This window comes from Roseateles paludis, assembly GCF_039872745.1.
In the GTDB taxonomy this organism is placed as follows: domain Bacteria; phylum Pseudomonadota; class Gammaproteobacteria; order Burkholderiales; family Burkholderiaceae_C; genus Pelomonas; species Pelomonas paludis.
In genome coordinates, this window is record NZ_JBDPZD010000007.1 from 55,493 (window position 1) to 110,561 (window position 55,069).

Here is a 55,069-nt window from a genome sequence, read left to right on the forward strand (position 1 = left end):
CCGGAGGCAGCAGCTGGATGTGGGCCTGCGCCGTCAGCACCCGGCGGATGAAGTTGGCCTGCATGCCGCTCAAGAGCGCCGACATGAACACGATCACGCCCACCCCGATGGCGATGCCGCCGATGATGAAGAGCGTCTGCAAACGCCCGTCGCGCAGGAAGCGCACCGCGACGATCACTTCAAAGGGCAGCCAGCTGTTGCGCATGGTGGCTGCTTCAGCGCGCTGGCGTGGCCCGGGCGCGCACGCGCTGGCCGTCATGCACGGCATCAGCCCCCGTCACCAGCGTATCGCCGGCCTGCAGGCCGTCCAGCACCTCGGCCACGCCGGCAGCCTTGAGGCCCAGGTGCACCGTCTGCTGCCTGGCGCGCCCGTCCTGCAGCTTGAGCACCCAGGGCGCCGGCCCGTCGGGCTCGTGCACGGCATCCAGGCCGATCACCAGCGCCTGCGGCCGCCGGGCGATCTCGATGTCCACCGAGACCGTCATGTCCTGCGCCAGGTTGGGCGGGGGCTGCGGCACGTCCAGCTTGACCTGGACCGAACCCGTCTGCGCGTTGACCCCCGGGTTGATGTAAGCCAGCGTGGCAGCAAAGCGCTGGCCGGGAAAAGCGTCGGCCGAGGCCAGGGCCGACTGGCCCAATGCCAGCCGGCGCAAATGCCGCTCGTCCAGGTCCACGACCAGCTGCGTCTGCCCTTCGGGCGAGAGCACCAGCAGGGTCTTGCCCGGCTGCACCACGTCGCCGACCTCGACGTTGCGGTCGATCAGGGTGCCCGCGCGCGGCGCCGTGATGCGGGTGTAGCGCAGCCGCGCGCGCGCCACATCCAGGCCCGCTTCGGCCTGGGCCAGGTTGGCCTCGGCCAAGGCGTAGTCGCTGCCGCTGGGCTGGCCGGACTCCCACTGCTTGCGGGCACTCTCGCGCGCCGCTGCGGCCAGCTCCAGCGCCTTGCGTGCTTCGTCCAGTGCGGCCGAGCCGATGAAGCCCTGGCGGAACAGGTCCTCACTGCGCGCTGCAGCGGCGCGGGCGGTATCCAGTGTGGCGCGGGCCTGGCGCAGCGCCTGCTCAGCCACGGGCGCCTGCACCTCGCGCAACTGGCGCAGCCGCACCTGGGCCTGGGTCACGGCCAAGGCGGCCTGCTTTTCCAGCGCCCGGGCCTCGGCCGATTGCAATTCGATCAGCAACTGCCCGGCCGTCACGGCCTGGCCCTGACGCACCGGCACGGCCACCACGGCCCCGGTGATCTGCGCGGCGATGTCGGCCCGGTGCGGCGCCTGCACACGGCCGCTGGCCACCACGGTCTGCACCAGGTCCCGGCGCTGCACCGCCTGCGTCGCCACCTCCACCCCCCGCCAGGCGCGCCAGCCCCAGGCAGCCCCGGCCAGCACGGCCAGCGCTGCCACAGCCAACAAAAGTTTGCGTCTGGAGCCGGTCGGCGAGGTCTCTGTGCTCATGTTCGCCAGTCTGGCGCCAGAGCGCGGCACCGCGCTTGACGCAACGCAAGCGCCCCTAAAGCGCCCCTCAAAGCGTGCCGGCTGTCACAACCACCCCGCCCCGGGAATCCGATCGCCCAAACAGACGTGGCAGACTGCTTGCTTATTCCGCCTCCCGCGAGCACTGCGAGCACCATGTCCGACAACGTCCCTGCAGCCCTGGGTCAAGCGATCCTGGGCTCCGTCGCGCTGGGTTACGCCCCGGTCATCGACCGCCAGCGCAACATCCTCGCGACCCGGCTCACCCTCGCTCCGCTGCGCGCCGAGGCGGGCCTTGACCATGCCGCCACGCTGCCCGCGCTGAGCGCCGTCTGGCCCAAGGGCGGCGAGCTGCTCAGCCCCAAGAGCGAGGCCCTGCTGGCCGAGTTGCTGACCCACCCGCCGGCCGAGCCGGTGCAGATCGAAGTGCCCGCCTTCGTGGCGGCCGACGAAGCCCGCGCCGAAGCCCTGCTCGCCCTCAAGGCCGCTGGCCACACCCTGGTGCTGGCCGGCCTGCCCAATGCCCCACTCGCGCCCGCCGTGGCCAGCGCGTTCAAACACGTCACGCTGGACCCGAGCCAGGCCGCCGCCGCGCCGGCCGGCGTGCAGGTCATGCACACCGGCGTGCAAGGCATGGACGCCATCGAAGCCAGCTTCAAGGCCGGCGCGGTGGCCGTCATCGGTTGGCCCATGGACGGCGCCTACAACGCCGCGCCCGCCAGCGGCAAGACCGAGATCGCCGCCGACCTGCAAGTCATCGTCGAGCTGATGTCGCGCGTGGACCAGGGCGACGACATCGAGCGCCTGGAGCAAACGCTCAAGCGCGACCCCAGCCTCGCCTTCAAGCTGCTGCGCTACCTCAACTCGGCCGCCTTTGGCCTGCCGGTGGAGGTGACCAGCTTCCGCCACGCCATCATGTTGCTCGGCTATGCGCGGCTCAAGCGCTGGCTGGCCCTGCTGCTGACGACCGCCAGCAAGGACCACAACATGCGCCCGATCATGTTCGGCGCGCTGCGGCGCGGCCTGCTGCTGGAAGAGCTGGCCCAGAGCTTCGAGGAGCGCGAGATGCGCGACGAGATGTTCATCTGCGGCCTGTTCTCGCTGCTGGACCACATGCTCAAGCAGCCCTTCGAGAAGCTGCTGCAGTCCATCCCCATGCCCGAGCGCGTGCGCCAGGCCCTGGTGGACGAGACCGGCCCCTATCAGCCCTATCTGGAGCTGGTGCATGCCATCGAGGCCGGCAGCCTGTTCGACATCCGGAGCAGCTGCGACAGCCTGATGCTGGCCGCCGGCGAGCTCAACGCTGCCATCCTGCGGGCGCTGTACAAAGCCAGCCAGATCGAGTGAGCCGGCGTGGCCGCGCGCACTCCCTCCCCCGCCCCCTGATCTGACGGCCATGCAGGCACACCTGCTTGAACTGATCTCGGACCCGGTGCTCACGCTCCGGTCCGATTTGTCGTTGCTGCGCGTCAACCCGGCCGCGCGCGACTGGCTGGGCCACGACCCTGGCGAAGGCTGGGTGCGCCTGCGCCAGGCCGCCGGCAGCGTCCTCGAAGACTGGCTGCGCGCCTGCACCCACGCGCTGGAAGTGGGCCGTGCCGCACCGCCCGCACCGGCCCTGGCCCTGGGCGGTGGCCGCCATGTGCTGCCCACCTTGCTGCGCGACCGCCCGCTGTGGCATCTGCACTTCCGGCCCGACATCGGCTCCGAGCGCCATGCCCGCGCTCAGGCCGCCGACGCCCAGGCCGAGCTGGCCGCCTGGTTCGACCTCTGCGCCGACCCCCTGCTGCTGGCCGACGACGGCGGCCTCATCCTGCGCAGCAATGCCGCCTTCCAGGCCCTGTGCCTGGGCCAGCCGGGCAGCATGCACGAGACCTCGCCCGCCATGCAGAAGCTGCTGGGCTGGACAGCGGCCGGCTTTGGCGGCGAGACCCTGACCGAAGGCCCCGTGGTGGACCCGCAAGGCCGCACCCGCTGGCTGCGCGTGCGCCTGCGCCGCCTCAGCGCCGGCGCGCGTGGCCGCTGGCTCGGCGTGCTGGAGGACCACACCGCCGAACACGAACGCGACCTGGCCCAGCAGCAGCTCGACGCGCTGATGGACACCGCCGAAGCGGGCCTGGCCACCTTCCACCCCGACGCCGGCTGGCTGCGCCCACCGCGCCGCAATGGCAATGGCCGCCCGGCGCGGGGCCTGCAGGGCTCGCTGCAAGGCATCAGCCGCGACATGGTGGACCCGGCCTCGCTGGCCGAGTTCGAGCGCCTGCAACGCGCCCTCAAGAAGGGCGAGCCCGTCGAGGCCCGCTACCAGGTCAGCCACCCCGAGCTGGGCCGCCGCTGGCTGCTCACGCGCGTGGCGCCCGGCCAGCTCTCGGGCGGCCGGCGCAGCACCTCGGTCGTCACGCTCGACGTCACCGCCCAGGCGCAAGCCGAGTCCGCGCTGCAGACGCGCGCCGCCAACGAGCGCGCCATCCTCGACTCGGTGCTGGTCGGCATCGTCAGCGTCGGGCCGCAGGGCATCGAGTGGATGAACGGCTCGGCCCGGCGCATGTTTGCCTGCGAGTTGGAAGACGTGGCCGGCCAGCCCATGGGCGTGCTGGCGCCGGACGACCGGCTGCACCCCTTCCACCGCAAGGACCTGGCCGACGAAGAAGGCCAGGCCGAGATGTTCGAGTGCCAGCTGCAGGGCCGCGATGGGCGCGGCTTCTGGGTCATTGGCAACGTGGTGCAGACCGAGGGCGAAGACGGTCTGCCGCGCCTGACCTATGCGCTGCTCGACATCGACCGCCGCCGCCAGGCCGAGGCCCAGAGCCGCCAGGCCCAGGCCACGCTCACCCGCATCATCGAAGCCGCACCGCTGGCCATCAGCCTCTACGACGCCGACACCCTGGCCATCGAGAAGCTCAACCAGGCCGCGCTCGACCTCGCCGGCCGCCCCGAGCACGAGCTGCTCGGCAGCCAGCCCGAAGACCTGTTCGGCACCGAGCAGGGCTCGCTGATCCGCTCCGACCTGCAGGCCGCCCTGGGCTCGCACGCCGTGACCCAGCGCGAATACCGCCTCGGCGACGGCGACCACCGCCGCGTCTGGGACGCCCGATTCCTGCACCTGGAAGGCAGCGACGGCACGCCCGAGCAGCTGCTGCTGGTGGCCAGCGACGTGACCGAGCACCGCGCCGCCGAAGAGGCACGCCTGCAAGCCGCCATCGCCCAGCGCGAGCTGCTGGTGCGCGAGGTGCACCACCGCATCAAGAACAACCTGCAGGGCGTGGCCGGCCTGCTGCAGCAGATCGCGGCGCGCCGCCCCGAGGTGGCCGACGTGCTGCGCGAGGCCGTGGGCCAGGTGCAGGCCATCGCCCAGGTCTATGGCCTGCAGGTGGGCGCCGCCGGGCCGCTGATGCTGCGCCGCGTCTGGGAGGCCATCATCGGCTCGGTGCAGCGCATGCGCGGCCGGCCCATCCAGCATTCGGTCGAAGGCAATGCCGACCTCTGGACCCTGCCCGAGGCCGAATCCATCCCGATCGCGCTGAGCCTGAACGAACTGCTCGGCAACGCGCTGCGCCACAGCCCCACCGGCGACGTCGTGGGCCGTCTGATCTGCCATGACGACCACGTCGAGGTCGAGATCATCAACCCCGCGCGCCTGCCCGAAGGCTTCAAGCTGCAAAGCGTGCCGAGCGGCGTTTCGGGCCTTGGCCTGGTGCGCGCGCTGCTGCCCCGGCGTAGCGCGATCCTGAGCATCGAACAGGCCGGCGACAACGTGCTCTGCCGCCTCGATCTGCACCCCCCATGTGTGGGGAAGGCCCTGGGCGACAATGCCTCCATACACGGAGGAGTGCGGTGAGCAAAGGCAAGATCCTGGTCGTGGACGATGACCGGCTGGTATTGGCCACGCTGAGCTATGGCCTGACCCAGGCGGGTTTCGAAGTCATCGACGCCGACAACGGCGACGACGCGATCCTGCTCGCCCGCGAGCAGCGGCCCCAGCTCGCCCTGCTCGACATCCGCATGGAAGGCCTGTCGGGCTTCGACGTCGCCGCTTACCTGCGCGACTACCTCAACACCCCCTTCATGTTCCTCTCGGCCTTTGCCGACGAGGAGACCCTGGCCAAGGTCAAGGAGCTGGGCGCGATCGCCTACCTCGTCAAGCCGCTCGACCTGCCGCAGATCGTGCCGGCCGTGGAGGCCGCGTTCTCACGTGTTGGCAGGGAGCCGCCGCCGCCGCCGCGCACCCCGGCCGCCGAGCTCGACGCCATCGCGCTGGCCGTGGGCGTGCTGATGCATCGCTACTCGCTGTCCCGACAGGCCGCCCACGAGCGCCTGATCAAGCTGGCGGCCCAGGAAGGCGTGACCCTGCACAGCCAGGCCGCGCGCCTGGTGGACGCTGTGGAGCTGCTCGCCAAGCCTGGCGAGGCCTGACGTGAACTTCAGGCCAGCGTGAAGTAAAAGCGCGCGCCCTCCCCGGGCATGCTCTCGGCCCAGATCTCGCCGCCATGCCGGCGCACGATGCGCCGCGTCAAGGCCAGGCCCACTCCGGTGCCCTGAAAGTCGCTCGCGCTGTGCAGGCGCTGGAAAACACCGAAGAGCCGCTCGGCAAAGCGCATGTCGAAGCCGGCGCCGTTGTCCGACACGACGAACACGCGCCGACCGCCCACCTCGCCACTGCGGAAGCCGATCTCGGCCTCCTCGACCTTGGCGCTGTACTTCCAGGCATTGCCCAGCAGGTTCTCCAGCGCCATGCGCAGCAGCGTCGGGTCGCCCTGCACGACCAGGCCGGGCTCGATGTCCACCTTGAGCACGCGCGAGGGCGCATTGCGGTGCAGCTCTTCAATGATGAACCCTGCCAGCTGCGACAGATTGACCGGCTGGTCCGACAGCGGCCGCGTCGAGAGCTGGCTGAGCGAGAGCAGCGCGTCGATCATGCCGTTCATGCGCGCCGCCGCGCCCTGGATGCGGTCCAGGTGGTCGTTGCCGATGCGGTCGAGCAAGCGGCCATAGTCCTCTTTGAGGATGCGCGCAAAGCCCTCGACCACGCGCACCGGCGCCCGCAGGTCGTGCGACACCGAGTAGCTGAAGGACTCGTACTCGGCGGCCAGGCTGCCGTCCACCTCGCCCCTGGGCGCCGCCTGCTCGGCATCCGCGCGCGCGGCGGTGCCGACATAGCCGGCCGGCCGGCCTTGCGCATCCAGAAGCGGCAGGCCGCGCAGGGTCCAGCGCTCGCCGCCGTCCAGCACGTCCAGCTCGCTGAAGGGCTGGCCCGACGCCATCCGCTCGCGCAGCAGCGCATCGCCCTCGGGGCAGCGGAAGCGCTCCCACAGCGCCTGCGTGGTGGGCCCGGCGCCCACCCAGCTGGACGCCACGGCGCCCTGCGGCGCCTGCCAGCGCACCAGGTGGTGCTGGGCGTCGGTGGCCCACTGCCAGGCGGGCTGCAGCTGCGACTGCATGTGCGCCAGCTGGCGCGCCTCGCGCAGCGGCTCACCCAATTTTTGGCGCGTGAAGCGCACGCCCACGTGCCAGCCCAGCGCCATCCCGGCCAGCACCATCAGTGAGCTGAGGAAAGAAGTCAGAACCAGGGCCGCGTGCGTGAAGCCGACGTCGTGGCCCCACCACTGCATAAGAGCCAGCACGAGCGCGACGCTGAGACCCAGGCAGAGCAGCAGCACCAGCACCAGCCCCAGCGCCACTGCCCAGACCCTCCACTTCTGCCGCCAGACGCGCGGCCGCGCGAGAACCTTGTCATCGCTGAGGCTGTTCATCGAGCCATTGTAGGAGGGGCTATTCCACGAATTTATGCCCACCTTGTCACGCTCTGCGCACAAGTCTGAGCGCTAAAGTCTGGGCTGCCCTTTGGCCGCCCAAGATGCACACCGCCTCCGCAGCTCCACCCCCACCGGCCGTCCTGGACGCCGAAGCGCTCGGCCGGTTGCGCGAGCTGGACCCGGCCGGCAAGAACCAGTTGCTCGCACGGGTCGTGACGGCCTTCTCAAAATCGCTCGAGCGCTTGTTGCCCGACCTCAGCCAGGCGCGCGGCCAGCAGCCGGCCGACCTGGACGGCATCCGCCGCGTCTGCCACACGCTGAAGTCCTCGTCCGCCAGCCTCGGGGCCCTGGCCCTGTCGCGGCGCTGCGCGGAGCTGGAAGCTGCCGCGCGAGACGGCAAGCTCACGGCCACCGACGCACGCCTGGACGACCTGCTGCAGGACATCGAGCAGGTGCGCGTTGCGCTGAACGCTCTCGTCTGACCGCGCGCGCACCATGAGCTACACCTCTCTCGACGATCTGCGCCGCACGCGACTGCTGCTGGTCGACGACGACGAGGTCAACCTGTTGCTGACGGCTGCCGCGCTGCGCGAGCACGGCTTTGACGTGACCGAGGCCACCAGTGGCGTGCACGCGCTGGAGCAACTGCAGTCCTGTGCCTGCGACATGGTGGTGCTGGACGCGCTGATGCCCGGGCTCGACGGCTTCGAGACCTGTGCACGCCTGCGCGCGATGGCGGGCTACGAGTCCCTGCCCGTGCTGATGCTCACCGGCCTCGACGACGAGGCCTCGATCACACGCGCCTACCAGGTGGGCGCGACCGACTTCTTCGTCAAGTCCATGCAATGGAGTCTGCTCGCCGGCCGCCTGCGCTACCTGATGCGCAGCGCGCGCACACGCCAGGAGCTGGAGCGCAGCAAGGCCAAGCTCGCCCGTGCCCAGGATCTGGCGCGCATGGGCAGCTTCGAATGGCACCGCAAGGTCCCTGGCGGCTTCACCATCTCCGCCGAAGGCCTGCGCGTGTTTGGCCGCGGCCCGCAGGAGCGGCTCGACTTCATCGGCGTGATGCGCATGGTGCCGGCCGAGGACCGCCACATCTTCCTGCGCCTGTTGCACGACGTGCTCAGCCACCACTCGGTGCTCGTGACCGACCTGCCGCTGACCCTGCTCGACGGCCGCCAGCGCGTGGTGCACATCGAGGCCGAGCCTGAGTTCACCGACCAGGGCGGCGTGGCTGGCTACACCGGCATCCTGCAGGACGTGACCGACCGCCGCCAGGCCGAAGACCGCATCCGCCAGCTGGCCCATTTCGACTCGCTCACCGGCCTGCCCAACCGCCGCCAGCTGATCTGGCGCGTCGAGCGCGCCATCGAACAGGCGCGCCGCGCCGGCCACCAGGTCGGCCTGCTGCTGATCGACCTGGACCGCTTCAAGATCATCAACGACACCCTCGGCCACACGGCCGGCGACGAGCTGCTGATCGAGGTCGGTCACCGCCTGCGCAGCTGCGTGCGCCACTCCGACCAGATCATGGAAGGCGTGCTCGAAGGCCTCGGTGGCCGCTCGCACCGCGCGCTGGAGGCCGTGGGCCGCCTGGGTGGCGACGAGTTCGTGGCCCTGCTGCCCGAGATCACCGGCGAGGCGGACGCTGAACGCGTGGCCCAGCGCGTGCTGGAGTCGCTGCGCGAGCCCATCTTCGTGGCTGGCCAGGAGTGCTTCGTCACCGCCAGCGTCGGCATCGCCATGTTCCCGCGCGACGGCCAGTCCATGGCCGACCTGCTGCGCAACTCCGACGTCGCCATGTACGCCGTCAAGAGCCAGGGCCGCAACGCCAGCGCCGTCTACTCGCCGCAGCTGGCGGGCCAGGGCAAGCAGAAGCTGGAGCTGGAAACCGCACTGCACAAGGCGCTGGAGCGCAACGAGATCGTGCTGCACTACCAGCCCAAGATCGACGTGCGTAGCGGCGCCATGATCGGGGCCGAGGCCCTGATGCGCTGGCACCGCGGCGCCAACCTGATCCCGCCGGCCGACTTCATCCCCCTGGCCGAGGAAACCGGCCTGATCGTGCCGCTCTCCGAGTGGGCGCTCAAGGAAGCCGCGCGCCAGGCCAAGATCTGGTCGCTGCAGTTCGGCTTTGCCGACGCGATCGCCGTCAACCTGCCCAGCCGCATGTTCGAGCGCAGCGACCTCGTCGAGCACATCCACCAGTGCGTCAGCGCCTATGGCGTGCCGCACCGCTCCATCCAGCTGGAGATCACGGAGAACAACCTGATGAAGGATCTCCAGAACGTGATCCCCTCCCTGCACCGCCTGAACGAAGTCGGCGTCGAGATCTCGATTGACGACTTCGGCACCGGCTACTCGTCGCTGGCCTACCTGACCACCCTGCCCATCGGCGAGGTCAAGATCGACCGCACCTTCGTGCGCGACCTCGGCATCACGCCGCAAAGCTCGGCCGTGGTCACCGCCATCATTGCCCTGGCGCGCGCGCTGGGCCTGCGCGTGGTGGCCGAGGGCGTCGAGACCATCCGCCAGATGGAAGTGCTGCACCGCCTCGGCTGCTCGCTGATGCAGGGCTATCTGTTCAGCCGCCCGCTGCCCGCCGAGGAGCTGGAGCGCTGGCTGACCGACGTGGTCATGGCACGCAGCGCCGCCTGGATGCAGCAGGGCCCTTCGGTCGAACAATTCTCCATTTGAAGAGGGGCTGAAGCCCGGTGAACAAACCTGCTGCCCTGCCCGCCCAACTGGCCAAGGCTGCGCTGCAGCGCATCGCCCAGGCCCGGCTCGAGCCCACCCCCGAAAACTACGCCCGCGCCTACGCCATCGAGGCCGGCACCGACCCCGCGCCCGTGGGTGGCAACACCGCGCCACCCGAGCGCCTGATCGCCCTGCTGGGCCGCCTGGTCAACCTGGGCGTGCCGCCCGGCAGCGCCCGGCAGGACCTGCAAAACCTCATCCGCGAGCAGCGCTGGGAAGACGCGGTGCGCCAGGTCGAGCGCCTGCACGAGTCTGCCGGCCCCGGTGCCCAGGCCGAAGCCCTGGCCCAGATGCTGGAGCGCCTGGTGCGCGGCCTGGAGCGCGGCGGCCGCCAGTGGACCCTGGGCCGCAAGAAGGACGGCGTCGCCCGCGTGCTGGAGCTGACCCGCAACGACAGCAGCAAGATCGTCAAGCGCATGGGCCAGCTGATTGCCAGCTGGGACAAAGACTCTGAAGGCAGCGAGGTCGAGTCGGCTGACACCACCGACAACCCCAGCCAGTTCCTCGCTGACATCGGCACCGACACCGGCGCCGGCACGGACTTCGCCACGCTCAGCCGCGTGGGCACGCGGGAGGCCCCGCGCGGCGACCCGATGCGCGACTTCCTCGGCACCAGCAGCGCAAGCAGCAGCAACAGCAGCAGCGCCGCCACCAACCCCGCCTGGCCCGATGTCAGCCAGGAGCTGGGCGACACCGTGCGCCACGCGCTGCGCAAACCCAGCGCCCAGGCCGGCGAGGCCAGTGATGCCGACGGCCTGATCCGCGCGCTGGATGCCGCGCAGGACGAGTTGCGCCGCGACGGCGCCAGCCCCGAGCGCGCCAGCCAGATGGCTGCGCTGTGCCAGCGTGCCCGCCACCTGCTGGATCACCGCCGCCATTTGTTCAACGAACTCGGCGGCCTGTGCCGCGAGCTCAGCCGCAGCCTGGTCGATCTGGCCGAAGACGACTCCTGGGCGCGCGGCCAGTCCGCCGCGATCGACAACACGCTCTCGCACGGCTTGTCAGGCCGAGGGGTGCGCGTCGTGACCGAACTGCTGGCCGCCACGCGCGAGCGCCAGCGCGGCCTGCGCGAGGAGCGGGCCCGGGCCCACGAGTCGCTCAAGGCCCTGATCCAGCGCATGCTGACCGAGCTGGGCGAGCTGGGCCAGCACACCGACCGCTTCTCCACCCACGTGGGCCGCTATGCCGACGCCATCGAGCGCGCCGACTCGCTGGAGAGCCTGGCGGGCACCGTGCGCGAGATGGTCGAAGAGAGCCGCAGCGTGCAAAGCTTGGTCTCGCAGACGCAAAGCCGCCTGACCCTGGAGCACGACAAGGCCATGGCCCTGAGCCAGCGCGTCGAACAGTTGGAGGGCGAGCTGCGCCGCCTGGCCGAGGAAGTCCACACCGACCAGCTGACCCAGATCGCCAACCGCCGTGGCCTGATCCAGGCTTTCGGCATCGAGCAGGCCAAGGCCGAGCGTGAGCAGCAACTGATCGCGCTCGCCCTGCTCGACATCGACAACTTCAAGAAGCTCAACGACACGCTCGGCCACCATGCCGGCGACATCGCGCTCAAGTCCCTGGCCGAGCGCGCGCAAGCCTCGCTGCGCCCCGGCGACATGGTGGCGCGCTACGGCGGCGAAGAGTTTGTGCTGATGCTGCCCAATACCCCGCTCGACGAAGCCGTGCAGGTGCTGACGCGCTTGCAGCGCTCGCTGTCCAAGAGCCTGTTCGAGCATGAAGGCAAGGAGGTCTTCGTGACCTTCTCGGCCGGCGCCACGCTCTACCGCGCCGGCGAGACGCTTGAGTCCGCGCTGGACCGCGCCGACGTGGCCCTCTACGAGGCCAAGCACACGGGCAAGAACCGCACCTGCATCGCCGACTGAGCGCACGGCGCGCGGCGCTTGATGGGGATGGATGCGCGGCCCAGGCTGCGCACAATAGGCGGCCTGACCGGGGCCCTCGCGCCGGCAGCGCACCCGGAGCCTTTGCCCATGTCCCACCGCCCTGCCCTGAATGGCGCCGCCCTGTCGGCCGCAGCTGCCCTGACCCTTTCGGCCTGCATCGTGGCGCCCGTGACGGCGCCGCCCCCGGTTACCGCACCTCCGGCCCCGGCACCCGCGCCGGCGCCGTCGCTCACCATCGTCGCCGCGGGCTCGGCCGCGCAGCCGCCCTCGCTCACAGCCGTGACCCAAGGCCAGGTCGTTACGCTCAACACCGTACAGCCGCTGCACCCGGCTGCCAGCCCGCGCTTCAACGGCCTGAACCTCACCGCAGCCGGCAACACCCCGGCCGACACGCTGCTGGGCTGGAACCGCGCCACCGGCCAGGTCGTGGCCACGCCTGCACCAGCCGCCCCCACACCGGCGGCCACGCTGACCACGCGCACGGTCCAGTCCGCCAACCAGTTGCAGGTGCTGGACACCGACCAACTGCTCGTCGTGCTGATCGATGGCAGCTTGAGTCTCCCCGCGCTCAACGCCGCTGGCGATGGCGCTCGGGAGGGCCGTGTATTGGTCATCAAGTCGCTGACCAGCCAGCTACGGATCTCTGGCGTCGAAGGCTCGGGCAACATCATCCTGGCTCGCGGCCAAAGCCTGACCTTCGCGGCGGCCACGCGCCTGAACCCGCCCCGTTGGCTGGTGATCGGCAAGACATGATGCACATGGGGGCTCTGGGCCATTCACAGCCTGCCCCGTGTCTTTTGGCCAGCCCAGCCGGACCGGCCTTTAATGATCGGTTTTCTACCTTCTCGTCGAGGTTGTTCCATGAACCTGCTCCGCACCCTCCCCGCCGCCCTTGCGCTGGCAGCCCTCGTCACTGCGCCGGCCGTGCTGGCCCAGGCCAAGGTCGACATGGGCGACACGCCCCTGATCGCCCGCAGCGCGCTGTTTGGCAACCCGGTCAAATCGGGCGCGCAGCTCAGCCCCGACGGCAAGTGGCTGAGCTGGCTGGCGCCCCTCAATGGCGTGATGAACGTCTGGGCCGCGCCGGTGGACCAGCCCACGCAGGCCAAGCCCCTGACCGACTCCAAGGACCGGCCCATCCCCGGTTACGGCTGGTCGGGCAATGGCGAGCAGGTGGTGTTCGTCCAGGACAAGGGTGGTGACGAGAACTTCCGGCTCTACGGCGTCAACGTCAACACCGGCGCGCGGCAGGACTACACGCCCTTCGACAAGGTGCGCGTGAGCACCATCGGTGGCTCGACCAAGCGGCTCGACGAGATGCTGGTCGGCATCAACAACCGCGACCCGCGCTGGCACGACGTCTACCTGCTCAACCTCAAGACGGGCGAGCTCAAGCTCGTCATGCAGGCCGACGGCTATGCGGGTTTTGTGAGCGACAACGACCTGCAAGTGCGCATGGCCGCACGGCCCAACGCGGCGGGCGGCATGGACTACTTCACCGTCACCGACGGCAAGGTGGCCGACAAGCCCGTCGTCTCCACCGGGCTGGAAGACGTCTCGACCTCGCCGCTGGGCTTCACGTCCGATGGCAAGACCCTGTACTGGACCGACTCGCGCGAGCGCGACACCACGGCCGTGTTTGCTGAAGACGTGGCCACCGGCAAGCGCAGCCTGATCGGGGCTGACCCGCGCGCCGACCTCGGCGGCACGCTGCGCCACCCGGTCACGGGCGTGGTGCAGGCCTATGCGGTCGATTACCTGGTCAACGAGTGGAAGTTCCTCGATGCCAGCCTCAAGGCCGACTTCGAGTGGCTGCAAAAGCAGCTGGGCAAGGGCGAGGTCATCGTCGGCAGCCGCACCCGCGCGGACGACAAATGGATCGTCTCCATCGACCGGGTCTCCCAGGTCGCGGCCACCTACCTCTTCGACCGCAAGGCCAAGACGCTGACCGAGCTTTACGTCGCGCGCCCCGCCCTGGTCGGCGCCCCGCTGGTGCCGATGATGCCGGTCGAGATCAAGTCGCGCGACGGCCTGACCCTGCCCAGCTACCTGACCCTGCCCAAGGGCGCCGACAAGGACGGCGACGGCAAGGCCGACAAGCCCGTGCCCATGGTGCTCTTCGTCCACGGCGGCCCCTGGGCGCGTGACGGCTATGGCTACAACAGCTACCACCAGTGGCTGGCCAACCGCGGCTACGCGGTGCTGGCCGTCAACTACCGGGCCTCCACCGGCTTTGGCAAGAAGTTCCTCAACGCTGGCAACAAGCAGTGGGGCCTGACCATGCACGACGACCTGCTCGACGCCGTGGCCTGGGCCGTCAAGCAAGGCGTCACCACGGCCGACAAGGTCGCCATCATGGGCGGCAGCTACGGTGGCTATGCGGCGCTGGCGGGCGTGGCCTTCACGCCCACCACCTTTGCCTGCGCGGTGGACATCGTCGGCCCGTCCAACCTGGAAACCCTGCTCGCCACCATCCCGCCCTACTGGGAGGCCGGCCGCAAGCAGATCTACAGCCGCATGGGCGACCCGACCACCGACGAAGGCAAGGCCATCCTGCGCGCCGCCTCGCCGCTCTACAAGGCCGACCAGATCGTGCGGCCGCTGCTGATCGGCCAGGGCGCCAACGACCCCCGCGTCAAGCAGGCCGAGAGCGACCAGATCGTCACCGCCATGCAGGCCAAGAAGATCCCGGTCACCTACGTGCTCTACCCCGACGAAGGCCATGGCTTTGCCAAGCCCAACAACCGCATTGGCTTCAACGCGGTTGCCGAATCCTTCCTCGGCCAATGCCTGGGTGGCCGCGTGGAGCCGCTGGCTGACACGGTCAAGCAGTCCAGCGCGCAGATCAAGCACGGCGCGGAGTTCGTGCCGGGCCTGGCGGACGCGGCCAAGCCGTGACCCTGAAGCGGGCGCTCATTGCCTTGGCGGCACTGGCCGCCGGGGCCACGGCGCCCGCACAGACCCTCGAGTCCGTCAGCCTGCTGCCCAGCCACGGCGGGGCACAGCTGCCTGTGCTCTTCGGGCACGACGCCAGCGTGCCACCGCGTGTGGCGGCGGTGCTCTTCAACGGCGGCCAGGGTGTGGTGGGATTGCAAAAGCGCATCCCCACGCCCGGCGCCAACTTCCTGGTGCGCACGCGCAGCGAGTTCAACCGGCTCGGCGTCGCCACCGCCGTCATCGATGTGCCGACCGACCAGGCCGGCATGAACGACCCTTACCGCATGAGCGAGCGCCACGCCGAAGACGTTCGCCGCGTCGTGGCCGCGCTGCGCGAGCAGCACCCGGCCTTGCCGGTCTACCTGATCGGCACCAGCCGCGGCACCGTGTCCGCCGCGTATGCCGGCGCCGCACTCGGGGCGGCGGTGGACGGCGTGGTGCTCACCTCCAGCGTCATCGCCGCCAACCGCGCCAACCCCGGGCTCGTCGGCTTTGACTGGCGGCGCATCACCGCGCGTCTGCTCTTTGTGCACCACCGGGACGACGCCTGCAACGTCACGCCTTACGCCGAGCTGCGCCGTGTGACGCCAGGGCAGCAGCTGATCAGTGTGCACGGTGGCGAGCCCGCGCGGTCAGAACCCTGCGAGGCCTTCAGTGCGCACGGCTATCTGGGTGTCGAGGGCCCGGTCGTGGCTGCCATCGTGCAATGGATGCTGGGCCAGCCCATCCCGGCCGAGCTGCCTTGACGGCGCGCCAATAATCGCGCCACAACATTCGCTGGAGCTCTTGCATGATCGCCCTTTGCGTCGGACTCGCCCTGTTCCTGGGTATCCACCTCAGCCACGCGCTGGCGCCGCAGTGGCGCGCCGCGCAGATCGCCAAGCGTGGTGCCAATGGCTGGAAGCTGGCCTACACGGCCGTGTCCCTGGTGGGCTTCGGCCTCATCGTCTGGGGCTTCAGCATCGCGCGGCTGAACACCGTCGAGCTCTGGCCGCGCATCCCGGGCATGAACCACCTGGCCGCACTGCTGACCCTGGTGGCCTTCATCCTGGTGGCGGCCTTTCATGTGCCGCGCAATCACATCCGGGCCAAGCTGAAGCACCCGATGACGCTGGGCGTCAAGACCTGGGCCTTTGCGCACCTGGTCGCCAACAACACCCTGGCCGACCTAGTGCTCTTCGGCAGCTTCCTGCTCTGGTCCATCATCGTCTTCCGCGCCGCGCGCCGCCGCAACGAACCCGCCCCGCCCGCCGGCACGGCCTTGGGCACGGCGCTCACCGTCGTGGCCGGCACCGCCGCCTGGGCGGTGATGGCCTTCTGGCTGCACGGCCTGTGGCTGGGCTTCAGGCCGCTGGGCTGAGCAGGTACTCGCGCACCAGTTCGCGCGCGCGGTGCAGGCGGCTCTTGATGGCCGCCACCGATTCCCCCAAGCGCGCCGCGATCTCGGCGATGGTCAGCTCCTCGAAGTCGCGCAGCAGCACCACCTCCAGGTAGTGCGCCGGCAGCGACTCCAGCGCCCGCGCCAGGTCAATGCGCAGCGCCGCATCACCGCGCTGCGCCAGATGCGCCTCCATGGCCGCGTCCTCGTCGTCGATGGCCTCATGCCGCGTCAGCAGGCGTTCCAGGCGCCGGCACTCGCGCCGGATCACCACAAACAGCCAGGACGAAAACGCCACGGCCGCCTTCAGGCCCTTGATCTTGCGCGACACGATCAACAGCGACTCCTGGACCGCGTCGTCCACATCACTGGCGTGGCAGTGGCGCCGCGCATAACGCCGCGCGTCGGCCGCGCACACCGCCAGCAGGCGGCTCAGGGCAGCGGGGTCACCGGTCTGGGCGTGTAGCACCAGGTTAGCGTGGGGCAGACTGGTCGTCATAGGCTGATTTCATTGTCGTGTCGGTCAGTACCGTGTGCTTAGTTGGTTGAGCCACGCAGGCAAGAGTGCCGTGAGCCAGGTCTCAATGTGCTTGTCCAGGCCGCTCAGGATCAGCAAGGCCACCAGCAGCAGCGCGGCCCCCATCAGACGCTTGCCCTGCTTGCCCAGTTGCAGCAGTCGGCCTCGTGCAGGCCCGATCGCCGCACGCGACACGGTGGCCAACAACACCACCGGCAATGCCGCGCCCACGCCAAACAGGCCCATCAAGGCGGCCACCTGGGCCAACTGCTGCCCCTGCGCCGCCAAGACCACTGCGGCACCCAGGGTCGGCCCGACGCAAGGGCTCCAGACCAGGCCCAGCAACAGCCCCACCACAAACTGGCCTCGCAGGCCTGTGAGGCTGAGCCGCTGCAGCCATTGCTGGCCGGCATTCCCAACGCCGGCCAGACCCGCCGCAAAGCGCTGCTGCAGGGGCTCCACAAGCAGCACGGCGCCCAGCACTGCCAACAAGCCGGCGCTCACGCCGCGCAGCAGCCCGGGCGACAGGCCCAGTAGCGAGCCCGCAGACGCCAGCACCGTGCCCACCACGCCGTAGGACAACGCCAGGCCTGCGGCCAGCGCCCAGGGTGCGCGCGGGTGCGCAGCAACTGCCGAACCGATCAAGATGGGCAGCAGCGGCAGCACACAGGGCGACAGCGTGGACAGCAGCCCCGCTGCCGCACCCAGCCCATAGGTGGCCAGGCTGAAGTCCATCAGTTCAAGACCTTCTTGAACAAGGATTCGATGCCAGCGGGGCTGGCATCGCCCACTGAGCGCCCCACCTCCTTGCTGCCCTTGAAGGCAATCAAGGTGCTCTGCATGGTGGCCTTGAACTGCGGCAGCGCGGCCTTGTCGGCGTCGAAGTCAATGACCAGCACGGTCACATCCTTGTAGGCCGGCTGCTGGCTCAGCTGGCCAACGACGGGCTTTTGGGCCTTGCAGGTTGGGCACCAACCGGCCGCGACACCGACCAGCACCGGTTGCCCGGCTCGCTGCATTTGATCGAACTCGATCTGGCTGAAAGGCTTGATCTCGCCCGCCAGGGCCAGTTGGGCCGCCAGACCGAGGACGAGTCCGGTAAGAGTGAGGCGCAAAGACATGAAATCTCCTTGAATTACGTGGTGGACAGGGTGAGGGCAGCCAGGTGCTGAGCGCGCCCTCCTTTGCTAAGAGAGGGCATGCCTGGATTTGGGTTCGCGCTGCCACTGCTTTTTTTGATGGCTCGCGCTTCGTGGGGGTCGGCTGGGCTTGTCCGGCAACGCTTGAGGGCCGAACATCGCGCCCGATCTAGGAGAAGCCATGCCCCGCACTGCCCCCAAGGCTAAGAACGCCAAGAAGGCCAAAGTCGCCGCTGCACCGCTGCCCGCCAGCATCGACCCGAACGACGAAGGCATCCCCGACGCCTTCGACAAGCCGCTGCCACGCGCGCTGGATGCGCGGCCTGACCGCTTTGACTTCCGGGACCTGGCCTATGCGCCGCCGCTGCGCTCGCTGCCGCCCAGGCTGCCGAGCAATGAGGACATGGCGCGCTTCCTGCCGTCGTATGTGGAGGCCGGCCTCATCCTCAACCAGGGGCAGGAAGGCGCCTGCACCGGCTTTGGCCTGGCCTGCGTGGCCAACTACCTGCTGTGGCGCCAGCACCTGGCGCTGGACGGCAAGAGCCAGCTGGCCTCGGTCAGCCCGCGCATGTTCTACAACCTCGCCCGGCACTACGACGAATGGCCGGGGCAGGACTACGACGGCTCCTCGTGCCGCGGCGCCCTCAAGGGCTGGCACAAGCACGGCGTGTGCACCGCCAAGAACTGGCCCTATGAGCTGGACGCCAAGGGCAAGCCCCGCGCCGTGCGCCCCAAGCCCGGCTGGGCTGAGGACGCCACGCGCCGGCCGCTGGGCGTGTACTACCGCATCAACAAGCAGTCGGTGGTGGACATGCAGGCCGCCATCAACGAGATCGGCGCCATCTACGTCTCGTCCACCGTGCACGATGGCTGGGACACCCTCACCGTCAAGAAGCCCCGCCCGGCCCCGCGCTCCCATGCCGACCTGAGCTCGCTGGTGATCCCGCCGGTGCAGGACCCCACCCAAAACGGCGGCCACGCCTTTGCCCTGGTGGGCTACAACGAGCTCGGCTTCATCGTGCAGAACTCCTGGGGCCCCGTGTGGGGCGCCGGCGGCTTTGGCATCCTGCCCTACGACGACTGGGCCGTGAACGGCACCGACGCCTGGGCCGTGGCCCTCGGGGTGCCGCAAGACCCAGCGAGCCTGCGCCAGGCTGCCAAGGACCGCGCGCTGGCCGACGCCGGCTTCCGTGCCAACCGCCCACTCGGCGCCCTGGCCGGCCGCGCGCGCAACCCGGCCAACCCGGCGGACGACCCGTGGCCGTTTGACCACCCCTTCAACCACACCGCCTACCAGCCCTGGAGCACCCCGGCCGCCTACGCCCACACCCTGGTCTCGGGCAATGACGGCCAGATGATGGTGACCGACTTCACCCGCGACCGCAGCGAGCACAGCGCGCTGGCCGCCGAGATCGTCGTCACCCGGCCGCTGGCTTGGCTCAAGGCGCGCAAGCTCAAGACGCTCAAGCTCGCCCTCTACTGCCACGGCGGCCTGAACAACGAGGCCGCGTCCATCGAGCGCATCCGCGTGATGGGGCCCTGCTTCGAGGCCAATGATGTCTACCCGCTCTTCATCACCTGGAAGACCGGCCCCGGCGAGACGATTGCCGACATGGTGAAGGACGGCCTGCGCCGCCTGAGTGGCGATGGCCCCGCCCAGCGCGGCCTGGGCGAGATCCTGTCCGATGCCAAGGACCGCGCCATCGAGGCCACCGGCCGCGTCATCGGGCGTGGAATCTGGAGCGAGATGCGCGAGAACGCCGCACGCGGCGAAGAGCCCGGCCACGTGCTGCACGAAGCCGCCACCCAGCTGCGCGCGCTGCGCGATGCCCTGGCCGCCAAGGGGCTCGGCTTCGAGCTGCACCTGGTGGGCCACTCTGCCGGCTCCATCTTGATCGGGCACCTGCTGGACCAGCTCGGCGGCCCCCAGCTGCTCCCCGTGAGCAGCTGCGAGCTCTGGGCAGCGGCCTGCTCGGTCAGCTTTGCCAACGAGCACTACCTCCAGGCCGCCCAGGCTGGCGTGCTGCCGCTGGACCGCCTGCGCTTGGCCGTGCTGTCCGACAGCAACGAGCGCGCCGACGGCCTGCCCTCGCCCAGCGTGGACATCTACGGCAAAAGCCTGCTCTACCTCGTCTCCCGCGCGCTCGACGATGTGCGCAAGCAGCCCTTGCTCGGCATGGAGCGGGCGCTGCTCAAGGGCTATGCCGGCACCGCCACCGACCAATGGGAGCCCAAGACCCTGCCCGAGCTGCAGCGCTGGCAGGCCGCCTTTGGCGCCCTCGACGGCGGGCACCCGCGCGTGCAGGTGGTGAGCAGTCCCAAGGTGTGCACGACGCGCAACAACGACCAGAGCGAGCCGACGCATGGGAGCTTTGACAACCACATCGACCTTGTCGGTGCGCTGATCGGGCGCTTGCGCGGCAGCGCCTTGGTGGCGCCGTTGGAGTGGCTTGATTACTGAGTCGGCCTGGCCTTGGAGTTTGTGAGTGATGGTTGGTGGCGAGGCCCATGCCACCAACCCACTGCCCAAATAACCACCCCACAAACGCACGGCCAAAGGCCAACCACGAGAATTCGCCCCCATGAAATACCTCCACACCATGGTTCGCGTCAGCGACGTCTCCGCCTCCCTGCGCTTCTTCTGCGACGGCCTCGGCCTCAAGGAGCTGCGCCGCACCGACCACGAAGCCGGCCGCTTCACGCTGATCTTTCTGGCGGCGCCGGGTGATGAGTCCGCCCAGGTCGAACTCACGCACAACTGGGACGAAAGCGGCTACACCGGCGGCCGCAACTTTGGCCACCTGGCCTATGCGGTGCCCAACATCTATGAGGCCTGCGAGCGCTTCCAGAAGCTGGGCGTCACCATCAACCGCCCGCCGCGTGATGGGCGCATGGCGTTTGTGCGCTCGCCCGACGGCATCTCGATCGAGCTGCTGCAGGACGGCCCCGCGCTGGCCCCGGCCGAGCCCTGGGCGTCGATGCCCAACACCGGCAGCTGGTAATCAGCTCCCGGGATCAGAGCGTGTGCGTGCGGTCGCCGTGCGCAAAGCCGATGGCGTCGAACTCGCGCGGCGCAAAGCCGATGACCTTGAAGAGTTCGCCCATCTCGTGCTCGGCGATCAGGCGGTGGGCCATCGCCCGGTCCGGCAGGCTGGCGGCGGCCATCCAGGCGTCGAGCCCGCAGTTCAGCAGGAAGTGCGCCTGGCTGGTGTAGCCCAGCACGGTCTGGCCGGTGTCCTGTGCCGCGAGCGCGATGCCGGTGAAGTTGACGTGGGCCGTGATGTCCTTGAGGCCCACGGCCACCAGCGGGTCGGGGTCGGCGCGGTGGCCCTGGTGGCACATCAGGGTGCCGCCGATGCGTGAGGGCAGGTAGTACTCGGCCTCGGGGAAGCCGTAGTCGATGAAGAACGCCGCGCCGCGCCGCAAACGCTCGCCCACGGTGGTGACGAAGGCCTCGGCCTGGGGGTGGATCTCGGTCACGGTGCCGGGCACGGCGCGCTCCAGTGGCGGGCGCAGATCGGTCGGTCGGTCGGCAAAGGCAAAGCCCTCGCTGGCCGCCACGACGCCGCGCTCACGCCAGTCCTGCCCGTCAAAGGCGAGCAATTGCACGGGCATGGCGTCCAGCACCTCGTTGCCGACGACGATGGCCTCCAGCGTGTCGGGCAGGCTGTCCAGCCACTCGACGCTGCGCCCGAACGGAGCCAGGCGTTCGCTTTGCCGCTCACGCAGGCTGGCACTCAGCTCAACGATGCGATAGCGCTCCACCAGGCTGCCCAGCGCGCCCAGCAGCTGCTCAGCCAAGGCGCCGCTGCCAGCCCCGAACTCGACGACCGTGCGCACCCCGGTCAGCTCCATGGCCTGCCGCACCTGCGCGGCCAGCGCGCGGCCAAAGAGCGGCGACATCTCAGGCGCGGTGACGAAATCGGAGCCGCCAGCGGGCATGAGGCCGAACTTGCGCTGCTGCCCGCTGTAGTAGCCCAGGCCCGGCGCGTACAGGGCCAGGGCCATGAAGCGGTCAAAGGGCAGCCAGCCGCCGGCTGCCTGCAGCTCAGCGCGGATCAGCGCGTCCAGCGTCATGCGTGCCGGCGTGCCCAGGCCGCAAATTCATCGGCCGGCATGGGCGACCCGATCAGCGAGCCCTGGAACATGTGGCAGCCCCAGCTCTCCAGCAGGTCCTTCTGGGCCTGGTTCTGCACGCCCTCGGCCGTGACCTTGAGCCCCAGGCCCAGGGCCATCTGCACCACGGCCTGCGTGACGGCGATGGAGCGCCGGCTGGTGGGCAGGCCGGCCACAAAGCTCTGGTCGATCTTGAGCTTGTCGAGCGGCAGCTCGGTCAGGTGCGCGAGCGAGGTGTAGCCCACGCCAAAGTCATCGACGGCAATGCTGAAGCCCAAGCGACGCAGCGCGCGCAGGGTGTCGGGCGCGTGGTCGATGTCGTCGATCAGCAATCGCTCGGTCAGCTCCAGCTCCAGCCACTCGCCGCGTGCGCCGGTGTCGGCCAGCACCTTCTCGACGGCAAAGGCAAAGCCTTCGAGGTTGAACTGCATGCGCGCCAGGTTGACGGCGATGGGCACCTCAGCGAGGCCGGCTTTGCGCCAGGCCACGGTCTGGCGCGCGGCCTCGCGCAGCACCCATTGGCCCAGCGGCAGCATCAGGCGGTGCTGCTCGGCCACGCTGATGAAGGCGTCAGGCGAGAGCAGGCCACGCGTGGGGTGGCGCCAGCGCAGCAGCGCCTCGGCGCCGGCCAGCTTGCCGGTCTTGGCGTCGACCTGCGGTTGGAAGAAGAGCTCGAACTCACCACGCGTGAGGCCCACGGACAGCTCGCTCTCCAGCACCAGCTCGGCGTAGATGGCTTCGCCCTGCGAGCTGTCGAAGAACTCGTAGCCGGCGCGGCCCTGGCGCTTGGCGCCGTACATCGCGGTGTCGGCGTGCTGGATCAGCTCGGCGGCACTGCGCCCGTGCTCAGGGAACATGGCCACGCCGATGGAGGGCGTGACGGTCAACGCGCGGCCGTCGGCCCGCACCGGCACCTCGACGACATTGAGCAGGGCATCAAGTACCACGCGCACGTTCTCGATGCGCTCCACATCGGGCAGCAGCACCATGAACTCGTCGCCCCCGAAGCGGCCGACCACATCGCTGGTACGCAACGCGGCGGTCAGGCGGTCGGCCACGGTGATCAGCACCTGGTCGCCCTGGGTGTGGCCCAGGCTGTCGTTGACGCGCTTGAAGTTGTCCAGGTCGATGAAGAGCAGGGCCAGACGCTCGTTGTGGCGCTCGGCACGGCGCAGGTGCACGTCGAGGTGCTCCATGAAGGCCGTGCGGTTGTAGAGCCCGGTCAGCGGGTCGTGGTGGGCCAGGAAGTGGATGCGCTGCTGCGCGGCCTGGCGGTCGCGCAGGTCACGCACGATGGACATGCGCTGGCGCTCGCCATCACGCTCCAGCGTGCGCACGATGAACTCGACCGGGATGCGCGTGCCGTCGCGGTGCAGGATGGCGGACTCGTAGCGCGTCTCGGCGCCGCTGCGGATCACGTCGGCCACCTTGGGGCGCTCGTCGGGTGGCACGAAGTCGAGCGTGGGGCGCCCGACGACCTCGTTGTGCGCGTAGCCCACCAGCGCGCACAGCGGCGGGTTGACGTCGGTGATGATGCCGTCGACGTGGAAGACGATGCCCTCCACGGTGGCGTCGAGGAACTTCTGCAGCCGCGTTTCCGTCTCGGCGGCGATGCGCTGCGCCTCTCGGAAGTGGGTGATGTCGTTCATCATCACGCAGCCCGCAATGACGCGGCCCTGGGCGTCGAACTGTGGGATCAGGTGGCCCTCGATCCATACCCAGCGGCCATCGGCGGTTTGCAGCCGGCGCTCGTAGCGGGTGGACTCTCCCGCGCGCAGCCGCTCCACCATCTGGCTGATCTCGGCCTGCGCGGCGTCGCCGATCACCTGCCAGTAGGTGAGCCCGAGCACGCTCTGCTCGGTGAAGCCGAAGGCATCGACATAGGCCCGGTTGGCGTAGATGCAGCGGTTGTCGTCGGCGTTGTAGAGCGCGATCCAGGCGGGCACGTGGGCCGCGATCAGCCGGAACCGAGCCACCTCGTCGGCCAATTGGCTCTCGGTCACCGGCGCCAGATTCACGCCGGGTCGTCGGCCAGAGGACGGTTCAAGGAGCGAGCCAGACACAAATCTTCCCAAGCCCCAGCCTTGTCGGCGGGCGCACGCAATAGATACCTTGGATCGTAAGTGGCGACGAGCGGCCGGCCACCATAGGACAGGGTCACCCCCCTCATTCGACCGAGGGGGTCGTTCCGGCCAGTTACCGCTTGCACGGCCTGGCGCCCCATGGCGAGCACGAGTTCGGGCTGAAACAGCGCGACCTGGCGCGCCAGCACGCCCTGGCAGGCCGCCAGCTCCTCGGTAGTGGCGGCACGGCCACGCGGGGGCCGGCACTTGACCACGGGGGTGATGAAGGCCTCGTCGGGCCGCAGCCCGGCGGCCACGAGCATATTGGCCAGCAGCTTGGTGGCGGCGGTCTCGCTGCCGGCTTCGTCGGACTCGTCGGGCGGCTCGACCACCACCAGCCAGCGCGGGCGCTCGCTGCCCCGGCCAAAGACGGGCTGCTTGCGCTGCTCGCACAGGCTGCAGGCACGGCAGCCGGCCACGGCGGCACGCAGGCCGTCGGCATCAAGTTCATCCCAGCGACTGGGTGAGGCGGGGCTGGCCGCCGGAGCGCGTGCAGGCGATGGTGACAGCGCCGCAGCGGTCGCTGGCGGTGACGACGGCGGCAGCGCTGCAGGCGGCGCGGCCTCGCCGGACAGGCCCGGCTCGCGTGCCGACGCGGCGGGCACGCGGTAGCCCATGGCTTCGAGCATGGCGCGCTGGCGGGCGTCCCAGTTCATGCGGGCAGCTCCAGGCTCATCAGCAGCGCGTCTTCACGGCCACCGCCCGCAGCCGGGTAGTAGGCAGGCCGCCGGCCAACCTGGGCAAAGCCGTAGCGGAGGTAGACATCCTGCGCGCGGGTGTTGGAGACCCGCACCTCCAGCCACAGCTGGTTCAGGCCCTGGCTGCGCATGCATGCGATGAGGCGGTCCAGCATGCGCACGGCCCAGCCCTGGCGCTGGAACTCGGGCGCCACGGTGATGTTGAGCAGGTGCATCTCATCCACGCCGGGCATGGCGAGCCAGTAGCCAATGAGCCGGCCATCGGCCGCCAGCAGCAGCTCGGCGTGGTAGCCGGCCGCGATGGAGTCGATGAAATTGCCTTCGGTCCAGGGCACGCTGTAGGCCGCGCGTTCGGTGGGCATGAGGCGCGGCACATCAGCGGCGCGCAGGGGCCGGGCGGTGAAGGCGAGGGCCTCCGCTGGGGCGAGCGCGGTCTTCATGGCGCAGACAGGGCGGCATCGGCCGCACGCTGCTCGCGCTCGCCCGTGGTCAGGGCGACCTTGTCGCGCACATAGACGGGCAGGGCCTCAGCGGCATCCAGCCGCTCGCCGCGCGCCCAGGCGGCACGGGCCAGGCGGTCCAGCGCCTGGGCACGGCTGGCAAGCAGTGGAATGCAGGGCACCCCGGCCACCGCCTCGCCCAGCAGGGGCAAGCCGTTGCCGGCCAAGATCTCACAGGGCTCTGCGGCCAGGCGCTCCAACAAGGCAGCCGGGCTGTAGAGCCCGGGCTCGGCCAGCGCCTGGCAGCCGGCATCGTCCAGCGCATAGGGGGCGGCGTAGAGCTCGCCCATGCGCGCGTCCACCAGCACCCAGGCCAGGCCGCGCGCGCCCTGGGCCCGGGCGTCTTCGGCCACCACCATCAGGCTGTCGATGGCCAGCACCGGTTTGTTGGCTCCGAAGGCCAGGCCCTGGGCTGCCGCGCAGGCCGTGCGCAGGCCCGTGAAGGCACCGGGCCCGCGCGCGAAGGCGATGGCGTCAAGGTCCGTCAGCTGCAGGCCAGCCTCGCGCAGGAGGCGCTGCACTTCGGGCAGCAGTTGGGCCGAGGCTTGAGCGCCACCGGCGGTCTCGCTCGCCCAGACCCGCTCGCCCTGGCTGAGGGCCACGGCCAGGGTCTCGGTCGAGGCATCCAGGGACAACAACGCGGGCATCGGGAAAGTGTAGCCTTCGGCCCATGAAGAGACGCTCCAGCACCCCGCTTTGGCGCCGCCTGCGAGCCAGCAGCGGGCTGCTGTTGGCACTGGTCGGCATGCCGGCCACCGCCTCCCCTGGCGCCCTGCCCCCGGTGCTGCTGAACGCGCTGCGTGCAGCGCAGATCGAGCCGACGGCGCTGGGCCTCGTTGTGCAGCCCCTGGACGCCGACAGCCCCAGCTGGGCCTGGCAGGCCGACAAGCCGCTCAACCCAGCCTCGCTGGTCAAGCTGATCACCAGCGCCGCCGCGCTCGACACCCTGGGCCCAGCCTGGCAGTGGCAGACGCCCGTGTGGCTGCAAGGCGCGCCGGACGAACAAGGCCGGCTCGATGGCGCGCTGACCATCCAGGGCTCGGGCGACCCGCGGCTCGGGATCGAGCCGCTGAACACCCTGCTCCGCCGCCTACAGACCCAGTACGGCCTGCGCGAAGTGCGTGGCCCGCTGGTGCTGGACCGCAGCGCCTTTGCGCCCGACAAGCGGGACCCGGCCGACTTCGACGGCGAGCCCTGGCGCGTGGGCAATGCCCAGCCCGAGGCCCTGCTGCTGCAGGCCAAGTCCATCACCTTCAACTTCAGGCCCGACGGCAAACAGGTGCGCATCACGGCCGAGCCGCCGTTCGAGCCGCCGCAGACCCTGCCGTTGGCTAGCGGGCCGTGTGGCGACTGGCGCGAGGCCCTCAAGCTCGACTGGAGCCGGGGTCGCGTGCGCTTTGCGGGCAGCTACCCGCAGGCCTGCGGCGAGCAGGCCTGGACCCTGGCCGACCCCGACCCGGCCAGCTACCCGGCCCGGCTGCTCACGCAACTGGCGCGCGAACAGGGCCTGCGCTGGGGCGATGTGCGCGAGGGCCCGGCCCCGCCCGAGCCCCCGACCCTGCGCATCCCCGGCCCCACGGTGGCCGAGGCGGTGCGCGACATGAACAAGCACAGCAGCAACCTGATGGCGCAGCAACTGCTGCTGAGCCTGGCGCGCGCGGCCGGCGTGGCGCCGGTCAACAGCGACACAGCCGCCGCCTGGCTGCAAACCTGGTTCGACACCCATGGTGGCCGCACGGGCGGGGTGCAGAGCCGCCTCGTCAACGGCTCAGGCCTGGCACGCGAGACGCGCGTCACCGCCGCTCAGTTGGCCGCCCTGCTGCGCTGGGGCTGGCAGCAGCCCTGGATGCCCGAGTGGCTGGCCTCGCTGCCGGTGGCGGGGCTGGATGGCACGCTCGCCCGCCAACCGGCGCGCTACGGGCCTGCCCTGGGGCGCGCCCATCTCAAGACCGGCACCCTGCGCGACGCGACCGCCCTGGGCGGCATCGTGCACACGCGTGACGGCAGGCGCTTGATTGTGGTGGCCCTGGTCAACCACCCCCAGGCCGGGGCTGCGCGGCCCGCGCTGGACGCCCTGCTGCGCTGGCTGGCCCAGGAGCCCGAGGCACCAGCCACCGCTGCTGCTGGCCCGCCCGATCCGCCGGCCAGCGCGCCAGCCCGCCATTCGCCCACGCGCTGAGCCACGGGGTGGCGTGCCCGCCCACACTGGCGGCATGAACACCTCCCCAACCTCACTCAGCCTCTGGCTGCGCGACAACCGTGGCTTCCTCGCCTTCCTGCTGGCCTTTGGCCTGATGCGCACCGCCATCGCCGACTGGAACCCCATCCCCAGCGGCTCGATGCGCCCCACGCTGAAGGAGGGCGACATGGTGCTGGTCAACCGCGTGGCCTACGACCTCAAAGTGCCGCTGACCGACGTCTCGCTGCTGCAGACCGGCGCGCCGGCGCGTGGCGATGTGGTGACCTTCAGCTCCCCGCGCGACGGCACGCGGCTGATCAAGCGCATCGTCGGCCTGCCCGGCGACCGCATCGCCTTGCGCGACGGGGTGCTGTGGATCAATGGCCAGGCGGCCCAGTACGCGCCGCTGCAGCGGCACGGCGAGCTGCTGGCGCCCGGCGTGGTGGTGGATGCCATCGGCACCCAGGAGCAAAGCACGCCGGGCGCTGCCCCGCACGCCGTGCAATGGCTGCCGCAGGCCGGCGCCTCGCGCGACTGGCCCGAGACCCTCGTCCCCGAGGGCCACTACTTCATGCTGGGTGACAACCGCGACAACAGCGCCGACAGCCGCTTCATCGGCCCCGTGCCACGCCGCCTGCTGATCGGGCGCGCGCACCGCGTGTTGGCGTCGCTGGACATGCTCGGCGAAGACGGCAGCCGCTGGCTGCCACGCTTCGAGCGCTTCTGGCAGCCGCTTTAAGGAAGCCGCTTTAGAACGGGTTGTTGTGCGCCCGCTGGATCGCGATCTGGCCGATGCGTGACTGCACGCTCGGGGTCAGCAGCGTGTCCGTGGCCCAGAGCCAGGTGGAGATCGCGGCGTCAGCGAGCAGGGTGTCGGTGCTGCACGACTGCGCCGAGACATTGGCGCGGCAGGCACCCTGCGACACATTGGCCAGCCCGAAGGCGTAGGGGAAACGCGCCATCTGCTGCACGGTTTCGTCGGCCAGCACGAGGCCGATATAGCGCCCGTCGTTCAGCAGCCGCACGCGCAGCGCCGTGTTGAAGGCCTGGCTCAGATCGTCGAGCAGCACGGCCCGGTCCACGTCCGTCCGGTTTTCCTTCTCCGTCAGCGCGAAGGGGGTGAGGCCCATGTCGTAGATCGTCGAGACGATGACGCGGCCATTGGCATTGGCGATGCGGTTGATCAAATCCGCCAGACGGGTGCCGCGAGCCTTGGCTTCGGCAATCAGCGAGTCGCGGTTCTGCGCCGGGAACTGGCGGTAGATCTCGATCACGTCGTTCATGCCGACGAGGAAGGTCACCAGGTCCTTGGGGCCGAGGTGGTCGTCAGCGAGAAACTGGTCCAGCTTGTCGCTGACATCCGCCACGCGGTAGCCGGCTTCGGCAAACAACTTGCCCTGCGGAACCGCCAGGCCGTACGGGTTGCACTGCGCGTAGATCATGCCGAAAGTGCTGGCCAGTTGCTGGTTCCAGGTCGGGTTCTGCGTGCAGTCGAACTGACGAGTGTCGGGGTTGAGGCCGTTGACGCCAAAGTGCCGGCCGTCGGTCAGGATGGCGCTCGTCTCATCACCGAAGCTGATGATGCGATTGGGCTTGAAGGGCTCGACCTGGTTCGACGAGGTGTTGCTGCTGCTGCTGCCGCCACAGGACGCCAACAGAGCCGCCAGAGCCAGGATCACGGCTGACGAACGACGGAAGGGGAAAGCGCGGAACATGGGGAGCATCAATCAGCGTCGGTGAATGTGGCAGCGGCACGACTCAGGCGATCGCGCACGCCATCCCAGGCGGGGTCGGGCGGGGGCGCCTCGACCCAGATCTCGCGAGCGCCCTGGGCATCCAGCTCGCGCAAGGTGGCAAACAGTTCGTGGGCCGCTTGCGCGGCATCGAGCGGCATGGGCCGCAGGATCAGCCCCGCCGCAGGCGCCGGAGCGAGCCGGGAATATACCGCCAGGCCCTCGGCCAGCCCTTGGGCACGGGTGTCGGCCAGGCGGCTTTGTAGTTGCGCCGAGGTAAAGAGGCGGACGGTGGCACGCGGCGCGTAGTGGGCCGCCAGCGTGCCGGGGGCACGCACCGCCCGCTCGCCCGGCGGGGCCAGGGGCTGGCCCAGCGCCGCCTCGATGCGACCAGGCTCGATCTGGCCGGGGCGCAGCAGCACCGGGTGCGGGCCACTGCAGTCCACGATGCTGGACTCGATGCCCACATCGCAGGCGCCGCCGTCCAGCACCAGCAACTCGGGGCCGAATTCATCGACCACATGCTGGGCGAGCGTGGGGCTGACACGCCCGAAACGGTTGGCGCTGGGTGCGGCCACACCATGCACGCCCAGCGCGGCGGCGGCCGCCAGCACGGCACGAGCCACAGGGTGGGCCGGCGCGCGCAGGGCCAGGGTGTCGGCCCCGCCCGCGGCGGCCGTGGCCACACCGGGGCGGCGCGGCACGATGACGGTCAGGGGCCCCGGCCAGAAGACGGCCATCAGGCGGCGGGCGCTCTCGGGCAGCTCGGCGGCAAAGGGCACGGCGGCCTCGGCGTCCAGCACATGGACGATCAGCGGGTGGTCGGCCGGGCGGCCCTTGGCGGCAAAGATGCCGGCCACGGCCGCGTCGTCGTCGGCTCGGGCCGCAAGGCCGTAGACCGTTTCGGTCGGCAGGCCGAGCAGCCGCCCGGCCGCCAGGCACTCGGCAGCCGCACTGATCGAAGCGGGCTCGACACCAGCCAGCAGCATGGCTAGAAGGGCAGGCCCAGGATGGCGGCGGCCTGCGCCGCCACCGCACGCGCTGCCTCGGGCGTGTCGGCCGTCAAATTGAGGTGGCCCATCTTGCGGCCAGGGCGGGCCTCGGCCTTGCCGTAGAGGTGCAGATGCGCGCCGGGCAGGGCCAGCACGGCGGCCCAGTCGGGCGTCTGCGGGCCCTCGCCGCCGCGGAACCACAGGTCGCCCAGCAAATTGAGCATCACGCTGGCCTGCACCAGGCGCGGCGGCACCAGCGGCAGGCCGGTCATGGCGCGCACCTGCATCTCGAACTGCGAGACATCGCAGCCGTCGAGCGTGTAGTGGCCCGAGTTGTGCGGGCGCGGCGCCATCTCGTTGACGACGAGGCGGCCGTCCTGCAGCAGGAAGAACTCGATGCACAGCACGCCCACATAGCCCATGGCCTCGGCCACCTGGCGGGCGCTGGCCACGGCCTGCTGCTGCAGCGCGGCGTCGACGCCGATGGCGGGCACCTCGGTGACGGCAAGGATGCCGTCACGGTGCAGGTTTTGCTGCACGGGGAAATTGACGATGGCGCCATCGGCCCCACGCACGACGATGACCGACAGCTCGGCCGCCAGCGGCAACAGTTGCTCCAGCACGCAGGGCACCTGGCCGAGGCGCTGCCAGGCGGCGGTCAGCTCGCCGGGCGTGCGCACGCGCACCTGGCCTTTGCCGTCGTAGCCCATGCGGCTGGTCTTGAGGATGCCGGGCAGCAAGGCGGGGTCGATGGCCGCCAGCTCGATCTCGTTGGTGATGACGGCATGGGGCGCGCAGGCCACGCCGGCCTTCTCGAAGTGGGCCTTCTCGACCGCGCGGTCCTGGCAGACCGCGACGCACTCGCCGCTGGGCGCGACGAAACGCATGCCGGCCAGGGTTTCAAGCGCGATGGCGGGCACGTTCTCGAACTCGGTGGTGATGGCGTCGCAGTCACGCGCCAGCTGGGCGAGGCCGAAGGAGTCGAGGTAGTCGGCACACAGGTGCTGGTCGGCCACGGCACCGGCGGGGCTGGCTTTGTCGGGGTCGAGCACCACGCAGCGGTAGCCCAGTGAGTGCGCGGCCTGCACGAACATGCGGCCCAGCTGGCCGCCGCCCAGCACGCCCAGGGTGGCGCTGCCCGGGAGCAGGGGCGTCACTTGAGCGCCTCGCTCATGCCACGGGCAATTTCGGTCTGCTCGCGCCGGAAGGCCAGCAGCCGGGTGCGTAGATCGGGGCTTTCATTGGCCAGCATGGCCACGGCAAAGAGCGCTGCATTGGCCGCGCCGGCGGCGCCGATGGCGAAGGTGGCCACGGGGATGCCCTTGGGCATCTGGACGATGGAGTGCAGGCTGTCCACGCCCTGCAGGTGGCGGCTGGCCACCGGCACGCCGAGCACGGGCACGGGCGTCTTGGCGGCCAGCATGCCGGGCAGGTGGGCCGCGCCGCCAGCGCCGGCAATGATGGCCTTGAGCCCACGCGTGGCCGCCGCTTCGGCGTAGGCGAACATTTCGTCGGGCATGCGGTGGGCCGAGACCACCCGTGCCTCAAAGGGGACATTGAACTCGGTGAGAATCTCAGCCGCCAGTTTCATCGTCTCCCAGTCGCTGCTGGAGCCCATCACGATGCCCACCAGGGCGTCCGGGTTCGAGTTCACTGGGTTTGACAAAGAGGGCCTCCACGGCGGCTGAACGAAGCCTTGAATTGTAGGAGCCGCCCCTCCATCTGCCCCGACCATGATCGACATCACCCTCCAGAACTTCGAAGCCGAACTGATCCTCGCGTCCCAGCAGCAACCGGTGCTGCTGGACATCTGGGCACCCTGGTGCGGCCCCTGCAAGACGCTCGGCCCGGTGCTGGAGAAGCTGGAGCTGGACTACGCCGGCCGCTTCACGCTTGCCAAGCTGAACAGCGACGAGGTGCCCGAGATCGCCACACAGTTGAGCCAGATGTTTGGCGTGCGCAGCATCCCTTTTTGCGTGATGTTCGTGGACGGCCAGCCGGTGGATGGCTTCGTGGGCGCCCTGCCCGAGGCGCAGATCCGCAGCTTCCTGGACAAGCACGTGCCCGAAGGCGCGGCGCTGGAGGCCGAGGCCGAGGTGGCTGAAGCTGAGGGGCTGGCAGCGGAAGGCAGCCTGGAGGCCGCCGTTGGCAAGCTGCAGCACGCGCTGCAGACCGACCCGGGCAACGACGTCGCGCGCTTTGACCTCGTCAAGATCCTGCTCGAAGCGGGCAAGGTGGCGGCGGCGCGGGAGGCCTTTGAGCCCGTCGCGGCCAAGGCGGCCGACACGCTCACCCCGAACCCACGCCTGGCGGCCTTGGCCGTCTGGCTGACCGCCACCGAAGCGCCCGCCGCTGACCCCGCCGCGCTGCAGGCCGCCATTGCCGCCAACAAGCGCGACTTTGACGCCCGGTTTGCACTGGCCCGGCACCATCTGGCCGGCCAGCGCTTCACCGAAGCCATGGACGAACTGCTCGAAATCATCATGCGCGACAAGGCCTGGAACGACCAGGCGGCGCGCAAGACCTATGTGGCCATCCTGGAGCTGTTGACCAAGCCGCCGGTCAAGTCGGCGGCGGATGCGCCCAAGAGCGGCGGCATCGAACTCGCGGGCAAGGCCGTGGCCGTGCAGAGCGACCCGGTGATCGACCAGTACCGGCGCAAGCTCTCAATGGCGCTGTTCTGACGCGGCGGCCGCTCAGCGTGTGATGGTGCCGGCTGCGGCCGGCAGCGCCCGCAGCCCGGCGGCCTCCAGGGCCTGCACCCAGTCAGCCCGATGCTGGTCAAAGGCCACCCAGGCCTGCTCGGCCGCCGCACGATGTCGGGCGGCGCTGTCTTGTTCGCCCAGGCGTTGATGCACGTCGGCCAAGCGCGCATGGGCGGCAGCGCGGTCTTCGATGTCGCAGCCGTCAGGGGCCTCGACACGCAGCTCCAGCGCCGCCGACTCGGCCAGCGCACGGGCACGCGCGGTTTCGCCCACCTCGACACAGCACCACGCCAGGTCGGCCAGCAGGCTGTGGCCGATGTGGGACAGCCCCGCTGCCATCAAGGCCGGGAGCTGGGATTCGAGCACGCGACGGGCCTCGGCCACCTGGCCCTGCACCAGCAGCAACTGGGCACGCACCAGGGGCGTCAGCTCAGAGCGGGCGGTACCGCCCACGGCGGCATCGAAGTGGCTGACCGAATCCACGCTGAGCAAGGCCGACGGCGCCTCGCCCGGCCGGCCGCGCAACGCGTCAATGCGGATGCGCAGCGCGCGCACCTGGGTCTGGTTGTAAAGCAAGGCGGCCAAGGCGGCGTCGTCACCATCGATCAGGCATTGCTGGCGCGCGAAAGTGAACCACTCGACAGCGACCGGGTCCTGGCTGACGCTCCAGGCCAGGGCCACGGCCGTGGCCGCCCGGTAGCGCACCCCGGCGTCGGCCTGCGGGCTGGCCAGGGCCTGCTGCGCAGCGGCGGCAACCAGCGCCGGCCGGCGTGCGACGACCTCTAGGTGCGCCCGCCACGCGAGGCTCCAGGGCAGCAGGTCGGCCACGGCTGCGGCCTCGGCCATGTCCTGAGCGCGCTGCACACGCAGATGGGCCAGCGGCAGGTGGCCGGCGTAGAAGGCCAGCACCCCTTCGGCCAGATGCAGCCAAGCCGTCAGCTCGGCGCGCGGCTGCACCAGCGAGCGTTGGTAGAGGCGTCCCATCTCGGTACGGGCCTCCTGCTCGCGCCCATGGCGCGCCAGCAGCAGGCAGCGCTGCACCTGCAAGCCAGCCACCCGCCCGGGTAAGGTTGCCCAGGCCGCGATCTCGGCTTCCAGGCGCTGAGCGAGGCGGCTGCGCAGCTGGGTCATGAGGTGAGGCGGGTCAGGGCTTCCTGGTACTTCTCGACGGTGCGGGCAATGACCTCGGCCGGCAGCGCGGGCGCGGGCGCTGTCTTGCCCCAGGGCTTGCCGTCGACCGTGGCCTGCTCCAGCCAGTCGCGCACGAACTGCTTGTCGTAGCTGGGCGGGTTGCGGCCCGGGGCGTAGCTCTCGACCGGCCAGTAGCGCGAGGAGTCGGGCGTCAGCACTTCGTCCATCAGCGTGAGCGTGCCGTCGGCATCGAGGCCGAACTCGAATTTGGTGTCGGCAATGATGATGCCCTTGGTCAGCGCATAGTCGGCCGCCCGCTGGTAGAGCTGGATGGAGACGTCGCGGATGCGGGTGGCGAGGTCGGCGCCGATGATCTCGACCATGCGCTCGAAGGCGATGTTTTCGTCGTGCTCGCCCTGTTCGGCCTTGGTGGCTGGCGTGAAGATGGGCGCCGGCAGCTTGTCGGCATTGCGCAGCCCGGGCGGCAGGGGTACGCCGCAGACGGAACCCGACTTTTGATACTCGGCCCAGCCGCTGCCGGCCAGGTAGCCGCGCACGACGGCCTCGACGGGCAGGGGCTTGAGGCGCTTGACCAGCATGGCCCGCCCTTCGACCTGGTCACGCTCTGCCGGCGTGACGACGGACAACGGGTCGTCGCCCGTCAGGTGGTTGGGCACGATGCCGGCCAGCTTGTCGAACCAGAACAGCGCCATGCGCGTGAGCAGCGCGCCCTTGCCCGGGATGGGCTCGCCCATGATGACGTCGAAGGCCGACAGCCGGTCGCTGGCGATCATCAGGATGCGGTCGTCACCCACCGCGTAGTTCTCACGCACCTTGCCGCGGCCAAGCAGGGGCAAGGAGGTCAGGGAGGATTGCAGGAGGGCAGACGACATGGGGCTGGGCTGGACGCTGACGAAAGGGGCGCATTTTCGCGCAGCCGATGCGGCACATGCACGGATGCCGGCGGCACCCTGGATTTTTCGATCCCGGCCAGGGTGCAAGCTCACGCACAATCGCGCTCCCATGGGGTCCGGCTTGATGGCGTACATGCCCAAACGATGCTGCACGACCGCGCTGCTCGCGCTGGTTGGGGGCATGGCCTGCGCGGCTGGCCTTGAGCCGGTGTCCGCGCCGGTGAGCGCCGCCATGGCCTGGGCCACCGGCGCACAAGCCTGGCTCGCCGCCATGCTGCTCGGCGTGGCGCTGGCACTCGGCATGCTGTCGCTGGTGCAGCGCAACCAGCAGGGCAGCCTCTTCCTGGCCGGGATGATGCTGAGCTGGGTTTTGCTACGCGCCGGCAGCGGCCCCACGGCCCTGGGCCTGCGCCCGCTGCTGATGACCCTGCTGGTGCTGTGCGGCGTGCAGTACCTGCTGCGCCAGATCAATACCCAGCAGGAGCACGTGACCCACGCGCTGCTGATCCAGTGCCTGGTGGTGCCCTTGAGCCTGCTGCTGTCGGGCGGTGAGGTCGAGGCCCTGGCACGGCTCTGGCACAGCGTGCTGGTGCTGGAGCTGGTGGCGGCCATGGCCTGGGTGCTGGCGCAGCGCTGGCGCCGCTGGCGCGCCGACCCGGTGGCCGAAACCCGATTGGCCTGCCCGCACCCCGACTTCCGGCTGCTGACCGTCCTGTTGGTGCCTACGATGCTGGCCCTGCTGGCCGAACTGGCGCTGTCCTGGACGGACGTTCATCTGTGGTGGATCTCCCTGCCCTGGCTGGGCCTGCTGCTGCCGCTGGCCATGCTGGGGCTGGGGCTGGATGCCATCGCCTGCGTGGCCCGCAGCCGGCTGGATGCCGAGCGCCGCGTGGCGGCCGCCGAGCAGCGCATGCAGGAGCGCATTGCCGAGGTCGAGCGCCAGCACGCCAAGCTGGCCGAGCAGAAGCTCGAGCAGGTGACCGAGCGCGAACGCAAGCGCATTGCCGCTGACCTGCACGACGACCTCGGGGCCAAGCTGCTGACCATCGTGCACACCAGCGAGTCCGCCCGCATCTCGACCCTGGCGCGCGAGGCGCTGGAGGAAATGCGCCTGTCGGTGCGCGGCCTGACCGGCAAGCCCGTGCACCTGATCGACGCGCTGGGCGACTGGCGTGCCGAGGTGGTGCTGCGCCTGGGCCAAGCCAACATCCTGGCCGAGTGGAAGTCGCCCACCGACGAGATCACCCAGACCCTGCAAGCGCGCTCCTACGTCCAGACAACCCGCATCCTGCGCGAGTCGGTCAGCAACATCATCAAGCACAGCGGGGCCACGCACGCCACCATCAGCTGCGCGGTCCAGGAAGGCGATTTCATCCTGACCGTGCAGGACAACGGCCACGGCATCCCCGCCGAATTGGACGGCCGGCTCGATCGCGGACACGGAATGGCGAGCATGAAGTCTCGCGCCAAGCAAATGCATGGCCAGTGCCTGGTTGAATCCGGGCCGGGTTGGGGTACCGTCATACGTCTCACCATTCCGCTGTGATTCCAAAGGTCTGCCCATGAACCACATCCTGCTGCTCGAAGACATCCCGGAGATCCGGGCCTGGTTGAAGGCACTGGTGAAGCAGGTGTTCGCCAACGCCCACGTGACCGAGTGCTCACGCGTCCAGGACGCGCTGGCCGCCGTCAACACCGAGCGCTTCACGCTGGCCTTGCTGGACCTGGGCCTGCCCGACGGCTCCGGCGTGGATGTGGTAGCCGCCTTGCGCGAGAAGCAGCCCGAAGTTCAATCCGTCATCGTCACCATCCACGACGACGACGAGCACCTCTTCCCCGCGCTGCAGGCCGGCGCCTTTGGCTACCTGCTGAAGGAACAGTCGCGCGAACTGCTGGTCGAGCAGTTGCAGCGCATGAGCCAGGGCGAGCCGCCGCTGTCGCCCTCCATCGCTCGCAAGGTGATTGCCTACTTTGCCGCCCACGCCAAGCCGCAGGCCTCGTCGGCCGCGCTCCTGCACGAGGTCTCGCTGACCGAGCGCGAGAGCGAAGTGCTGCTGCGCGTGGCCAAGGGCTTCACCCTGCCCGAGATCGGCGTGCAGCTGGGTCTGTCGCGTCACACGATCGCTGACTACGTCAAGCAGATCTACCGCAAGCTCAACGTGAGCTCGCGCGCCGAGGCGGCGCTCGAAGCCCAACGCCTGGGTTTGTTCGGTCGGAACTGAGGCCAACAAAACCGACGGGGCCCAGATAATGGGCTGATGATCGGTCGACTCAGTGGCGTCATTGCCGAGAAATCTCCCCCCCAGGTCCTGATCGATGTCGCGGGCGTCGGCTACGAGCTCGACGTGCCGATGAGCACTTTCTACAACCTGGGCGCGCTCGGTGCGCGCACCGTCCTGCTGACCCACCTCAGCATCCGCGAGGATGCGCATCAGCTCTTCGGCTTCCTGACGAGCGAAGAACGCACGACCTTCCGCCAACTGATCCGCATCAGCGGCATCGGCCCCAAGATGGCGCTGGGCCTGCTGTCCGGGCTCTCGGTTTCCGAACTCTCGCAGGCCGTGACCGCCCAAGATGCCGGGCGGCTGACCAAGGTGCCTGGCGTCGGCAAGAAGACGGCCGAACGGCTGCTGCTGGAGCTGCGCGGCAAGCTTGGTGCCGACCTGGGTGTCCCGGTCAGCGTCGGTAACGCGGCGCAGGCTGACATCCTGCAGGCCCTGATCGCGCTCGGCTACAGCGAGAAGGACGCAGGATCGGCACTCAAGAACTTGCCCACCGATGTGGGCGTGAGCGAGGGCATCAAGCTGGCCCTCAAGAAGCTGTCCTGATGAGCATCCAGACCGACGACTTCGCGCCCGCCAGCCCACGCCTGGTGAGTGCCGCCCCCAGCTCCCCGCGCGAAGAGGCCATGGAACGCGCGCTGCGGCCCAAGCTGCTCGACGAATACGTGGGCCAGACCAAGGCGCGCGAGCAGTTGGAGATCTTCATCGGCGCCGCCAGCAAACGCGGCGAGGCGCTGGACCATGTGCTGCTGTTCGGCCCGCCGGGGCTGGGCAAGACCACGCTCTCGCACATCATTGCAGCCGAGCTCGGCGTCAACCTGCGCCAGACCTCGGGGCCCGTGCTCGAAAAGCCCAAGGACCTGGCAGCCATCCTGACCAATCTGGAGCGCAACGATGTGCTCTTCATCGACGAGATCCACCGCCTCAGCCCGGTCGTCGAAGAAATCCTCTACCCGGCGCTGGAGGACTACCAGATCGACATCATGATCGGCGAGGGCCCGGCGGCCCGTTCCATCAAGCTCGACCTGCAGCCCTTCACCCTGGTGGGCGCCACCACGCGGGCCGGCATGCTGACCAACCCGCTGCGCGACCGCTTCGGCATCGTCGCGCGGCTGGAGTTCTACACGCCGGAAGAGTTGCAGCGCATCGTCACGCGCTCGGCCCAGTTGCTGGGCGCCAGCATCGATGCCGCCGGCGCCCTGGAGATTGCCAAGCGCTCACGCGGCACGCCGCGCATTGCCAACCGCCTGCTGCGCCGCGTCCGAGACTTTGCCGAGGTCAAGGGCGACGGGCGCATCGTGGCCGAGCTGGCAGACCGCGCGCTGGCCATGCTGGACGTCGACCCCCAGGGCTTCGACCTGATGGACCGCAAGCTGCTGGAAGCCGTCATCCACCGCTTTGATGGCGGGCCGGTCGGGCTCGACAACGTGGCCGCCGCCATCGGTGAAGAGAGCGGGACGATTGAAGACGTGATCGAGCCCTACCTGATTCAGCAGGGCTACCTTCAGCGCACCCCGCGCGGCCGCATCGCCACCCTGGCCGCCTACCGCCACCTGGGTTTGGCGCCGCCAGCCAGCCGAGGCAGCGACCTCTTCGACGCCTGAAAAAAAAAGGCGCCCCGAGGGGCGCTTTTTGCTGGGGCAGGACCTGCCCGGGAATCAGAAGTTGTGGCGCAGACCAGCAGCCAGCGAGCTGGAGTCACCGACCGAGTTCGGGGCGGTGCGGTCCACGGCGGTGTAGTAGCCGTAAACCTTGGTGCGCTTGCTCAGGTTGTAGTTGTAGCCGAAGGTGTACTGCTTGCCGCCGTAGGCGCCAAAGCTGCCACCCGCCTTGGTGCCGCCGACGTTCACATGGAACTCGGACGGGCCCGTCGTGTACATCACCGAGACACGGCCGATGTCACGATCAGGATTGGCCTTGAAGGTGTCTTCGGTTTCGCGCTGGTAGTAGCCGCCGAAGGTGAAGGCGCCCAATTGGTACAGGCCGCGAATGGCGTACTGCTTCTGGGTGCCTTGCTTGCTGTAACCGAAGCCGTAGTGGACCGGGCCGTTGTCGTAGTTGACAGACAAGTCGTAGGCGCGGGCATCGACGCCTTCACCAGCGTGGATGTCGAACTCGGCGCTGAAGTTGCCAAGCTTGGGCGTGAAGTAGCCCACCTTGTTGCTGCGCGGGTTGAACATCGTGCCTTCCGAAGCCAGCGCGTCGGCCGAGGTGCCCGTGTCATGGTTGTGCATGCTCACGTAGTCCACGGTGGCGAAGTACGAGCCCGGGATCCAGCGGCCGAGGCGGACTTCACCGAAGTTGCCGATCAGGCTGACGTTGGAGGCACGGCCCCAGAACTGGGTGCCGGCGTTGGAGTTGCCGGTGTCGGAGTCAAAGCCATGCTCCAGCTGGAAGGCTGCCTTCAGGCCACCACCCAGGTCTTCCATGCCCTTGAAGCCAAGGCGCGAGCTGTTGCTATTGACCTTGACGACGCGGTCGGCGGAGCCGGTCTTGACACTTTCAACGGTGGTGTTGAAGCGACCCCAGAGGGTCACGGTCTGTGCGAATGCCGGAACAGCAACAACAGATACAAGCGCGGCAATTGCAAACTTCTTCATCGGGTGCCTTTACTGAGTTATCGATGGCCCTAGGGGAACCACCAGACAGGGGGTTCAAATCAGTATATGAGGGAGGGATTGCCCGAATAGACCCCCACGACGCGAAATCGCAACAGAACTGTCATGTTGGGCGCGGCGGAGCCGCCAGGCCATCGTCGGCCGAGCCCAGGCCGGTGAGGTGCTGATCGTCGTTCCATCCGACCAGGCTGAACTGCCCGTCCGCGAAAAGCAGGCGGTTGATGCTGGCATTGCCCATCACCCAACTGCGTGCCGCAGCCAATGGCAAGCCCACGGCCGCGCGGTAAAAACAATCGAGCACCCCGCCGTGGGCAATGATGGCCACCTGAGCACCGGGGTGCAGCCGGGCGATACGCGTCAGCTCGCCAACGCAGCGAGCCTGAAGCTCGACGAGGGATTCACCGCCGCCGACGCGAAATTCGGGCTCGCGACGCTTCCAGCGCACGGCGCTGTCGGGATCACGGGCATGGATCTCCTCCCAGGTCAGGCCCTCGAAGGTGCCGAAATGCCGTTCGCGGAGCGCCACCGACGCCTGTACCTCCAGCGGCCGCCCTAGCGCCAGCGCAGCGGCGGTTTGCTGGGCGCGTTGCAGATCGCTGCTGTAGACGGCGTCAACGGCCTCGTCACGCAGGGCCTCGGCCAGGCGCTCGGCCTGCAACAGCCCGAGCGGGCTGAGCGGGATGTTGATATGGCCCTGGATCCGGCCTTCACGGTTCCAGAGCGTCTCGCCATGCCGGATCACCAGCAGGCGGGTGATGCGCGCCGGACTCATCAGACGCCCCAGACGACGGCGACGCGCTCGCGGTGGGCCTGGTGCAGCATCTCGCGCAGCGGCCACACGCGCTGGCGCAGGCTGACTAGCGGCCGGGCCGGTGCCTTGCCTCCCGCATCAGCGGCCGCTTCTGCAGCCTGAGCCTCGGCAGCCACGGCGGCGTCCAGCAGCTCAATGATGTGGGGCTGGTCATCGACTTCGAAGATGCCCTTGAGCTGCCCTTCGCGGCCCACCAAGCGCAGGAGTTGCTGGGCGTTGTCGCCCAGCATCAAGACATCGGCGGCGACGGGGGACTTGAATCGAATGAGCATGCGCTCATTGTCAGCCCGTGCTGGCAAGCCCCAACCAGCCGGAGGCTGGCGCATCGTCTTCGACGGCCCGGCGCGGGCGCACGCGCTCTTCAAACTCGGCCGCCGTCAGCGGTGGCGCGTACAGATAGCCCTGGAATTCGTGGCAGCCGGCGCGAGCCAGGAAATCACGCTGCGCTTCGCGCTCGACGCCCTCGGCAATGACCTGCAGATTGAGCGCCCGGCCCACCTGCACGATGGCATTGACGATGCCGGCGTCGCTGGCGTCGCCCGGCAGGCCTTGCACGAAGCTGCGGTCGATCTTGAGGCGCTGAATGGGGAAGCGCTTGAGGTAGGCCAGGCTGGAATAGCCAGTGCCGAAGTCGTCGATGGACAGCGCCACGCCCAGGCTGGCCAGCGCACGCATGCGGCGCAGGCACTCGTCGGCATCGCCGACCAGCACGGACTCAGTCAGTTCCAGCTCCAGCAGTCCGGGCGGCAGGCCGGCCATGCGCAGCGCGGCGGCCACGCCTTCGATGAATTGCGGTTGCTGGAACTGCAAGGCCGAGACGTTGACGGCGATGGGCATGCGCAGGCCCTGCCGCAGCCACTCGGCCGCCTGCATCACGGCCTCGCGCAGCACCCAGTCGCCCAGCGGCACGATGAAGCCACTCTGTTCGGCCAGGGGGATGAAATCGGCCGGCGCAATCTCGCCGCGCACCGGGTCACGCCAGCGCAGCAGCGCCTCGGCACCAATGACGCGGCGGCTGCCGACCTCGACCTGGGGCTGGAAGCTGAGCCTGAACTGCCCGAACTCGAGCGCCTGGCGCATGGCGTGATCGAGCCGCATGCGCGAGAGCAGGTCCACGTCGCGCCGCGGCACATCGAAGCGGAAGCCCGCGCGGCCGCTCTCCTTGACCCAGTGCATGGCACGCTCGGCACTGGCCATCAGGACGTCGGGCGTGTCGCCGTCGCGAGGGTAGAGGGCAATGCCGCAGGACGCGGTGACGGTGAAGCTGAGGCTGTCGAAGCTGAACGGTGCCGCCAGCTGCTGCTCGATGCGCCGCGCGGCCGCCTCGGCCTCGCGCACTTCGGCGTTTTCGATCAGCAGCGCAAACTCGTCAGCCCCCAGCCGCGCCAGCACGTCGTCCATGCCGAAGCCGGCGCGCAGGCGCTCGGCCACGTCGCGCAGCACGCGATCGCCATAGCTGGCACCGAAGGTGTCGTTGATCTGCTTGAAGCGGTCCAGGTCGATGTGGAGCAGCGCAAAGGGCTGACCCTTGCGCTCGATCTGCCGGGCCATCAGGTCGCACAGCGCCCGCCGGTTCGGTGCGCCGGTGAGCACATCGACACGCGCCAACTCCTCGATGCGCTGGTGAGCGGCGATCTTCTCGCTCAGGTCCCGGAAGGAGAACACGCGGCCGATGGCCTCGCCCCGGCTGATCTGCGGCAGCGAGACTTGCTCCAGCACGCGGCCATCGGCCAGGTGCAGGGTGTCGGTGCTGCGCGTCAGCGGCTCGCTCAGCAGGGCATCGATGCGACGGCGGTACAGGTCGCCGTCGGACAGCAGGCGCTGCAGGCTCAGCCACAGGCCGGCATCGCCGGGCTCGTGCAAATGGCCACCGGGCAATTCCCAGATCTGCACGAAGCGGCGGTTGAAGCTGCGCACCCGGCCCGAGAGGTCGGTCACGAGGATGCCGTCGGCGGTGGATTCGAGCGTGGCGCGCAGTTCGGCCAGCAGGCCTTCGCGCTCGGCCTCGGCGCGGCGACGGCGGGTCTGGTCGTGCAGCAGCACCAGCCAAAAACGCTCGCCATCAGGCAGGGCCACGGGGCTGACGCTGCGACTGACCCAGAGCGGTCGGCCGTCTGAGTGGTGCAGCACGGTGTCGGAGCGCAGGCGCGCCTCGGGGTCGTGCGCGGCGCTGTGCCAGAAGACCTCATCCTCCGGCGTGGTGCACAGGGCCTGCGGCGCGAAACCGACGACCTGGTCCTCGCGCAAGCCCAGCAGGCGCAAGGCGGGCCGATTGACCGCCGAAACCATCCGGCTCTGGCCATCGACCAACCAGGCGGGCTCCGGCAGCCCATCAAGCAATGCCTCGGCCGCCGAGTGTCCCGGGCGGCGAGGCTCTGGGGATGTCACGCAGCGGCCTCCGAGTAGCCGCTGGAGTCAACGCTGTCAAAGAAATACGCGACGCGTGAGCGCGGGCTGAGGTAGTCCAGCGCAGCCCGAGGCAGAGCTTCGGGCTTGAGACTGCGCCGGATGCCCACGTCGGGCGTGTCCTCAAGGTTCAGGGTCAAGGCCTCTTCGCGCGCGATCTTGGGGTCGTGCACGAGAACGCGGGGCTTGAGCGGGCGCGAGGGGTTGACCGAGGTGACGAGCGCAAAGCGGTCGTCGGTCAACTGCACGGCCGAACCGGGTGGGTAGACGCCCATCATGCGGATGAAGGCGTTCAACATGGTCGAGTCAAAGCGGTTGCGGCCCTGCGCGAACATGAGGGACAGCGCCTCGTGCGGCGTCATTGCCTTGGACGCAAGCAGTGGGTTGCACAGCCCGTCAAAGCGGTTGACCAAGGCGACGATGCGGGCCCCAGCGCTCATGCGGTCGGCGGTGATGCGCTGGGGGAAGCCGGAGCCGTCAGCGTGCTCGTGGTGCTGGGCAATGATGAGCAAAGGGCCGGGTGTCAGGCCCATGGACTGGCCGAGTGCCACACCCTTGGTGACGTGCTGCTGGTAGGCCTGCAACTCGGCACTGGTGAAGCTGTCATCGCGGTGACGCAGGCGCGGGGCGATGTCGATCTTGCCGACGTCGTGCAGCAGGGCCCCGACACCAAGGTCCATCATTTCGTCGCGCCCGAGGCCGAAGGCACGGCCCAGCAGCAAGGCAATGATGCTGACGTTGAGCGAGTGGGCGGTGTGCCGGTCGCCAGCTGCTTCGTTCAGCAGGCGCAGATTGAGGTCGCCCTCGACCAGCATCTTGTCGAGCATGGCGGCGGTCAGCGCCTGGGCCTGCTCGCGGGCATGGCTGGGGCGAGTCGAGACGGCATCAACGACCTGGCGGAACGCCGCAGCAGCTTCGCCGTACTGCTGCTGGCACAGGGCCAGCGCGTCCCGCTGCGCGGCGAGCGCGCGCTTGTGGGCCTCACGGGCGAGGTCGGCGGGCGTGGGTTGGTTTGGCAGGTCGGCCGGGTCCGGCGAGATCGCTGCAGCCGTCGCAGCGGTGGAGGAGTCCTGAAAGCCGAGATCGCTCTTGGCCGGGCTCCAGCGCACCTGGGTCAGGCCGAGCCGGCGCAAAGTGACAAGCTGGTCACTTGAAGCGATCTTGAAGCTGGACAGCGGGAAGGGGTGGGACATCCAACCCAGGTCGAGGTGGATGAACATCCCCACCTGCAACTGGCTGACGTCGATCAACGGATCCGATTTCTTGTCCTGCATTGAGGGCTCGCGACCAAGATCCCGCAGCGGGAATCGCCCCGGGAGCCGGATGGTCGCCAAAAAAATGCAGGGCGCCAACCGCGACACTGTGAATCCTCACTGCAAGAGCTGCCCCTCGTGTGAAAAATCACGCGTGCCGGAGCCGGAGCTTAAGGGCTGTGCACAGGGGGTCTGACCGAGTTGACGCCGACATGCGTCAGCCATACCACGCTCTGCGGGAATACCCATAGCAAGGCCGCTCGCAGCGGCCCTTGCAGCGGCGCTCAGCCGCGACGGCGCACAGCGGTGGAGTCGCGCACGACGAGCTCGAAAGGCAGCACGCGGTGCACGGGCTCGGCGGCCGGATCACTGCGGCGGCGCACGAGCAGGTCAACAGCGAGGCTGGCCATTTCGGACACGGGTTGGCGCACGGTCGTCAGCGCCGGCCAGACCAGGGCGGCGGGCGGGGAATCATCAAAGCCGGCGACCGACAGGTCACCCGGCACCGACAGCCCGAGCCGCTGCGCTGCCGCGAGCACGCCCAGGGCCATGTCGTCGTTCGATGCGAACACCGCCGTGGGCCGCAGCGTGCGGCTCAGCAACTGGTGCGCAGCCTCGCGGCCGGTGTCGAACGAGAAGGAGCCCTGCTGAATGAGCTGGGCGTCAGGCTGCAGGCCGTGGGCGCGCAGCGCGTCCAGGTAGCCCTGGTAGCGGTGGGCGCTGGCGATCTGGTCGGGCGCGCCCTTGATGAAGGCGATGCGTTCATGACCCAGGCTGATGAGCAGGTTGGTCATGTCCTCGGCGGCGCGGATGTCGTCCATGCGCAGCGAGGGTGCGTCGGGCAGGTCACGCTCAGGCGAGATCTGCACGAAGGGTGTGTCGCTCTCGCGCAAGGCGTCCAGCACTTCCCGGCTGTCGCACAGTGGCGGCGTCAGGATCATGCCGTCGGGGCGCAGGGTCATGACCATGCGCTCGACCTGCTCCTGGAGGTCGCGCGTGTCGTGGTGCAGCGACTCGACAACCAGGTGGTAGCCCACCTCGCGGCAGTGCAAGGTGGCGCCTTGCTGCACGCGGCCGACGAAGGCGGCACTCGGGTCGTAATAGAGCAGGCCCAGCAGGAAGGAGCGACCGCCAGCGAGGCTGCGGGCCGACTGCTTGGGCCGGTAGCGCAGGGCCTTGACCACGCGCAGCACCTCGGCGCGCGTTTCCTCGTGGACGCCGGGCTCTTGGTTGAGCACGCGGGAGACCGTCTTGATGGACACGCCGGCCTGGCGGGCGACGTCGACGATGGTGGGACTGCTGCTACGCGTGCTCACGTGAATGCTTTCCTCACGGGCCGCAACGGCGGGTGCTGCGCACCCAAGCCGTCACGACGCGTGACCCTGATTACTTCTTGCCCTTGGCCTTGGCGGCGGGCTTGGCAGCCTTGGCGACCTTAGCAGCAGGCTTGGCAGCGGCCTTGCGGGCAGCGGCCTTGGGATCCACGGCGGCCTTGAAGCCAGCACCGGGGCTGAACTTGGGCAGCTTGGCGGCGGCGATCTTGATCTTGTCGCCGGTGGAGGGGTTCACGCCAGTGCGTGCGGCGCGGGCGTGCTGCTTGAAGCTGCCAAAGCCGGGGATGGACACCGTGTCGCCCTTTTTGACGGTGGTGACGATGGCATCCAGCAGGGTTTCAACGATGCGGCCGGCTTCGGCCTTGCTGACTTCGTGCTTGCTGGCGAGATGGCTGATCAGATCGGTCTTGTTCATGCTTCCTGTCGATAGAGAGGCCCGCACAACACGCGGGCGGCGGCGATTGTGGCCCAAGCGGGCAGCCCTGCTGCCCCGGGTAATCACACCAGGCCGCGACGGGCCAAATTGCTCATCAGCGCGCGCAGGCCAAAGCGCCAGGGCGCGGCGGTCTCGCTGTGAGTGACGCGGTTGCACAGCTCGCCAAACCGGCTGCTGCGGATCGAGACCCGGTCGCCCAGCTTGTGCGTGAAGCCACCGCCCGGGTGGTCACGGTCCTGCGTGGGCGCGAACAGCGTGCCGAGGAAGAGCATGAAGCCGTCCGGATACTGGTGTGCGGCCAGCACCTGCTCGACGATGTCGGCCGGGTCACGGCTGATGCGGCTCATCAGGTTGTGGCCGACCATCACGAAGCCGTCGTCACCTTCGACGCGCAGTTCCACCTCGGCGCGGCGCACGTCGTCGAGGTTGAAGCTGGCATCGAAGAGGCGAATGAAAGGCCCGATGGCACAAGAGGCGTTGTTGTCCTTGGCCTTGGAGAGCAGCAGCGCGCTACGGCCTTCGAGGTCGCGCAGGTTCACATCGTTGCCCAGCGCCGCGCCGACGATGCGGCCCGTGCTGCTGACCGCCAGCACCACCTCGGGCTCGGGGTTGTTCCAGCTGGAGTCGGAGCGCACGCCGATGTCGGCCCCGGTCCCGACGCTGGAGAGCACCGGTGCCTTGCTGAAGACCTCGGCATCGGGCCCGATGCCGACCTCCAGGTACTGCGACCACAGGCCCTGCTTTTGCAGCACGGCCTTGAGGCGCATGGCCTGCTCGGAGCCGGGCTTGATGGTGGAGAGGTCGGCTCCGATCTGGGCGACCACCTGGGCGCGGATGGCGTCGGCCTTGGCGGGGTCGCCCTTGGCCTGCTCTTCGATCACACGCTCGAGCATGCTGTTGGCAAAGGTGACGCCCGCCGCCTTGACGACCTGCAGGTCGCAAGGGGCGAGGAAGTAGGGCTGGGTCGCGTCGCGGCTGGCTTCGTCGCTGTTGGCCAGCAGGGCCTCGACACTGCCGAGCCGCTCGCCGGCCAGGGCTTTCACGGTGGCGGCGGGGTCGGCCTCTTCCAGCAGCGCACTCATGGTGGCGAAGTGGCGGCTCAGGTCATAGACGCCATCGGCCCGCAGCGCCACGAGGGACGGCCCGTCAGCGTCTGGGCGCCAGGCGCGGCCCACCAGGGTGCCGGCAAAACGGTCGTCAGGGAGGAAGCGGTCGGGCGTGGGCTGGGCAGCAGGCATGGCGCGGAATCCTTGAGGGTGAGACGGGCGCACCCACCGCTCTGACAGAGGTGGATAGCGCTAGCCCACAGGCTACCGCGTCGGCGGCCAAGCGCAAGCGGGCGCGCCCCCAATATCGCTTCGCCGTTCAGCGAGTCTTGGCTTGCTGAAGACGGGTGCCCACCACGATCAGCGTGATCACGGCCACATAGGCCATGAACTGCGCACCCGAGGGCTGGGCGTCGTAGCCCACCAGGGCATGGGCCAGGGTGCCCACGGCCGAGTCCGGCGACAGCCAGTGCGAGGTGTCCCACAGCGGGTCCACCCAGCGCTGCAGCAGGCCAGCCTGGGCCAGCGCCCGCATCAGCTGGCTGGCAATCGATGCCGCCAGCAGCGCGATCAGCGCATTGGTGGCCGTGAAGAGGTGGCGCACGGGGATGCGGCTCAGCCCGGCGTAGACCAGCCAGCCCAGCGCCACGCCGGCCAGCAGGCCCACGGTGCCGGCACCCAGCACGCCGGGGGCCAGCGCACCGCCTTCATCGGTGGCCGAGCCTGCGACGAAGAGCACCGTCTCGGCGCCCTCGCGCAACACGGCCAGCGCCACCGCGCCAATCAGTGCCCAGGGCCGGCGCTGCCCGGCGTTCACGCTGCTGCCCAGCTGGCGAGCCTCGCGCACCATCTGCTGCGAGTGGGTCGATACCCACAGGCAGTGCCAGAGCAGCATGGCCAGCGCCGTGGCCAGGATGCCGATGGTGACCAGGTCCTGCCCGATGCCGTCGAAGGCCTCGCTGATGCGCCCGGCCAGCAGGGCCAGCAACGCAGCGCCGACGACACCCAGGCCCACGCCCGTCGCCAGCCAGCGCGAACGTCCGGCCAAACCCCGCGTGGCGGCCGCCACGATGCCCACGAAGAGCGCGGCCTCCAGGCTCTCCCGGAAAACGATCAAAGCGGCCGAGAACATGCGCCCTGCTCCTTCACTCGGCGACGACCACGCCCTGCGCCGTCTTCTCGTTGAACTCGCCGAAGAAGCCATAGCGGCCCGGCTTGAGCGGCCCGATGAAGATGGTCGCCTTGCCGCCGCCGGGGATGACCTTCTCGCGGTTGAGCGACTTGCTCTCGAACTCCTCGGGCGTCTTGTCCTGGTTGTGCACGATCAGCTTCACGCGCTGGCCGGCGGGCACCTTGAGTTCGGCCGGCTCGAAGCGGTGGTCCTTGATCACCAGCAGCATCTCGACGTCGGCGGCCAAGGCCGGCGCGGCCAGGCCCACGGACAGAGCCGCCCCCAGTAGCGCACGGCGCAGCGGGTGGGCAAGGCGAGCGGACGGTTGAAAGTGCGAGCGTTCCATGGCGGTGAAGGGCGACACTGGGTGCCAAAAGCTGGATGGACCACATTCTAATGCGAATTATTCGCATTTGCATATGCCGGAGGCGAGCATGGGATTGGTGACGGGTGAGCCGGTGGTGGTGGAGGTGCTGCGGGGCGAGACCGTCGAGTCGCGCCACCTGGGCGCCCTCGCCGTGGTGGACGCGGCTGGCGCGCTTCACACGGCCTGGGGCGACATCGATCGCCCGGTCTTCCCGCGCTCGGCCGTCAAACTGCTGCAGGCACTGCCCCTGGTGACCAGTGGCGCGGCCGATGCCTTTGCCCTGAGCGATGCCGAGCTGGCCCTGGCCTGCGCCTCGCACAGCGGCGAGCCCGCGCATGTGGCCACGGCACAGGGCTGGCTAACGCGCCTGGATCTGTCGGCCGAGCACCTGGAATGCGGCACGCAGTGGCCTGCGCGCGAGCCCGTGTTACGGGCGCTGGTGGCCCGGGGCGAGGTGGCCGGCCCGCTGCACAACAACTGCTCGGGCAAGCACTGCGGCTTTCTGTGCCTGGCTTGCCATCTCGGCCATCAGTCGGGTGCCGCCAACCGGGCTGGCTTCGCGCGCGGCTACGTGGCGCCCGAGCACCCGGTGATGCGCGAGGTCACGCACGCGCTGGAGGTGGCCACCGGGCAGGACCTGGCCCGCGCGCCGCGTGGCATCGACGGCTGCTCCATCCCCACCTACGCCCTGCCCTTGCGCGCGCTGGCGCTGGCCTTTGCGCGCGTGGGCACGGGCAGCGGGCTGCCGCCTGACGTCGCCAGCGCCGCCGCGCGGCTGCGCCGGGCCGTGGCCCAGGCGCCCTTCATGGTGGGCGGCACCGACCGCTTTGACACCGAGGTGATGCAAGCCCTGGGCGAGCGGCTGTGCTGCAAGGTGGGCGCTGAAGGCGTCTACTGCGCCAGCCTGCCCGAGCTTGGCCTCGGACTGGCGCTCAAAATCGACGATGGCGCCAGCCGTGCGGCTGAGGCGGTGATGGCCCAGCTTGCGCTGCGCCTGCTGCGCCCCAGCGGCGATGCGGCCACGCTGCTGCAGCGGCTGGCGGCCCCGGTGATGCGCAACTGGCGCGGCACCGAGGTGGGCCGGCTGCGCATGCGCCTGGAGGGCTGAAGACTAGGTGCCCGCGCCAAACACGCCGTGCAACTGCAAGCGTGCGCCGGGGTGCACCCAGCGAGAGGTGGCCACGGCCAGGCCCCGGCTGTAGTGGATGCGACGCACCACCAGGCAGGGCGAGCGACGCGGCACGGCCAGCCAGCGGGCGTCGTCTTCGCTGGGCAAGGCAGCTTCGACCAAGGTGCGTGACGAGGACAGCGGCGCCACGTCCTGCAGGTAAGCAGCCGGCTGCTGCAGGCTGAAGTCCTGCGCCAAAAATTCGGGCGCGACCTGGGGGTTCACGACCAAGGTCTCGACCTGCAGCGGCGCCCCGCTGTCGCGGTGCACCACCACGGCCACAAACACCGGCGCACCGCGCTTGAGGCCCAGCTCGGCCGCCTGCTGGGCGCTGGCGCGGGCGCGCTCGGTGCGCTGCACCACCCAATCATGCTGGCCGCCACGCGCGGCGATCACATCGGCCACCTCGCGCACCTGCACCACGGCCGGCGCGCGGTGCAGCTGGGCCACAAAGCTGCCCACGCCCTGCACGCGCTCGATCAAGCCCTCCTGCTCCAGCTCGCGCAGCGCGCGGTTGGCCGTCATGCGGCTGATCTTGAAGCGCATGGTCAGCTGGCCCTCGCTCGGGAGCAGGTCACCCGCCTCCCAGCGGCCGCTGGCCATGCCCTCCTTCAGGTGGGTCTTGATGCGCAGATAGTGCGGGTCGGCAGCGGGCTTGGCCATGAGGTTCAGTATCGGCCGGCAGCGCCGGCCACACGCAGGTAGACGTGCGCGATCCAGGCCACCCAGGCGCGGCCCAACAAGGCGCGCCAGCCGGTGTGCGGCGGCGTGGTGACCTGCCGGGCCTCGGCCTGCGCGCTCTCGATTTCGGCGCGCAGCTGCTCGGCAAAGCGGCCGTCCAGCAGCACGACATTGGCTTCCAGGTTGAGCAGCAGCGAGAGCGGGTCGATGTTGGACGAGCCCACCGTGGCCCACTGGTCGTCCACCACAGCCACCTTGGCGTGCAGGAAGGCGGGCTGGTATTCGTAGATCTCGACGCCATGCTCCAGCAGCTCGGCATACAGGGCCTGGGCGGCCAACGCGGCCAGCCGGTAGTCCACCTTGCCCTGCAGCAGCAAGCGCACGCGCACGCCGCGCTGCGCGGCCTGGCGCAGCGCGCGGCGGATGCGCTGGCCGGGGTAGAAGTAGGGGCAGACCAGGTCCACCGTGCTTTGCGCCCGGCTGATGGCGTCCACATAGGCGCGCTCGATGGTGCGGCGCTGGCGCAGGTTGTCGCGCAGCACAAAGGCAGCGCGCACGGGCGGCAAGGGGTGGCTCAGCCGGCTCTGGCCGCGCGGCATGTGCACACGCCGCCACAGCGACGCGGCCCGCACCAGACGTGCAGGGCCGCGTGCCAGTGCCAGCAGCTCCTCGCCCACGTCGCGGCCCAGCCAGGCGCGCGTCCAGACCGCGCGGGCGGCCTGGCCCACGGCCTGCACCACGGGGCCGCGCAGCTCCACGGCGAAGTCGAGCCGGGGCGCATCACTGGCGCCGTGGTGCAGGTCGATGCGGTCGTCAATGAGGTTGATGCCGCCGACAAAGCCTTGCTCGCCATCCACCACGCAGAGCTTCTGGTGCAGGCGGCGCAATTGGCCCGGCTGCAGCCAGCGCCACCAGCGGTCCAGCGGCCGGAACACCGCAAAGGCCACACCGCTGCCTTCGAACTCGCGGTGCAGCGCGCCGAGACTGTCCTTGCTGCCAAAGCCGTCCACCACCACACAGACCTTGACGCCCCGCCGCGCCGCTGCCACCAGGCGCGCGCACAGGCGCAGGCCGGTTTCGTCGTGGTGAAAGATGTAGGTGGCCACCCAGACCTCGCGCTGCGCTGCGTCCACCGCCGCCAGCATGCGCGGGAAGAGCGCATCACCGCCGCGCAGCAGCCGGGCCTCATTGCCGCCCGAGAGCTCGGCGGGGATCAGCCAGGCGGGGGCGAGGCTCATTCGAGCTGCAGATCCACCAGCAGGGGCAGATGGTCAGACATGCGCGCCCAGCTCGGGCCGCGCGGCACCTGCAAGCCCACGCAGCGCAGGCCGCGCGTGTAGACGCGGTCGAGCGAGAAGATGGGCAGGCTGGACGGGAAGGTGGCCGCCCGGTGCCGCCCCGGTGCCACCGCACGGCGCAGGCCGCAGCCGCGCATGAGGCCATCCAGGCGCTCGCCCCAGTCATTGAAGTCGCCGGCCACGATCAGCGGCTCACCGGACGGCACCTCGCGCTCGATGTAGCTGGCCAGGCGCTGCACCTGGCGCACGCGGCCGCCATGCAGCAAGCCCAGGTGGACGACGATGGCGTGCACATCGGCCCCCTGCCAGCGCACCGGCACGTGCAGCAGGCCGCGCTGCTCGAAGGCGTGGTCCGACACGTCGTGGTGGCCCACGTCGCCCAGCGGCCAGCGCGACAGCAGCGCATTGCCATGCTCGCCGCCCTTGGTCACGGCATTGGTGCGGTAGGCGGCCTCGTAGCCGTGCGGCGCCAGGAACTCGGCCTGCCCCTCCTTGGGCCAGCCAAACCAGGTGCGCTCAAAGTCCACCGCATGCCCGTGGTGGAAGTGCCGCACCTCCTGCAGGAAGACGAGGTCGGCGTCCAGCGCCTGCACGCCCATGGCCAGGTTGTGGATCTCCAGGCGCTTGGCCGGCCCGAGGCCGCGCACGCCCTTGTGGATGTTGTAGGTGGCCACCCGCAGGCTGGGCCCCTGCAGGCTGGCCGGCACGGCGACGGTGGTGCGGCGAAAGGGTCTCAAGGTCAGCGAGCTTGAACGGATGCGCCGGGCGTGTAGCGCGGCAGTTGCAGGATGGCCTCGGCGTTGGACGGCGAGAAGCAGCGGTCGGCGGCCTCTTGGTATGGCAGCCACACAAAGGCGGTGTGCTCACGCGGGCTGAGGCGCGGCGTGTCCGCCTGCGGCAGGCACAGCCCAAACACATGCTCGGTGTTCTGCGTCACGCCGGGCGCATAGCGGTGGCGCCAGTGCGGGTAGATCTCGTAGATGTTGGCCAGGCCCCAGTCGCGCAGCGTGCCGGCCGCAAAGCCGGTTTCCTCGCGCACCTCGCGCCACGCGGCCTCGGCCAGCGCCTCGTCGGGTTGGTCCAGCGAGCCCGTCACGCTCTGCCAGTAGCCCGGGTGGTCAGCGCGCTCGATCAGCAGGACCTGCAACTCTGGCGTGTGGATGACGACGAGAACGGACTCGGGGATCTTGAACGGCGTGGCCTCAGGCATAAGCGCCAGCATAGCGGCACGCACGCCTGCGGCCAGTCCGCCGGCCCCAACGAAAAACCCCGCCGCAGCGGGGTTTCAGGGATGCAGAGCGGGACGCAATGCTCAGGCGGCGGCGCCCGCGTTGCGCAGGCGGATGTGCAGCTCGCGCAGTTGCTTCTCGTCCACATGGCTGGGGGCGCCGGTCAGCAGGCACTGGGCGCGCTGGGTCTTGGGGAAGGCGATCACGTCGCGGATGGACTCGGCCTTGGTCATCATGGTGACGATGCGGTCCAGGCCAAAGGCCAGACCACCGTGCGGGGGCGCGCCGTACTGCAGCGCGTCGAGCAGGAAGCCGAACTTGACGCGTTGGTCTTCGGCGCTGATGTTCAGGGCCTCGAAGACCTTGGCCTGCACGTCGGCGCGGTGGATACGCACCGAACCACCGCCCAGCTCCCAGCCGTTGAGCACCATGTCGTAGGCCTTGGCCACGCACTTGCCGGGGTCGGTGGACATGTAGTCCTCGTGGCCGTCCTTGGGCGCGGTGAAGGGGTGGTGCACGGCGTTCCAGCGGCCACCTTCCTCGTCGTGTTCGAACATCGGGAAGTCCACCAGCCACAGCGGGGCCCAGCGGTCTTCAAAGAGGCCGTTGGCCTTGCCGAAATCGCTGTGGCCGACCTTGAGGCGCAGGGCGCCGATGGCGTCGTTGACGACCTTGGCCTTGTCGGCACCGAAGAAGAGCAGGTCGCCGTCCTTCGCGCCGGTGCGCTTGAGGATCTCGGCAATGGCTTCGTCGTGGATGTTCTTGACGATGGGCGACTGCAGGCCCTCACGGCCCTTGGCAATCTCGTTGACCTTGATCCAGGCCAGGCCCTTGGCGCCGTAGATCTTGACGAACTCGGTGTAGGCGTCGATCTCACCGCGGCTCATCGCGCCGCCACCAGGCACGCGCAGGGCCACCACGCGGCCACCGGGGGTGGTGGCCGGGCCGCTGAAGACCTTGAAGTCCACCGTCTTCATCGCATCGGTCAGCTCGGTGAACTCGAGCATGACGCGCAAGTCGGGCTTGTCGGAACCGAAGCGGAACATGGCCTCCGAGTAGGTCATGACCGGGTACTCGCCCAGGTCCACGCCCATGGCCTCCTGGAAGACGTGGCGGATCATGCCCTCGAACATCGTGCGAATTTCCTGCTCGGTGAGGAAGCTCGTCTCGATATCGATCTGCGTGAACTCGGGCTGGCGGTCGGCGCGCAGGTCCTCGTCGCGGAAGCACTTGGTGATCTGGTAGTAGCGGTCAAAGCCCGAGACCATCAGCAGCTGCTTGAAGAGCTGGGGCGACTGCGGCAGCGCGAAGAACATGCCGTCATGGACGCGGCTGGGCACGAGGTAGTCGCGCGCGCCTTCGGGTGTGCTCTTGGTCAGCATCGGGGTCTCGATGTCGACGAAGCCGAGCTTGTCCAGGTAGTTGCGCACCAGCATGGCCACGCGGTAGCGCAGCATCATGTTCTTCTGCATCACGGGGCGGCGCAGGTCCAGCACGCGGTGGGTGAGGCGCGTGGTCTCGGAGAGGTTGTCGTCGTCGAGCTGGAAGGGCGGCGTCACCGAGGGGTTGAGCACTTCGAGCTCATGGCAGAGCAGCTCGACCTTGCCGGAGACGAGGTTGGCGTTCTCGGTGCCGGCCGGACGGGCGCGGACCTTGCCGATGACCTTGAGGCAGAACTCGTTGCGGACTTCTTCGGCCACCTTGAACATGTCGGGGCGGTCGGGGTCGCAGACGACCTGGACCAGGCCTTCGCGGTCGCGCAGGTCGATGAAGATGACGCCGCCATGGTCGCGGCGGCGGTGGGCCCAGCCCATCAGGGTGACGGTTTGATCGAGCAGCTTCTCGCTGACTTGGCCGGCGTAGCAGGTGCGCATGATATGGTTCTCCGAATGCGTGTGTTCTTGGGGTCTTGTGGCGCTGCGCGGGCGGAAGGATCAGGTCCAGCAGCCCTCAGGGTTGAACGCTTGCCTGGCGCTCAACCCACGGGGTTTCGTTCAGCGGCGTCTTCGCAGGGCGCGTTGCCGGCAGGGGGCGCTACCGTG

Annotated in this window: 53 protein-coding genes (2 of these 53 cut by a window edge); 20 read left to right on the forward strand and 33 right to left on the reverse strand. The window is 69.5% G+C overall.

The genetic code is table 11. The annotated features are described in order from the left end of the window. Both ABDJ85_RS18445 and ABDJ85_RS18450 read right to left on the reverse strand, forming a co-directional pair. Positions 1–205 carry the start of an ABC transporter permease gene (locus ABDJ85_RS18445; protein ID WP_347706272.1) on the reverse strand. 1,025 nt of this gene lie to the left of the window's left edge, so the window shows 205 of its 1,230 coding nt (coding positions 1–205); it begins with the start codon at positions 203–205; the stop codon falls past the left edge of the window. Between the two features lie 10 nt (positions 206–215). After that, on the reverse strand, positions 216–1,448 hold the full coding sequence (locus ABDJ85_RS18450) for an efflux RND transporter periplasmic adaptor subunit (protein ID WP_347706273.1): 1,233 nt from the start codon (positions 1,446–1,448) through the stop codon (positions 216–218). A gap of 174 nt (positions 1,449–1,622) precedes the next feature. On the opposite strand from ABDJ85_RS18450, the gene ABDJ85_RS18455 reads away from it, so the two are divergent. Genes ABDJ85_RS18455 through ABDJ85_RS18465 form a run of 3 tightly spaced genes read left to right on the forward strand, consistent with a single transcriptional unit; the run spans position 1,623 to position 5,879 of the window. Continuing rightward, positions 1,623–2,813, forward strand: a complete 1,191-nt coding sequence (locus ABDJ85_RS18455) for an EAL and HDOD domain-containing protein (RefSeq protein ID WP_347706274.1) — start codon at positions 1,623–1,625, stop codon at positions 2,811–2,813. Between the two features lie 49 nt (positions 2,814–2,862). Further along, positions 2,863–5,304 (forward strand): PAS domain-containing sensor histidine kinase, encoded by a 2,442-nt coding sequence (locus ABDJ85_RS18460; protein ID WP_347706275.1) that lies wholly within the window; start codon positions 2,863–2,865, stop codon positions 5,302–5,304. Beyond that, entirely contained in the window at positions 5,301–5,879 is a 579-nt protein-coding gene (locus tag ABDJ85_RS18465; protein WP_347706276.1) for a response regulator, read from the forward strand. Before ABDJ85_RS18460 ends, ABDJ85_RS18465 begins: the two co-directional genes overlap by 4 nt. 8 nt (positions 5,880–5,887) lie before the next feature. Here the strand turns inward: ABDJ85_RS18465 and ABDJ85_RS18470 are convergent, their stop codons facing one another. Continuing rightward, entirely contained in the window at positions 5,888–7,216 is a 1,329-nt protein-coding gene (locus ABDJ85_RS18470; protein ID WP_347706277.1) for a sensor histidine kinase, read from the reverse strand. Between the two features lie 104 nt (positions 7,217–7,320). Here ABDJ85_RS18470 and ABDJ85_RS18475 point away from each other — a divergent pair, with 104 nt between their 5' ends. From ABDJ85_RS18475 to ABDJ85_RS18505, 7 genes are all read left to right on the forward strand, one after another. After that, positions 7,321–7,701 (forward strand): Hpt domain-containing protein, encoded by a 381-nt coding sequence (locus ABDJ85_RS18475; RefSeq protein ID WP_347706278.1) that lies wholly within the window; start codon positions 7,321–7,323, stop codon positions 7,699–7,701. A 13-nt stretch (positions 7,702–7,714) separates the two neighbouring features. Beyond that, entirely contained in the window at positions 7,715–9,916 is a 2,202-nt protein-coding gene (locus tag ABDJ85_RS18480) for a GGDEF/EAL domain-containing response regulator (protein ID WP_347706279.1), read from the forward strand. Between the two features lie 17 nt (positions 9,917–9,933). After that, a complete protein-coding gene (locus tag ABDJ85_RS18485; RefSeq protein ID WP_347706280.1) occupies positions 9,934–11,844 on the forward strand; it encodes a GGDEF domain-containing protein in 1,911 nt (636 codons plus the stop codon). A gap of 108 nt (positions 11,845–11,952) precedes the next feature. After that, positions 11,953–12,618, forward strand: coding sequence for a hypothetical protein (locus tag ABDJ85_RS18490; RefSeq protein ID WP_347706281.1), 666 nt, complete (start codon positions 11,953–11,955; stop codon positions 12,616–12,618). Positions 12,619–12,726: 108 nt separating this feature from the next. Continuing rightward, positions 12,727–14,763 (forward strand): S9 family peptidase, encoded by a 2,037-nt coding sequence (locus ABDJ85_RS18495; RefSeq protein WP_347706282.1) that lies wholly within the window; start codon positions 12,727–12,729, stop codon positions 14,761–14,763. Continuing rightward, a complete protein-coding gene (locus tag ABDJ85_RS18500; RefSeq protein ID WP_347706283.1) occupies positions 14,760–15,548 on the forward strand; it encodes a serine aminopeptidase domain-containing protein in 789 nt (262 codons plus the stop codon). The genes ABDJ85_RS18495 and ABDJ85_RS18500 overlap by 4 nt, the downstream gene beginning before the upstream one ends. 44 nt (positions 15,549–15,592) lie before the next feature. After that, complete coding sequence (locus ABDJ85_RS18505; RefSeq protein WP_347706284.1) at positions 15,593–16,162, forward strand: NnrU family protein; 570 nt, start codon at positions 15,593–15,595, stop codon at positions 16,160–16,162. Here the strand turns inward: ABDJ85_RS18505 and ABDJ85_RS18510 are convergent. From ABDJ85_RS18510 to ABDJ85_RS18520, 3 genes are read right to left on the reverse strand one after another with little or no spacing between them, the layout of a single operon-like run. Beyond that, complete coding sequence (locus tag ABDJ85_RS18510) at positions 16,146–16,679, reverse strand: RNA polymerase sigma factor (RefSeq protein ID WP_347706285.1); 534 nt, start codon at positions 16,677–16,679, stop codon at positions 16,146–16,148. The two genes, ABDJ85_RS18505 and ABDJ85_RS18510, sit on opposite strands and share 17 nt — an antisense overlap. A gap of 24 nt (positions 16,680–16,703) precedes the next feature. Then, complete coding sequence (locus ABDJ85_RS18515; RefSeq protein WP_347706286.1) at positions 16,704–17,432, reverse strand: cytochrome c biogenesis CcdA family protein; 729 nt, start codon at positions 17,430–17,432, stop codon at positions 16,704–16,706. After that, positions 17,432–17,818, reverse strand: coding sequence for a thioredoxin family protein (locus ABDJ85_RS18520; RefSeq protein WP_347706287.1), 387 nt, complete (start codon positions 17,816–17,818; stop codon positions 17,432–17,434). Before ABDJ85_RS18520 ends, ABDJ85_RS18515 begins: the two co-directional genes overlap by 1 nt. Before the next feature lie 199 nt (positions 17,819–18,017). Here ABDJ85_RS18520 and ABDJ85_RS18525 point away from each other — a divergent pair, with 199 nt between their 5' ends. Continuing rightward, entirely contained in the window at positions 18,018–20,297 is a 2,280-nt protein-coding gene (locus tag ABDJ85_RS18525) for a C1 family peptidase (protein ID WP_347706288.1), read from the forward strand. A 121-nt stretch (positions 20,298–20,418) separates the two neighbouring features. Beyond that, on the forward strand, positions 20,419–20,838 hold the full coding sequence (locus ABDJ85_RS18530) for a VOC family protein (RefSeq protein WP_347706289.1): 420 nt from the start codon (positions 20,419–20,421) through the stop codon (positions 20,836–20,838). 13 nt (positions 20,839–20,851) lie between these two features. Here the strand turns inward: ABDJ85_RS18530 and ABDJ85_RS18535 are convergent, their stop codons facing one another. The 5 genes from ABDJ85_RS18535 to tsaB are packed head-to-tail and all read right to left on the reverse strand — an operon-like array spanning position 20,852 to position 25,920. Further along, positions 20,852–21,913 carry a class I SAM-dependent methyltransferase gene (locus ABDJ85_RS18535; protein ID WP_347706290.1) on the reverse strand — a complete coding sequence of 354 codons (1,062 nt, stop codon included), beginning with the start codon at positions 21,911–21,913 and terminating at the stop codon, positions 20,852–20,854. Then, positions 21,910–23,970, reverse strand: coding sequence for a putative bifunctional diguanylate cyclase/phosphodiesterase (locus ABDJ85_RS18540; RefSeq protein WP_347706291.1), 2,061 nt, complete (start codon positions 23,968–23,970; stop codon positions 21,910–21,912). Before ABDJ85_RS18540 ends, ABDJ85_RS18535 begins: the two co-directional genes overlap by 4 nt. After that, positions 23,967–24,731 (reverse strand): uracil-DNA glycosylase, encoded by a 765-nt coding sequence (locus ABDJ85_RS18545; RefSeq protein WP_347706292.1) that lies wholly within the window; start codon positions 24,729–24,731, stop codon positions 23,967–23,969. The genes ABDJ85_RS18540 and ABDJ85_RS18545 overlap by 4 nt, the downstream gene beginning before the upstream one ends. Next, on the reverse strand, positions 24,728–25,213 hold the full coding sequence (rimI, locus tag ABDJ85_RS18550; protein WP_347706293.1) for a ribosomal protein S18-alanine N-acetyltransferase: 486 nt from the start codon (positions 25,211–25,213) through the stop codon (positions 24,728–24,730). The genes ABDJ85_RS18545 and rimI overlap by 4 nt, the downstream gene beginning before the upstream one ends. Further along, positions 25,210–25,920 carry a tRNA (adenosine(37)-N6)-threonylcarbamoyltransferase complex dimerization subunit type 1 TsaB gene (gene tsaB, locus ABDJ85_RS18555; RefSeq protein WP_347706294.1) on the reverse strand — a complete coding sequence of 237 codons (711 nt, stop codon included), beginning with the start codon at positions 25,918–25,920 and terminating at the stop codon, positions 25,210–25,212. Before tsaB ends, rimI begins: the two co-directional genes overlap by 4 nt. A 23-nt stretch (positions 25,921–25,943) precedes the next feature. Between tsaB and dacB the strand changes: the two genes are divergently transcribed. Continuing rightward, entirely contained in the window at positions 25,944–27,452 is a 1,509-nt protein-coding gene (gene dacB, locus ABDJ85_RS18560; protein WP_347706295.1) for a D-alanyl-D-alanine carboxypeptidase/D-alanyl-D-alanine endopeptidase, read from the forward strand. Between the two features lie 34 nt (positions 27,453–27,486). Continuing rightward, positions 27,487–28,191: a signal peptidase I gene (lepB, locus tag ABDJ85_RS18565; protein ID WP_347706296.1), complete on the forward strand. Its 705-nt coding sequence runs from the start codon at positions 27,487–27,489 to the stop codon at positions 28,189–28,191. 10 nt (positions 28,192–28,201) lie between these two features. On the opposite strand, the gene ABDJ85_RS18570 is transcribed toward lepB, so the two are convergent. The 4 genes from ABDJ85_RS18570 to purE are packed head-to-tail and all read right to left on the reverse strand — an operon-like array spanning position 28,202 to position 31,795. Continuing rightward, positions 28,202–29,167 carry an SGNH/GDSL hydrolase family protein gene (locus ABDJ85_RS18570; RefSeq protein ID WP_347706297.1) on the reverse strand — a complete coding sequence of 322 codons (966 nt, stop codon included), beginning with the start codon at positions 29,165–29,167 and terminating at the stop codon, positions 28,202–28,204. A gap of 8 nt (positions 29,168–29,175) precedes the next feature. Beyond that, positions 29,176–30,174 carry an L-threonylcarbamoyladenylate synthase gene (locus ABDJ85_RS18575; protein ID WP_347706298.1) on the reverse strand — a complete coding sequence of 333 codons (999 nt, stop codon included), beginning with the start codon at positions 30,172–30,174 and terminating at the stop codon, positions 29,176–29,178. A gap of 2 nt (positions 30,175–30,176) precedes the next feature. Beyond that, positions 30,177–31,334 carry a 5-(carboxyamino)imidazole ribonucleotide synthase gene (locus ABDJ85_RS18580; RefSeq protein WP_347706299.1) on the reverse strand — a complete coding sequence of 386 codons (1,158 nt, stop codon included), beginning with the start codon at positions 31,332–31,334 and terminating at the stop codon, positions 30,177–30,179. Next, positions 31,331–31,795, reverse strand: coding sequence for a 5-(carboxyamino)imidazole ribonucleotide mutase (gene purE / locus ABDJ85_RS18585; protein ID WP_347706337.1), 465 nt, complete (start codon positions 31,793–31,795; stop codon positions 31,331–31,333). The genes ABDJ85_RS18580 and purE overlap by 4 nt, the downstream gene beginning before the upstream one ends. 115 nt (positions 31,796–31,910) lie before the next feature. Here purE and ABDJ85_RS18590 point away from each other — a divergent pair, with 115 nt between their 5' ends. Then, positions 31,911–32,861 carry a tetratricopeptide repeat protein gene (locus ABDJ85_RS18590; RefSeq protein ID WP_347706300.1) on the forward strand — a complete coding sequence of 317 codons (951 nt, stop codon included), beginning with the start codon at positions 31,911–31,913 and terminating at the stop codon, positions 32,859–32,861. Between the two features lie 12 nt (positions 32,862–32,873). Here ABDJ85_RS18590 and ABDJ85_RS18595 read toward each other — a convergent pair whose 3' ends face one another. Then, the gene (locus ABDJ85_RS18595; RefSeq protein WP_347706301.1) at positions 32,874–34,013 is read right to left on the reverse strand and encodes a hypothetical protein; all 1,140 of its coding nucleotides are present in this window, start codon (positions 34,011–34,013) and stop codon (positions 32,874–32,876) included. Further along, positions 34,010–34,906 (reverse strand): phosphoribosylaminoimidazolesuccinocarboxamide synthase, encoded by an 897-nt coding sequence (locus ABDJ85_RS18600; RefSeq protein WP_347706302.1) that lies wholly within the window; start codon positions 34,904–34,906, stop codon positions 34,010–34,012. The genes ABDJ85_RS18595 and ABDJ85_RS18600 overlap by 4 nt, the downstream gene beginning before the upstream one ends. Before the next feature lie 154 nt (positions 34,907–35,060). Between ABDJ85_RS18600 and ABDJ85_RS18605 the strand changes: the two genes are divergently transcribed. Genes ABDJ85_RS18605 through ruvB form a run of 4 tightly spaced genes read left to right on the forward strand, consistent with a single transcriptional unit; the run spans position 35,061 to position 38,813 of the window. Further along, positions 35,061–36,473, forward strand: a complete 1,413-nt coding sequence (locus ABDJ85_RS18605; RefSeq protein ID WP_347706303.1) for a sensor histidine kinase — start codon at positions 35,061–35,063, stop codon at positions 36,471–36,473. A gap of 16 nt (positions 36,474–36,489) precedes the next feature. Further along, positions 36,490–37,149 carry a response regulator gene (locus ABDJ85_RS18610; protein ID WP_347706304.1) on the forward strand — a complete coding sequence of 220 codons (660 nt, stop codon included), beginning with the start codon at positions 36,490–36,492 and terminating at the stop codon, positions 37,147–37,149. A 36-nt stretch (positions 37,150–37,185) separates the two neighbouring features. After that, positions 37,186–37,755, forward strand: coding sequence for a Holliday junction branch migration protein RuvA (gene ruvA, locus ABDJ85_RS18615; RefSeq protein ID WP_347706305.1), 570 nt, complete (start codon positions 37,186–37,188; stop codon positions 37,753–37,755). Continuing rightward, positions 37,755–38,813: a Holliday junction branch migration DNA helicase RuvB gene (gene ruvB / locus ABDJ85_RS18620; protein ID WP_347706306.1), complete on the forward strand. Its 1,059-nt coding sequence runs from the start codon at positions 37,755–37,757 to the stop codon at positions 38,811–38,813. The genes ruvA and ruvB overlap by 1 nt, the downstream gene beginning before the upstream one ends. Positions 38,814–38,867: 54 nt before the next feature. Here the strand turns inward: ruvB and ABDJ85_RS18625 are convergent, their stop codons facing one another. From ABDJ85_RS18625 to ABDJ85_RS18670, 10 genes are all read right to left on the reverse strand, one after another. Continuing rightward, positions 38,868–39,809 carry a porin gene (locus tag ABDJ85_RS18625; RefSeq protein WP_347706307.1) on the reverse strand — a complete coding sequence of 314 codons (942 nt, stop codon included), beginning with the start codon at positions 39,807–39,809 and terminating at the stop codon, positions 38,868–38,870. Between the two features lie 121 nt (positions 39,810–39,930). Continuing rightward, positions 39,931–40,599 (reverse strand): histidine phosphatase family protein, encoded by a 669-nt coding sequence (locus ABDJ85_RS18630; protein WP_347706308.1) that lies wholly within the window; start codon positions 40,597–40,599, stop codon positions 39,931–39,933. Then, a complete protein-coding gene (locus tag ABDJ85_RS18635) occupies positions 40,599–40,910 on the reverse strand; it encodes a DUF1840 domain-containing protein (protein ID WP_347706309.1) in 312 nt (103 codons plus the stop codon). The genes ABDJ85_RS18630 and ABDJ85_RS18635 overlap by 1 nt, the downstream gene beginning before the upstream one ends. A gap of 10 nt (positions 40,911–40,920) precedes the next feature. After that, positions 40,921–43,026 carry a putative bifunctional diguanylate cyclase/phosphodiesterase gene (locus tag ABDJ85_RS18640; protein WP_347706310.1) on the reverse strand — a complete coding sequence of 702 codons (2,106 nt, stop codon included), beginning with the start codon at positions 43,024–43,026 and terminating at the stop codon, positions 40,921–40,923. Continuing rightward, complete coding sequence (locus ABDJ85_RS18645; protein ID WP_347706311.1) at positions 43,023–44,318, reverse strand: cyclic di-GMP phosphodiesterase; 1,296 nt, start codon at positions 44,316–44,318, stop codon at positions 43,023–43,025. The genes ABDJ85_RS18640 and ABDJ85_RS18645 overlap by 4 nt, the downstream gene beginning before the upstream one ends. A 263-nt stretch (positions 44,319–44,581) precedes the next feature. Further along, positions 44,582–45,613 carry a LacI family DNA-binding transcriptional regulator gene (locus tag ABDJ85_RS18650; RefSeq protein ID WP_347706312.1) on the reverse strand — a complete coding sequence of 344 codons (1,032 nt, stop codon included), beginning with the start codon at positions 45,611–45,613 and terminating at the stop codon, positions 44,582–44,584. Positions 45,614–45,683: 70 nt separating this feature from the next. Continuing rightward, positions 45,684–46,046 carry an HU family DNA-binding protein gene (locus ABDJ85_RS18655; RefSeq protein ID WP_347706313.1) on the reverse strand — a complete coding sequence of 121 codons (363 nt, stop codon included), beginning with the start codon at positions 46,044–46,046 and terminating at the stop codon, positions 45,684–45,686. A gap of 83 nt (positions 46,047–46,129) precedes the next feature. Further along, positions 46,130–47,305 carry a fumarylacetoacetate hydrolase family protein gene (locus ABDJ85_RS18660; protein ID WP_347706314.1) on the reverse strand — a complete coding sequence of 392 codons (1,176 nt, stop codon included), beginning with the start codon at positions 47,303–47,305 and terminating at the stop codon, positions 46,130–46,132. Between the two features lie 127 nt (positions 47,306–47,432). Beyond that, complete coding sequence (locus tag ABDJ85_RS18665) at positions 47,433–48,245, reverse strand: FTR1 family iron permease (protein ID WP_347706315.1); 813 nt, start codon at positions 48,243–48,245, stop codon at positions 47,433–47,435. 13 nt (positions 48,246–48,258) lie between these two features. Further along, positions 48,259–48,630: a cupredoxin domain-containing protein gene (locus ABDJ85_RS18670; protein WP_347706316.1), complete on the reverse strand. Its 372-nt coding sequence runs from the start codon at positions 48,628–48,630 to the stop codon at positions 48,259–48,261. 88 nt (positions 48,631–48,718) lie between these two features. Here ABDJ85_RS18670 and ABDJ85_RS18675 point away from each other — a divergent pair, with 88 nt between their 5' ends. Beyond that, positions 48,719–49,759 carry an asparaginase gene (locus ABDJ85_RS18675; protein WP_347706317.1) on the forward strand — a complete coding sequence of 347 codons (1,041 nt, stop codon included), beginning with the start codon at positions 48,719–48,721 and terminating at the stop codon, positions 49,757–49,759. A gap of 3 nt (positions 49,760–49,762) precedes the next feature. On the opposite strand, the gene hutC is transcribed toward ABDJ85_RS18675, so the two are convergent. The 6 genes from hutC to ABDJ85_RS18705 form a co-directional block, all read right to left on the reverse strand. Next, a complete protein-coding gene (hutC, locus tag ABDJ85_RS18680) occupies positions 49,763–50,482 on the reverse strand; it encodes a histidine utilization transcriptional repressor HutC (RefSeq protein WP_347706318.1) in 720 nt (239 codons plus the stop codon). A 5-nt stretch (positions 50,483–50,487) separates the two neighbouring features. After that, positions 50,488–51,738 carry a cardiolipin synthase ClsB gene (clsB, locus tag ABDJ85_RS18685; RefSeq protein ID WP_347706319.1) on the reverse strand — a complete coding sequence of 417 codons (1,251 nt, stop codon included), beginning with the start codon at positions 51,736–51,738 and terminating at the stop codon, positions 50,488–50,490. Next, complete coding sequence (locus tag ABDJ85_RS18690; RefSeq protein WP_347706320.1) at positions 51,735–52,535, reverse strand: endonuclease/exonuclease/phosphatase family protein; 801 nt, start codon at positions 52,533–52,535, stop codon at positions 51,735–51,737. Before ABDJ85_RS18690 ends, clsB begins: the two co-directional genes overlap by 4 nt. Positions 52,536–52,537: 2 nt before the next feature. After that, positions 52,538–53,008: a dihydroneopterin triphosphate diphosphatase gene (gene nudB, locus ABDJ85_RS18695; protein WP_347706321.1), complete on the reverse strand. Its 471-nt coding sequence runs from the start codon at positions 53,006–53,008 to the stop codon at positions 52,538–52,540. Between the two features lie 102 nt (positions 53,009–53,110). After that, a complete protein-coding gene (gene aspS, locus ABDJ85_RS18700) occupies positions 53,111–54,901 on the reverse strand; it encodes an aspartate--tRNA ligase (RefSeq protein ID WP_347706322.1) in 1,791 nt (596 codons plus the stop codon). A 101-nt stretch (positions 54,902–55,002) separates the two neighbouring features. Beyond that, positions 55,003–55,069, reverse strand: the 3' end of a protein-coding gene (locus ABDJ85_RS18705) for a DUF502 domain-containing protein (protein WP_347706338.1). Its footprint extends 593 nt past the window's final position; the window shows 67 of its 660 coding nt (coding positions 594–660); the start codon falls outside the window, past its right edge — the gene reads right to left on this strand; its stop codon occupies positions 55,003–55,005.

Bases quoted from the DNA above. Each gene is read 5' to 3' on its own strand.
- ABDJ85_RS18450 (WP_347706273.1), bottom strand. From the start codon at position 1,448: ATGAGCACAGAGACCTCGCCGACCGGCTCCAGACGCAAACTTTTGTTG.
- ABDJ85_RS18455 (WP_347706274.1), top strand. From the start codon at position 1,623: ATGTCCGACAACGTCCCTGCAGCCCTGGGTCAAGCGATCCTGGGCTCC.
- ABDJ85_RS18460 (WP_347706275.1), top strand. From the start codon at position 2,863: ATGCAGGCACACCTGCTTGAACTGATCTCGGACCCGGTGCTCACGCTC.
- ABDJ85_RS18470 (WP_347706277.1), bottom strand. From the start codon at position 7,216: ATGAACAGCCTCAGCGATGACAAGGTTCTCGCGCGGCCGCGCGTCTGG.
- ABDJ85_RS18475 (WP_347706278.1), top strand. From the start codon at position 7,321: ATGCACACCGCCTCCGCAGCTCCACCCCCACCGGCCGTCCTGGACGCC.
- ABDJ85_RS18480 (WP_347706279.1), top strand. From the start codon at position 7,715: ATGAGCTACACCTCTCTCGACGATCTGCGCCGCACGCGACTGCTGCTG.
- ABDJ85_RS18490 (WP_347706281.1), top strand. From the start codon at position 11,953: ATGTCCCACCGCCCTGCCCTGAATGGCGCCGCCCTGTCGGCCGCAGCT.
- ABDJ85_RS18495 (WP_347706282.1), top strand. From the start codon at position 12,727: ATGAACCTGCTCCGCACCCTCCCCGCCGCCCTTGCGCTGGCAGCCCTC.
- ABDJ85_RS18505 (WP_347706284.1), top strand. From the start codon at position 15,593: ATGATCGCCCTTTGCGTCGGACTCGCCCTGTTCCTGGGTATCCACCTC.
- ABDJ85_RS18510 (WP_347706285.1), bottom strand. From the start codon at position 16,679: ATGACGACCAGTCTGCCCCACGCTAACCTGGTGCTACACGCCCAGACC.
- ABDJ85_RS18515 (WP_347706286.1), bottom strand. From the start codon at position 17,432: ATGGACTTCAGCCTGGCCACCTATGGGCTGGGTGCGGCAGCGGGGCTG.
- ABDJ85_RS18520 (WP_347706287.1), bottom strand. From the start codon at position 17,818: ATGTCTTTGCGCCTCACTCTTACCGGACTCGTCCTCGGTCTGGCGGCC.
- ABDJ85_RS18525 (WP_347706288.1), top strand. From the start codon at position 18,018: ATGCCCCGCACTGCCCCCAAGGCTAAGAACGCCAAGAAGGCCAAAGTC.
- ABDJ85_RS18530 (WP_347706289.1), top strand. From the start codon at position 20,419: ATGAAATACCTCCACACCATGGTTCGCGTCAGCGACGTCTCCGCCTCC.
- ABDJ85_RS18535 (WP_347706290.1), bottom strand. From the start codon at position 21,913: ATGACGCTGGACGCGCTGATCCGCGCTGAGCTGCAGGCAGCCGGCGGC.
- ABDJ85_RS18545 (WP_347706292.1), bottom strand. From the start codon at position 24,731: ATGAACTGGGACGCCCGCCAGCGCGCCATGCTCGAAGCCATGGGCTAC.
- rimI (WP_347706293.1), bottom strand. From the start codon at position 25,213: ATGAAGACCGCGCTCGCCCCAGCGGAGGCCCTCGCCTTCACCGCCCGG.
- tsaB (WP_347706294.1), bottom strand. From the start codon at position 25,920: ATGCCCGCGTTGTTGTCCCTGGATGCCTCGACCGAGACCCTGGCCGTG.
- dacB (WP_347706295.1), top strand. From the start codon at position 25,944: ATGAAGAGACGCTCCAGCACCCCGCTTTGGCGCCGCCTGCGAGCCAGC.
- lepB (WP_347706296.1), top strand. From the start codon at position 27,487: ATGAACACCTCCCCAACCTCACTCAGCCTCTGGCTGCGCGACAACCGT.
- ABDJ85_RS18570 (WP_347706297.1), bottom strand. From the start codon at position 29,167: ATGTTCCGCGCTTTCCCCTTCCGTCGTTCGTCAGCCGTGATCCTGGCT.
- ABDJ85_RS18575 (WP_347706298.1), bottom strand. From the start codon at position 30,174: ATGCTGCTGGCTGGTGTCGAGCCCGCTTCGATCAGTGCGGCTGCCGAG.
- purE (WP_347706337.1), bottom strand. From the start codon at position 31,795: ATGGGCTCCAGCAGCGACTGGGAGACGATGAAACTGGCGGCTGAGATT.
- ABDJ85_RS18590 (WP_347706300.1), top strand. From the start codon at position 31,911: ATGATCGACATCACCCTCCAGAACTTCGAAGCCGAACTGATCCTCGCG.
- ABDJ85_RS18595 (WP_347706301.1), bottom strand. From the start codon at position 34,013: ATGACCCAGCTGCGCAGCCGCCTCGCTCAGCGCCTGGAAGCCGAGATC.
- ABDJ85_RS18600 (WP_347706302.1), bottom strand. From the start codon at position 34,906: ATGTCGTCTGCCCTCCTGCAATCCTCCCTGACCTCCTTGCCCCTGCTT.
- ABDJ85_RS18605 (WP_347706303.1), top strand. From the start codon at position 35,061: ATGCCCAAACGATGCTGCACGACCGCGCTGCTCGCGCTGGTTGGGGGC.
- ABDJ85_RS18610 (WP_347706304.1), top strand. From the start codon at position 36,490: ATGAACCACATCCTGCTGCTCGAAGACATCCCGGAGATCCGGGCCTGG.
- ruvA (WP_347706305.1), top strand. From the start codon at position 37,186: ATGATCGGTCGACTCAGTGGCGTCATTGCCGAGAAATCTCCCCCCCAG.
- ruvB (WP_347706306.1), top strand. From the start codon at position 37,755: ATGAGCATCCAGACCGACGACTTCGCGCCCGCCAGCCCACGCCTGGTG.
- ABDJ85_RS18625 (WP_347706307.1), bottom strand. From the start codon at position 39,809: ATGAAGAAGTTTGCAATTGCCGCGCTTGTATCTGTTGTTGCTGTTCCG.
- ABDJ85_RS18630 (WP_347706308.1), bottom strand. From the start codon at position 40,599: ATGAGTCCGGCGCGCATCACCCGCCTGCTGGTGATCCGGCATGGCGAG.
- ABDJ85_RS18635 (WP_347706309.1), bottom strand. From the start codon at position 40,910: ATGCTCATTCGATTCAAGTCCCCCGTCGCCGCCGATGTCTTGATGCTG.
- ABDJ85_RS18645 (WP_347706311.1), bottom strand. From the start codon at position 44,318: ATGCAGGACAAGAAATCGGATCCGTTGATCGACGTCAGCCAGTTGCAG.
- ABDJ85_RS18655 (WP_347706313.1), bottom strand. From the start codon at position 46,046: ATGAACAAGACCGATCTGATCAGCCATCTCGCCAGCAAGCACGAAGTC.
- ABDJ85_RS18660 (WP_347706314.1), bottom strand. From the start codon at position 47,305: ATGCCTGCTGCCCAGCCCACGCCCGACCGCTTCCTCCCTGACGACCGT.
- ABDJ85_RS18665 (WP_347706315.1), bottom strand. From the start codon at position 48,245: ATGTTCTCGGCCGCTTTGATCGTTTTCCGGGAGAGCCTGGAGGCCGCG.
- ABDJ85_RS18670 (WP_347706316.1), bottom strand. From the start codon at position 48,630: ATGGAACGCTCGCACTTTCAACCGTCCGCTCGCCTTGCCCACCCGCTG.
- ABDJ85_RS18675 (WP_347706317.1), top strand. From the start codon at position 48,719: ATGGGATTGGTGACGGGTGAGCCGGTGGTGGTGGAGGTGCTGCGGGGC.
- hutC (WP_347706318.1), bottom strand. From the start codon at position 50,482: ATGGCCAAGCCCGCTGCCGACCCGCACTATCTGCGCATCAAGACCCAC.
- clsB (WP_347706319.1), bottom strand. From the start codon at position 51,738: ATGAGCCTCGCCCCCGCCTGGCTGATCCCCGCCGAGCTCTCGGGCGGC.
- nudB (WP_347706321.1), bottom strand. From the start codon at position 53,008: ATGCCTGAGGCCACGCCGTTCAAGATCCCCGAGTCCGTTCTCGTCGTC.
- aspS (WP_347706322.1), bottom strand. From the start codon at position 54,901: ATGCGCACCTGCTACGCCGGCCAAGTCAGCGAGAAGCTGCTCGATCAA.